General features: G+C 70.8%; 47 protein-coding genes (2 of these 47 running past the window's edge). 26 read left to right on the top strand and 21 right to left on the bottom strand.

What is annotated here, in order from left to right:
• The 4 genes from uidA to ACFY0P_RS29535 form a co-directional block, all read left to right on the top strand.
• On the top strand, window positions 1-1,440 hold the 3' portion of the coding sequence (gene uidA / locus ACFY0P_RS29520) for a beta-glucuronidase (RefSeq protein WP_388919522.1). It extends 372 nt beyond the left edge of the window; the window shows 1,440 of its 1,812 coding nt (coding positions 373-1,812); its start codon lies beyond the left edge, outside the window; it ends in the stop codon at window positions 1,438-1,440.
• Between the two features lie 629 nt (window positions 1,441-2,069).
• Complete coding sequence (locus ACFY0P_RS29525) at window positions 2,070-3,410, top strand: MFS transporter (RefSeq protein ID WP_388919525.1); 1,341 nt, start codon at window positions 2,070-2,072, stop codon at window positions 3,408-3,410.
• Window positions 3,411-3,472: 62 nt separating this feature from the next.
• Entirely contained in the window at window positions 3,473-6,145 is a 2,673-nt protein-coding gene (locus tag ACFY0P_RS29530; protein WP_388919528.1) for a family 78 glycoside hydrolase catalytic domain, read from the top strand.
• 276 nt (window positions 6,146-6,421) lie between these two features.
• Window positions 6,422-8,206: a family 43 glycosylhydrolase gene (locus tag ACFY0P_RS29535; RefSeq protein ID WP_388919531.1), complete on the top strand. Its 1,785-nt coding sequence runs from the start codon at window positions 6,422-6,424 to the stop codon at window positions 8,204-8,206.
• A 645-nt stretch (window positions 8,207-8,851) separates the two neighbouring features.
• On the opposite strand, the gene ACFY0P_RS29540 is transcribed toward ACFY0P_RS29535, so the two are convergent.
• The 3 genes from ACFY0P_RS29540 to ACFY0P_RS29550 all read right to left on the bottom strand — a co-directional run bounded on the left by ACFY0P_RS29540 (window position 8,852) and on the right by ACFY0P_RS29550 (window position 11,409).
• Window positions 8,852-10,228 carry an alpha/beta hydrolase gene (locus ACFY0P_RS29540; protein WP_388919534.1) on the bottom strand — a complete coding sequence of 459 codons (1,377 nt, stop codon included), beginning with the start codon at window positions 10,226-10,228 and terminating at the stop codon, window positions 8,852-8,854.
• A complete protein-coding gene (locus ACFY0P_RS29545) occupies window positions 10,225-10,389 on the bottom strand; it encodes a hypothetical protein (RefSeq protein ID WP_388919536.1) in 165 nt (54 codons plus the stop codon). The genes ACFY0P_RS29540 and ACFY0P_RS29545 overlap by 4 nt, the downstream gene beginning before the upstream one ends.
• Before the next feature lie 393 nt (window positions 10,390-10,782).
• Window positions 10,783-11,409, bottom strand: a complete 627-nt coding sequence (locus ACFY0P_RS29550) for a DUF1269 domain-containing protein (RefSeq protein WP_388919539.1) — start codon at window positions 11,407-11,409, stop codon at window positions 10,783-10,785.
• Between the two features lie 809 nt (window positions 11,410-12,218).
• Here ACFY0P_RS29550 and ACFY0P_RS29555 point away from each other — a divergent pair.
• Window positions 12,219-12,803 carry a TetR/AcrR family transcriptional regulator gene (locus ACFY0P_RS29555; RefSeq protein WP_388919542.1) on the top strand — a complete coding sequence of 195 codons (585 nt, stop codon included), beginning with the start codon at window positions 12,219-12,221 and terminating at the stop codon, window positions 12,801-12,803.
• 471 nt (window positions 12,804-13,274) lie between these two features.
• Here ACFY0P_RS29555 and ACFY0P_RS29560 read toward each other — a convergent pair whose 3' ends face one another.
• Window positions 13,275-13,754, bottom strand: a complete 480-nt coding sequence (locus ACFY0P_RS29560; RefSeq protein WP_388919545.1) for a hypothetical protein — start codon at window positions 13,752-13,754, stop codon at window positions 13,275-13,277.
• 149 nt (window positions 13,755-13,903) lie between these two features.
• On the opposite strand from ACFY0P_RS29560, the gene ACFY0P_RS29565 reads away from it, so the two are divergent.
• Complete coding sequence (locus tag ACFY0P_RS29565; RefSeq protein WP_388919548.1) at window positions 13,904-14,488, top strand: TetR/AcrR family transcriptional regulator; 585 nt, start codon at window positions 13,904-13,906, stop codon at window positions 14,486-14,488.
• A 574-nt stretch (window positions 14,489-15,062) separates the two neighbouring features.
• Here the strand turns inward: ACFY0P_RS29565 and ACFY0P_RS29570 are convergent.
• The gene (locus ACFY0P_RS29570) at window positions 15,063-15,860 is read right to left on the bottom strand and encodes a sugar phosphate isomerase/epimerase family protein (RefSeq protein WP_388919550.1); all 798 of its coding nucleotides are present in this window, start codon (window positions 15,858-15,860) and stop codon (window positions 15,063-15,065) included.
• Window positions 15,857-16,474, bottom strand: coding sequence for a TetR/AcrR family transcriptional regulator (locus tag ACFY0P_RS29575; protein WP_388919553.1), 618 nt, complete (start codon window positions 16,472-16,474; stop codon window positions 15,857-15,859). Before ACFY0P_RS29575 ends, ACFY0P_RS29570 begins: the two co-directional genes overlap by 4 nt.
• A gap of 419 nt (window positions 16,475-16,893) precedes the next feature.
• Between ACFY0P_RS29575 and ACFY0P_RS29580 the strand changes: the two genes are divergently transcribed.
• The 4 genes from ACFY0P_RS29580 to ACFY0P_RS29595 are packed head-to-tail and all read left to right on the top strand — an operon-like array spanning window position 16,894 to window position 22,024.
• Window positions 16,894-18,480: an ABC transporter substrate-binding protein gene (locus ACFY0P_RS29580; RefSeq protein ID WP_388919556.1), complete on the top strand. Its 1,587-nt coding sequence runs from the start codon at window positions 16,894-16,896 to the stop codon at window positions 18,478-18,480.
• Between the two features lie 9 nt (window positions 18,481-18,489).
• Window positions 18,490-19,434: an ABC transporter permease gene (locus tag ACFY0P_RS29585; protein ID WP_388919559.1), complete on the top strand. Its 945-nt coding sequence runs from the start codon at window positions 18,490-18,492 to the stop codon at window positions 19,432-19,434.
• Entirely contained in the window at window positions 19,431-21,191 is a 1,761-nt protein-coding gene (locus ACFY0P_RS29590) for an ATP-binding cassette domain-containing protein (RefSeq protein WP_388919562.1), read from the top strand. Before ACFY0P_RS29585 ends, ACFY0P_RS29590 begins: the two co-directional genes overlap by 4 nt.
• On the top strand, window positions 21,188-22,024 hold the full coding sequence (locus ACFY0P_RS29595) for an ATP-binding cassette domain-containing protein (RefSeq protein ID WP_388919565.1): 837 nt from the start codon (window positions 21,188-21,190) through the stop codon (window positions 22,022-22,024). The genes ACFY0P_RS29590 and ACFY0P_RS29595 overlap by 4 nt, the downstream gene beginning before the upstream one ends.
• Before the next feature lie 207 nt (window positions 22,025-22,231).
• Here ACFY0P_RS29595 and ACFY0P_RS29600 read toward each other — a convergent pair whose 3' ends face one another.
• Together ACFY0P_RS29600 and ACFY0P_RS29605 are read right to left on the bottom strand one after the other, a co-directional pair.
• The gene (locus tag ACFY0P_RS29600; RefSeq protein ID WP_388919568.1) at window positions 22,232-24,898 is read right to left on the bottom strand and encodes a family 78 glycoside hydrolase catalytic domain; all 2,667 of its coding nucleotides are present in this window, start codon (window positions 24,896-24,898) and stop codon (window positions 22,232-22,234) included.
• A gap of 22 nt (window positions 24,899-24,920) precedes the next feature.
• Window positions 24,921-25,973: a LacI family DNA-binding transcriptional regulator gene (locus ACFY0P_RS29605; RefSeq protein WP_388919571.1), complete on the bottom strand. Its 1,053-nt coding sequence runs from the start codon at window positions 25,971-25,973 to the stop codon at window positions 24,921-24,923.
• 349 nt (window positions 25,974-26,322) lie between these two features.
• On the opposite strand from ACFY0P_RS29605, the gene ACFY0P_RS29610 reads away from it, so the two are divergent.
• From ACFY0P_RS29610 to ACFY0P_RS29630, 5 genes are all read left to right on the top strand, one after another.
• Window positions 26,323-27,657: an ABC transporter substrate-binding protein gene (locus ACFY0P_RS29610; RefSeq protein ID WP_388919574.1), complete on the top strand. Its 1,335-nt coding sequence runs from the start codon at window positions 26,323-26,325 to the stop codon at window positions 27,655-27,657.
• Window positions 27,657-28,562, top strand: coding sequence for a carbohydrate ABC transporter permease (locus ACFY0P_RS29615; RefSeq protein WP_388919577.1), 906 nt, complete (start codon window positions 27,657-27,659; stop codon window positions 28,560-28,562). The genes ACFY0P_RS29610 and ACFY0P_RS29615 overlap by 1 nt, the downstream gene beginning before the upstream one ends.
• A 158-nt stretch (window positions 28,563-28,720) precedes the next feature.
• The gene (locus ACFY0P_RS29620; RefSeq protein WP_388919580.1) at window positions 28,721-29,461 is read left to right on the top strand and encodes a carbohydrate ABC transporter permease; all 741 of its coding nucleotides are present in this window, start codon (window positions 28,721-28,723) and stop codon (window positions 29,459-29,461) included.
• A 125-nt stretch (window positions 29,462-29,586) separates the two neighbouring features.
• Window positions 29,587-31,704, top strand: coding sequence for a beta-galactosidase (locus tag ACFY0P_RS29625; protein WP_388919583.1), 2,118 nt, complete (start codon window positions 29,587-29,589; stop codon window positions 31,702-31,704).
• An 83-nt stretch (window positions 31,705-31,787) separates the two neighbouring features.
• A complete protein-coding gene (locus ACFY0P_RS29630; RefSeq protein ID WP_388919586.1) occupies window positions 31,788-33,203 on the top strand; it encodes a glycoside hydrolase family 5 protein in 1,416 nt (471 codons plus the stop codon).
• Window positions 33,204-33,360: 157 nt separating this feature from the next.
• Here the strand turns inward: ACFY0P_RS29630 and ACFY0P_RS29635 are convergent, their stop codons facing one another.
• The 4 genes from ACFY0P_RS29635 to ACFY0P_RS29650 are packed head-to-tail and all read right to left on the bottom strand — an operon-like array spanning window position 33,361 to window position 37,420.
• Window positions 33,361-34,128 (bottom strand): SDR family NAD(P)-dependent oxidoreductase, encoded by a 768-nt coding sequence (locus ACFY0P_RS29635; RefSeq protein WP_388919589.1) that lies wholly within the window; start codon window positions 34,126-34,128, stop codon window positions 33,361-33,363.
• Window positions 34,129-34,165: 37 nt separating this feature from the next.
• On the bottom strand, window positions 34,166-35,158 hold the full coding sequence (locus ACFY0P_RS29640; protein ID WP_388919592.1) for a transketolase family protein: 993 nt from the start codon (window positions 35,156-35,158) through the stop codon (window positions 34,166-34,168).
• Window positions 35,155-36,048 (bottom strand): transketolase, encoded by an 894-nt coding sequence (locus ACFY0P_RS29645; protein WP_388919595.1) that lies wholly within the window; start codon window positions 36,046-36,048, stop codon window positions 35,155-35,157. Before ACFY0P_RS29645 ends, ACFY0P_RS29640 begins: the two co-directional genes overlap by 4 nt.
• Before the next feature lie 16 nt (window positions 36,049-36,064).
• Complete coding sequence (locus ACFY0P_RS29650; RefSeq protein WP_388919597.1) at window positions 36,065-37,420, bottom strand: MFS transporter; 1,356 nt, start codon at window positions 37,418-37,420, stop codon at window positions 36,065-36,067.
• A 163-nt stretch (window positions 37,421-37,583) separates the two neighbouring features.
• Between ACFY0P_RS29650 and ACFY0P_RS29655 the strand changes: the two genes are divergently transcribed.
• Window positions 37,584-38,297 (top strand): GntR family transcriptional regulator, encoded by a 714-nt coding sequence (locus tag ACFY0P_RS29655; RefSeq protein ID WP_388919600.1) that lies wholly within the window; start codon window positions 37,584-37,586, stop codon window positions 38,295-38,297.
• A gap of 48 nt (window positions 38,298-38,345) precedes the next feature.
• Window positions 38,346-38,660 carry an MEKHLA domain-containing protein gene (locus tag ACFY0P_RS29660; protein ID WP_388919603.1) on the top strand — a complete coding sequence of 105 codons (315 nt, stop codon included), beginning with the start codon at window positions 38,346-38,348 and terminating at the stop codon, window positions 38,658-38,660.
• Window positions 38,661-38,739: 79 nt separating this feature from the next.
• Here ACFY0P_RS29660 and ACFY0P_RS29665 read toward each other — a convergent pair whose 3' ends face one another.
• Window positions 38,740-39,486 (bottom strand): SDR family NAD(P)-dependent oxidoreductase, encoded by a 747-nt coding sequence (locus ACFY0P_RS29665; protein ID WP_388919606.1) that lies wholly within the window; start codon window positions 39,484-39,486, stop codon window positions 38,740-38,742.
• Between the two features lie 330 nt (window positions 39,487-39,816).
• On the opposite strand from ACFY0P_RS29665, the gene ACFY0P_RS29670 reads away from it, so the two are divergent.
• Complete coding sequence (locus ACFY0P_RS29670) at window positions 39,817-41,526, top strand: MFS transporter (protein WP_388919608.1); 1,710 nt, start codon at window positions 39,817-39,819, stop codon at window positions 41,524-41,526.
• Window positions 41,527-41,539: 13 nt separating this feature from the next.
• A complete protein-coding gene (locus tag ACFY0P_RS29675; protein ID WP_388919611.1) occupies window positions 41,540-41,938 on the top strand; it encodes a nuclear transport factor 2 family protein in 399 nt (132 codons plus the stop codon).
• Between the two features lie 28 nt (window positions 41,939-41,966).
• Here ACFY0P_RS29675 and ACFY0P_RS29680 read toward each other — a convergent pair whose 3' ends face one another.
• The gene (locus ACFY0P_RS29680) at window positions 41,967-42,746 is read right to left on the bottom strand and encodes an IclR family transcriptional regulator (RefSeq protein ID WP_388919614.1); all 780 of its coding nucleotides are present in this window, start codon (window positions 42,744-42,746) and stop codon (window positions 41,967-41,969) included.
• Between the two features lie 138 nt (window positions 42,747-42,884).
• Between ACFY0P_RS29680 and ACFY0P_RS29685 the strand changes: the two genes are divergently transcribed.
• The 5 genes from ACFY0P_RS29685 (at window position 42,885) to ACFY0P_RS29705 (ending at window position 48,412) form a co-directional block, all read left to right on the top strand.
• Window positions 42,885-44,072, top strand: coding sequence for an FAD-dependent monooxygenase (locus ACFY0P_RS29685; protein WP_388919617.1), 1,188 nt, complete (start codon window positions 42,885-42,887; stop codon window positions 44,070-44,072).
• Complete coding sequence (locus ACFY0P_RS29690; RefSeq protein ID WP_388919620.1) at window positions 44,069-45,169, top strand: NAD(P)-dependent alcohol dehydrogenase; 1,101 nt, start codon at window positions 44,069-44,071, stop codon at window positions 45,167-45,169. The genes ACFY0P_RS29685 and ACFY0P_RS29690 overlap by 4 nt, the downstream gene beginning before the upstream one ends.
• Window positions 45,170-45,360: 191 nt before the next feature.
• Window positions 45,361-47,055 carry a thiamine pyrophosphate-binding protein gene (locus tag ACFY0P_RS29695; protein ID WP_388919623.1) on the top strand — a complete coding sequence of 565 codons (1,695 nt, stop codon included), beginning with the start codon at window positions 45,361-45,363 and terminating at the stop codon, window positions 47,053-47,055.
• On the top strand, window positions 47,052-47,849 hold the full coding sequence (locus tag ACFY0P_RS29700; protein WP_388919626.1) for an SDR family NAD(P)-dependent oxidoreductase: 798 nt from the start codon (window positions 47,052-47,054) through the stop codon (window positions 47,847-47,849). Before ACFY0P_RS29695 ends, ACFY0P_RS29700 begins: the two co-directional genes overlap by 4 nt.
• Before the next feature lie 14 nt (window positions 47,850-47,863).
• Window positions 47,864-48,412, top strand: a complete 549-nt coding sequence (locus tag ACFY0P_RS29705; protein WP_388919629.1) for a VOC family protein — start codon at window positions 47,864-47,866, stop codon at window positions 48,410-48,412.
• Between the two features lie 62 nt (window positions 48,413-48,474).
• Here the strand turns inward: ACFY0P_RS29705 and ACFY0P_RS29710 are convergent, their stop codons facing one another.
• The 7 genes from ACFY0P_RS29710 to ACFY0P_RS29740 form a co-directional block, all read right to left on the bottom strand.
• Window positions 48,475-49,413, bottom strand: coding sequence for an intradiol ring-cleavage dioxygenase (locus ACFY0P_RS29710; protein WP_388919632.1), 939 nt, complete (start codon window positions 49,411-49,413; stop codon window positions 48,475-48,477).
• Window positions 49,414-49,424: 11 nt separating this feature from the next.
• Window positions 49,425-50,480: a maleylacetate reductase gene (locus ACFY0P_RS29715; protein WP_388920012.1), complete on the bottom strand. Its 1,056-nt coding sequence runs from the start codon at window positions 50,478-50,480 to the stop codon at window positions 49,425-49,427.
• Window positions 50,480-51,076, bottom strand: a complete 597-nt coding sequence (locus ACFY0P_RS29720) for a nuclear transport factor 2 family protein (protein ID WP_388919635.1) — start codon at window positions 51,074-51,076, stop codon at window positions 50,480-50,482. Before ACFY0P_RS29720 ends, ACFY0P_RS29715 begins: the two co-directional genes overlap by 1 nt.
• 234 nt (window positions 51,077-51,310) lie before the next feature.
• A complete protein-coding gene (locus tag ACFY0P_RS29725; RefSeq protein ID WP_388919638.1) occupies window positions 51,311-52,801 on the bottom strand; it encodes an aldehyde dehydrogenase in 1,491 nt (496 codons plus the stop codon).
• A gap of 153 nt (window positions 52,802-52,954) precedes the next feature.
• A complete protein-coding gene (locus ACFY0P_RS29730; RefSeq protein ID WP_388919640.1) occupies window positions 52,955-53,359 on the bottom strand; it encodes a nuclear transport factor 2 family protein in 405 nt (134 codons plus the stop codon).
• Complete coding sequence (locus ACFY0P_RS29735) at window positions 53,356-54,318, bottom strand: PDR/VanB family oxidoreductase (protein ID WP_388919643.1); 963 nt, start codon at window positions 54,316-54,318, stop codon at window positions 53,356-53,358. Before ACFY0P_RS29735 ends, ACFY0P_RS29730 begins: the two co-directional genes overlap by 4 nt.
• A gap of 8 nt (window positions 54,319-54,326) precedes the next feature.
• A complete protein-coding gene (locus ACFY0P_RS29740; RefSeq protein ID WP_388919646.1) occupies window positions 54,327-55,613 on the bottom strand; it encodes a Rieske 2Fe-2S domain-containing protein in 1,287 nt (428 codons plus the stop codon).
• A 211-nt stretch (window positions 55,614-55,824) separates the two neighbouring features.
• On the opposite strand from ACFY0P_RS29740, the gene ACFY0P_RS29745 reads away from it, so the two are divergent.
• Both ACFY0P_RS29745 and ACFY0P_RS29750 read left to right on the top strand, forming a co-directional pair.
• Entirely contained in the window at window positions 55,825-56,466 is a 642-nt protein-coding gene (locus ACFY0P_RS29745; protein ID WP_388919649.1) for a TetR/AcrR family transcriptional regulator, read from the top strand.
• 121 nt (window positions 56,467-56,587) lie between these two features.
• A protein-coding gene (locus ACFY0P_RS29750; RefSeq protein WP_388919652.1) for a heme-binding protein crosses the window boundary here: on the top strand, window positions 56,588-56,991 show its 5' portion. The gene runs 19 nt beyond the window's last position; the window shows 404 of its 423 coding nt (coding positions 1-404); its start codon is at window positions 56,588-56,590; its stop codon lies off the right edge, out of view.

Consider the following 56,991-nt stretch of genomic DNA (forward strand, 5'->3'; position numbering starts at 1 on the left):
TTCCGGCTGACGGTCGCCGTCGACAACCGGCTGACGAACGTGACCATCCCGCCCGGCACCGTCACGGCCGGTCCCGACGGGCGCGAACGGCAGTCCTACCTGCACGACTTCTACAACTACGCGGGCATCGCGCGCCCGGTCCGCCTGTACTGCACTCCGAAGACCTTCGTCGAGGACGTCACGGTCGTCACCGGACGGGACGGCGCGGCCGGTACCGCCGCCTACCGCGTGGAGATCGGCGGCGAGCACGCCGACACGGTCACCGTGCGGGTACGCGCGGTCGACGAGTCCGGCCGGATCGTCGCGGAGGGACAGGGCACCGAGGGCGTCCTGCGCATCGAGGACGTCACGCTCTGGCGGCCGGGCGCGGCCTACCTCTACGACCTCGTCGTGGAGCCGGCCGTGGACGGCGAGACCGTGGACAGCTACACCCAGGCCTTCGGCGTCCGCACCGTCGAGGTACGCGGCACGCAGTTCCTCGTCAACGGCGAACCGTTCTACTTCACCGGCTTCGGCAAGCACGAGGACACCCCCGTCCGCGGCAAGGGCCACGACGACGCCTACCTCGTCCACGACTTCCAGCTCATGGAGTGGACCGGCGCCAACTCCTTCCGCACCTCGCACTACCCCTACGCCGAGGAGGTCCTCGACTTCGCCGACCGGCACGGCATCGTCGTCATCGACGAGACCGCCGCCGTCGGCCTCAACCTGGGCGTCCAGGGCGGGCTCACCGGCGTCCCGCCGACCCCCACCTTCGCGCCGGAGAACTTCGGCGGAACCACGCGGGAAGTCCACGCCCAGCACCTGCGGGAGCTGATCGAGCGGGACAAGAACCACCCGAGCGTGGTGATGTGGTCGCTCGCCAACGAGCCCGCCTCCAACGAGGACGGCGCGCGCGACTACTTCGAGCCGCTGGTCGAACTGGCCCGCAAACTCGATCCGACCCGGCCCCTCACCTACTCCGCCGTCATGTTCGCGACCCCGCAGAACGACCAGATCGGCGACCTGTTCGACGTGCTCAGCATCAACCGCTACTACGGCTGGTACCTGTTCACCGGCGACCTCGCGACCGCCGAGGGGTATCTGGAACAGGACCTGCGCGGCTGGGTCCAGCGGTTCGGCAAGCCCGTCATGATGTCCGAGTACGGTGCCGACACCCAGCCCGGACTGCACTCCGTCTGGGACGCTCCGTGGAGCGAGGAGTACCAGAGCGACTTCCTCGCCATGTACCACCGGGTCTTCGACCGCATCCCCGAGTTCGTCGGCGAACACGTCTGGAACTTCGCCGACTTCCAGACGTCCGCCGGCATCCACCGCGTCGACGGCAACAAGAAGGGCGTCTTCACCCGCGACCGCAAGCCCAAGTCGGCCGCATTCGCCCTGCGCCGGCGCTGGCACGGCCTCGCCGGCGGCAAGCCCGGCCCGACCGTGTCCGACTGACACCTGCGGCGTTGCGCCACGCTCCGGTCGCGCCTCGCCGCAACCGAGAAAGGCAGGCCCATGCCTCCACCGCGTCGCCCCACCTGGCGCAACCCGACACCGCCGAGGCGTCGGATGCGGGGCCGAGCCGCTCTCGGCCGCGCATCCGGTGGCGCGGGGCACAACTGCTCCGCGTCCGCCGCTCGCCCGCTCGTCCCTCATCGCCCCCCGAGCCGACACCACGGGGCCCTCGACAGCCGACACCACGAGAACCAGGCGCTGTGACCCAGTGCCGGACCGCAGGACCTCCGGCGGTACGGCAGCGCAGTCGTCGACGGCCGACAGCGCCACGTCGGGCACGACCGCACCTTGCCGGGCTCCGGCCGACCACCGCTCCCCCGCCGCGGCGACAACCGGATCCCTGGCCCCGAGACGGCCGGTGTCCTGATCGCCGCACCGAGCGGGCTCCGCTCCACGTGCCCGCCTCCCCGACCATCCGCACTTCCCTCTGCCCGCCTGCCGGTCCGACCGGTCCGGTCCGTCGGTGCGGAGCGCGGTGGTAGCTCGTCCCCTGGCCCAGCCCGGCCACGGCCGCCCCCGCCACCGGCGGTCACGGCCGCCAATCGCCATCATGTGACAAAGGAGTCCTCATGCCTCACGACGACCGGGACGTCAGCGTGATGGTTCCCCCTCCGGAGGCGTCACCGCAGGACGCCTCCGCGGGGCCGGCCGCGCCCGAGACCGAGGCACCGCCGCTGCAGAGGGTCGGCCGGGACTACCTCCTCTGGTTGATGATCGCCAGTTTCGGCGGCTCCCTGGCCCTGATGGTCCCGCTCTCCTACTCGCTCGCGGTACGCATCTCCGACCTGGCGCCCGGGCACGAGGAACAGCTCGGGTACGTCACCGGTTCCGCCCAGTTCGCCTACCTGGCCCTCAGCCCGCTGATCGGCCTCTGGAGCGACCGGACCCGCTCCCGTCTCGGCCGTCGCACCCCCTTCATGATCGGCGGCACTCTGCTCGGCACCGTCGCACTCGTCGGAGTCGCGCTCGCGCCGTCGGTCCTCCTGCTGGGCCTGGCGTGGGTGATCGGCATGATCGGCTGGGCCACGGCCGGGCAGGCCATCCAGAACGTCCAGGCCGACCGGGTGCCCGAAGAACAACGTGGCCGGGTCTCGGCGCTGACCGGCGTCATGACCCAGATCGCACCGGTGATCGGCATCGGTCTCGCGTACGGGGTGGCCTCCAGCACCCTCCTGGTGTTCCTGGTGCCGGGCGTCCTGGGCGCCGCCCTGGTGGTGCTGTTCCCGGTCTTCAAGCCGGAGGGCGACTCCCGCGCGCTCGTGCACACCGGTGGTGTGACACTGAGGAGCGCCGTCGCGAGCTACGGCTTCAACCCGCGCACGTCCCCGGACTTCGGCTGGAACTGGCTCGGCCGCTTCGTCTTCTTCATGGGCCTGTACTTCAACACGGCCTTCGGTACGTTCTTCTACGCTCAGCGGCTCGACATGGCGGTCAAGGACGTCGCCGGGATCGTGGCGGTCATCGGGACCATCGGCGTCGTGGCCGCGGCGGGCGGCGCCATCGGAGGCGGTTTCCTCTCCGACAAGCTCGGCCGGCGCAAGCTGTTCACCCTGATCGGTTCCGGGATCTTCGTCTTCGGCGCCGTCACCGAGGCGTTCGCGCACTCGCTGCCCCAGCTGATCGTCGGCGCGGTGCTGATGCAACTCGCGATCGCGTTGTTCAGCGCCGTGGACCAGGCGATCGTGTTCGCCGTCCTGCCGGACCTGGCCGAGGCGGGCCGTTACCTCGCCGTCGTCGCCTTCGCGCAGAAGGTCCCCAGCGCCGTCGCCCCGCTGATCGCCCCGCTCGTCATCACGCTGGGTGTCAGCGAGGGCGGCGAGAAGAACTACACCGTGCTCTATCTGATCGGCGCTGCCCTGGCGCTGGCCGGCGGCCTCATCGTCAAGTTCAAGGTCAAGGCGGTCCGGTAGCACGGCTTCCGGGCCTGCTTCCCGCAAACGTCGCATTCCACCGAGTATCGAGAAGGCACAGCATGCGCAACGCACCGTACGACCTGGTCATCGACAGCGGAGGTGACACCTTCCCGGTGTCGGGGCCCACGCCCCGACTCTCGTGGAAGCCGTCGGCGGACGCGGTACACCCGGTGGCGTACGAGGTGGAGTGCACCGTCGACGGAGAGGCGCTGCCGGCTGTGACCACCGCCGTCGGCGCGCACCGGTTCGTCTCCTGGCCGTGGGCGCCGCTCGCCAGCGGTGAGCGCGTGGCCTGGCGGGTCCGGGCGCTCGGCGGCGAAGGCGACGGCGACCACGACTCGCCGTGGTCGCGGTGGCACGCCTTCGAGGCCGGTCTGCTCGCCGCCGACTGGGAGGCACGCTGGATCAGTCCCGCCGAGTCCGGTGATCCCGGCTACGGCAGCCGGCCCGCGTACGTCCTGTCGACCCCGTTCGAGGCGCGAGCCGGGGTGCGCTCGGCACGGCTGTACGCGACAGCGCTCGGGGTGTACGAGGCGTACGTCAACGGCGAACGGGCCGGCACCGCCGAACTGTCCCCAGGATCCACCTCCTACGACCGCACGCTCCACGCCCAGGCCTCGGACGTCACGGCGGCCGTCGCGACGGGCGGCAACCGCATCGAGATCGTGCTGTCCGACGGCTGGTACCGGGGTCAGGTCGGCGCATTCCGGCTCCCGGCCGGCTGGGGCACGGTGACCGGCGCACGCGCCGAACTGCACATCATCTACGAGGACGGCGCGCGCCAGGTCGTACGCACCGACGGGACGTGGACGAGTACGGAGTCGGCCATCACCCGGGCCGATCTCATGGCCGGGCAGGCCACGGACTTCCGCCTGCGGCCCGGGGCGGGGCGGCCCGTCCTCGTCGACCAGGTGGAAGCGCCCGCGGTCGGCTGGTCGCCGGCGCCGCCGGTGCGCGTGGTCGAGTCACGCCCGGCACAGTCCGTGACACAGCTCGGAGAGGGCGTGTGGATCGCCGACTTCGGCCAGAACGCCTCCGGCTGGATCGCCCTGGGCGACCTCGGTCCGGCCGGCACCCGCACGGTCGTCGACCTTGGCGAGCACCTCGGCCCCGACGGCGACCTGACGACCGCCCACCTGGACTCGGCACGTCCCGGCCAGGCCCCGATCCCCTTCGTCCAGCGCGACGAGGCCGTCTCCGCGGGCGGTGGCGAGACGTTCGAGCCGCGCCATACCGTGCACGGTTTCCGGTACGCCCGGATCCGCCGCGAAGACGCCCCGCTCGACCCGGCGAGCCTCGTCATGCGGGTCGTCCACACCGACCTGCGCCGCACCGGCACCTTCGGGTGCGGTCACGGCGATCTCGACCGCCTGCACGAGATCGCCGAGTGGAGCTTCCGCGGCAACGCCGTCGACGTGCCCACCGACTGCCCGACCCGCGAACGGCTCGCCTGGACCGGCGACTACCAGGTCTTCGCCCCCACCGCCACGCGCCTCTACGACGTCCTGGGCTTCAGCCGCAAATGGCTGCGCTCCGTGCGCGACGACCAGCTGCCCGACGGCCGGATCGCCAACTTCTCGCCCGACGGCCGCCGTATCAAACACCACCTCGACGACCAGTTCGCGATGATGACCGGCTCCGCCGGCTGGGGAGACGCCGTCGTCGCGGTCCCGTGGGAGCTGTACGAGTCGTACGGCGACCGCGAGGTCCTGGCCGAGAACTGGGAGACGATGGTCCGTTGGGTGGAGTGGGCGCTCACGACCGCCCGCACCCTCCGTCACCAGTCCCGCGTCGAGCGCTCGGCCGAGCCGCTGCCGCACGAGCGGTACCTGTGGGACGGCTCCTTCCACTGGGGCGAGTGGACGGAGCCGAGGGCGAAGGCGGCCGACGGCACCCGCGTCGACCCGGTCAAGGACGATCCCGTCGCCTGGTTCCTGGCCGACAAGGGCGAGATCGGCACGGCCTTCCTGTACCGCTCGACGGCGACCCTGGCGCGTGTCGCGCGGGTGCTGGGCCGCACCGAGGACGCGGCCCGCTACGCCGTGATCGCCGAGCGGGTCCGCGACGCCTGGCGCACCGAGTTCCTCTCCCCCGACGGACGTACCACCGGCGACACCCAGGCCGGTTACGTGCGCGCGCTGCACCTCGGGCTCGTCCCCGACGAGCTGCGCGAGGCCGCCGCCACGCGCCTGGTCGAACTGGTCCGCGCCGCCGGCACCCATCTCTCCACCGGCTTCCTCGCGACCGGCGACCTGCTTCCCGTCCTCGCCGACCATGGTCACGCCGACGTCGCCTACGAACTGCTCCTGCAGCGCACCGCGCCGTCCTGGCTGTACATGCTCGACCACGGCGCCACCACCATCTGGGAGGACTGGGAGGGCGTCGACGACACGGGCACCGCCCACGAATCCCTGAACCACTACAGCAAGGGCGCGGTCGTCCGCTTCCTGCACACCCACGTCCTGGGACTGCGGCAGGCACCGGGGTCGATCGCCTGGGAGTCCTTCGAGGTCGCGCCCGTACCGCACCCGTCCGTGCCCTGGGCCCGGGGCACCCACGAGTCCCCGCAGGGCACGATCGCCGTCGACTGGCGGACGGACGGCGACGATCTCACCGTCACGGTCGAGGTCCCACCGGCCACCACCGCACGCATCGTCTTTCCCGACGGCACGGCCGAGACCGTGAAGGCGGGCACCTACACCACAACGCGCCGGATGGGGGGCGGGCGTTGAGCCGGCCGTGGCGAATCCTCCCCGCCGCGGCCACGGCTCAGGCGGCGTTCGGTGCCGAGGGCACCCTCCGGCATGTGGCCGAGTCCTGCCCGCCCGGCCACGGCCCCTCGCTGTTCCGATCAGGCTTTCCGGTCCTCCGGCAGGTCCCGGACGGCCAGGGCGATGTCCGTGCGCAGGTCGTCGGGACCGTAGCCCGGGCCAAGGACCACAGCCAGGCCGGCGAACCCTTCACAGCGCCTGCCTGCGACTTCCCACTCCCGAATGAGGAAACCCCAAATGACGGCTTCGGAACGCACCTTCTGCAATCCGCTCGACATTCCCTACCGCTATCAGGACATCCAGTTCTCCGGCACCGTCAGAGGCGTCAAACTCGGCGAGCCACGGCGGAGCGTGCACCGGGAGGCAGCGGATCCCTCGATCGTGCTGTACCGGGACCGCTACTACATGTTCGCCTCGATGTCCGCGGGGTTCTGGCACTCGACGGACCTACTGCGGTGGGAATACCGTGCGACGTCCAAGCTGCCGGCCCTCGACTACGCGCCGGACGTCCGCGAGGTGAACGGAGCGCTCTACATCAGCGCCTCCCGCAAGGAGGACAACTGCCCCTTCTTCCGGAGCGTCGACCCGCTGTCCGACGACTTCGTCGAGGTCACGCCGGGCACCTTCCCCTTCTGGGACCCGAACCTGTTCCAGGACACCGACAAGGCGGTGTATCTCTACTGGGGATGTGACAACAAGACACCGATCCACGGAGTCCGGCTCTCGGACTCGTTCAGCCCGATCGGCGAGCCGTCGCCGCTGATCAGCTCCGACGTACTCGCCCACGGCTGGGAGCAGTTGGGCGAGGACTACGTCGTCGTCCCGCCCCGGAACGCGCAGGAGAGACTCATCGCCCAGTTCAGCGGCACCGCCCCCTTCATCGAGGGCGCCTGGATGACCGAGCGTGAGGGAACCTACTATCTCCAGTACTCGGCACCGGGCACCGAGCTGAACACCTATGCGGACGGGTACTACACGGCCTCCGCGCCCCTGGGCCCCTTCACCTACTCGCCCGACAGCCCGTTCTCGTCCAAGCCGGGCGGGTTCATCACCGGCGCGGGACACGGCAGCACGTTCCAGGACCGGCACGGAAACTGGTGGCACGCGGCGACCATGCGCATCTCGGTGAACGACGTCTTCGAGCGCCGCGTGGGAATCTTCCCCGCCGGCTTCGACGACGAGGGGGTGCTGTTCTGCAACCAGAACTTCGCCGACTACCCCATGACCGTCCCGGACGGACCGTTCGACCCCTGGACGCCCCCCACCTGGATGCTGCTCTCCTACAAGGCGGATGCCGTCGCCTCGTCCTCCGCTCCCGGCCACGACCCCGTGTCCGCCGTCGACGAGAACGTCCGCACGTGGTGGGCGGCCGCCGGCCGCGAACCGGGCGAATCCCTCACCGTCGACCTCGGCGCGCCGAAGACCGTCCACGCCGTGCAGATCAACCTGGCGGACCACGAACTGGCGGACACCGCTCCTCACGCTCCGGACGGAATGGACATCGGCCATTCCTGGCGGGGCATCTTCCCGAGCCATCAACCAGCGGAGATCCTCGTCGAGATCTCGGAGAACGGCAGGGAGTGGAGCGTCGTCCTGGACTCCCGCGGCACGGGCGCCGACACTCCGCACGCCTTCATCGTTCTCGACGCGCCGCAGGAGACCCGGTTCGTCAGGGTGACCAGCGGCCGACTGCCGTTCGACGGCGCCTTCGCCGTCAGCGGTGTCCGCGTCTTCGGGACGGGCGAAGGCGAGGCTCCGGCTGCCGTGCGCGCCCGGGCCCTCCGCACGGACGACCGCTCCGCGAGCGTCGAGTGGGACGCCGCACCCGGCGCCATCGGCTACAACGTCCGCTACGGCCGCCATCCCCGGAAGCTGTACCACAGCTGGCTCGTACACGAACGCACCTCTCTCGACCTGCGCTCCCTGAACGCGGGCACCGAATACTGGGTGGCGGTCGACGCGTTCGGCGAAGCCGGCGTCACCCGGGGCGAGCCCGTGCCTGCGACATGGGCCGCCCCGTGATCCGGCCGGTCGCCGCGGCCGACCGCCCTGCCCAACTCCCCGGTGGCGCGGCACGGCCGGGATTCCTGCGAAGGAGTCCGGACAGAGCCGCCGCCTCTCCCCTGGACAACCGCGAGAACTGACACCTCCGGGATGCGCAACCCGCGCACCCCCTGCTCCGCGCGCGTCTGCGGGACCGACCCGGCGGCTGCAGTCGCCCGCGCGCACGTCAGCCGCAACCCGTCGAGCAGCGTCGGGGTGGGGGCGGCCGACGCGTCCGGGAGAAGACTCGGAAGTTCTGCTCGCGGCCGCGAGGGCGGCGGCGCAACTGCCGACGGGCGCCGGGATCGACTCCCACACGGAACATGGGACGCCTTTCCCTCCCGGGCCGCGAGACAGGTTTGCCGCTGTGGTCATGGGCGCGACGCCGGCGGCTCGGCCGCACCGGTCATGCTCGTGGCGCATATCGAGTCGCGATCAGCCTGAGGTCTCGCCCTCTCGGCGGAGGAGTCCGCGCTCACGCCGCACGGCACTACCGCCCCGCCACCGGAAGGAGACACTACCCCGGGGAAAACGCCGGGTACTGGCCCTCCTCCACTCCGGACCGACCATCGCCGGCATCGGCAGAGCCCCCGCACCGGGGCTCTGCCGATGCCGGCACCCAGTTCAGCGCAGTCCGGTGATGAAGGAGGGGAGGGAGGTCGTGAGGGTGTTGCGTTCCGGCGCGGCGAACAGCGGGTCGAGGTGGTTCATTCCGTTGTCCGTCTCGTAAGCCGCGTACGGGATACGGGAGCTCGCGACGACCTCACGGGCGGCCGATTCGATCGTCCCCTGCGCATAGCTGGTCTGGAAGACGAAGAGAGGGACGTCGAGGCCGCCGGAGTGGAACAGCCGCAGGCCCAGGGACCGGGTCAGGTCGGTGTCCGTGTAGGCGTCGGCGACGTCGAGGTCGACGGAGAGCCGGGCCGGCCAGTACCACTCCCACACCGCCGGCTCGGGGCCGCCCGCGTACGCCGTGGCGACCCGGCTGATGGGGGTGATGCCGGTGTCGACCCAGCCGCGGACGTCCCCACTGACCGCGAGGTGCCCGGAGTGGACGCTGATGTCGTTCGGCCACCCGAAGCCGCTGTCCACGAGGACGCCCAGCAGCGCGGCGTTGGTGACGGGGACCGGGGGCCGCAGGGCGTCCGGCATCCGTGGCTGCAGGACGGAAGGACCGTCGGGGTCGCGGTGGGCGTACCAGCCGGCGAGCTGGTACCAGATCTGTGTGCTCTCGGCCCGGCTGCCGAGCCCGACGGCGCTCAGGCTCAGGTCGAAGACGGCACCGCCGTCGATGGCGGCCAGCCGTTCCCTCACCTGCTCCGGTGAGTCCTCCACCGGCTCCCCGTTCCCGGCGAACGCGCCCCTCACCCCGCCATCCATGAGGACGAGGGCGGACAGTTGGTCGTATCCGGGGCTGCCGTCGAAGTCCCAGGCGGCATACGCCATCGCCGTGGTGGCGCCCCAGGAGTGGCCGCCGAGCACGACCCGGCGCCGGCCTCCGCCGGCCGCGGCCAGCACGACCGCGCGCAGGTCGCAGAGGGTGCGGGCCAGGCCCCAGTGGCCCGCGAAGGCTGAGGTGGCGGGATCGAGTGAGCGGTAGTGGCCGTCCAGGTAGTAGGCGGCCGGGTCGGTCGTGGTGAATCCGGTGCGGTCGGCCAGGCTCTCCTCGCGCCGGTCGAACGCCCAGACCTGCACGCCGGGCACCTGCGCGACCAGGTCCCGGGCGAGCAGCCGGAAGTCGTTCGCGGCCCCGAACATGCCCGGGACCAGCACCAGTACGGTGTGTGCCGTGTCAGGGCCCACCTTGAGGACATGGACGCGGTCCGACCCGGCCGGACCGCCGCCGGCGCCGACGGCGATCGGCACGTACGACTCCGCGGTGCCCACGGCCAGTGCGGCGGTGGCGGGGCGGGTGGCCAGGGCCGGGACGGCGATACCGCCGAGGGCTGCGGCAAGCACCGACCTGCGCGACAGGCCCGTCGTCATGAAGCGCTTCGTCATCGGGCACACCCGCCCACGCGCTCGCCGCTCATGGTCATGCCGTCGGTCCGCAGGCCGTGCACGGAAGGGGCGGGGTCCGGCCGGCACGGCTCGGGCTCGTCAAGGTGCGGGAAGGCGAAGTCCGTGGTGGTGCGGCCGTATTGCTGTGTGGAGATGCTCAACTCGGGTTTCTCCTGACTGACTTGATATGCGTCTGTATCCCATGTGCGAGTGGTCGGGGCGTCGTGGGTGTCGGTCATGCCGAGCGGCAGTCCGGCGCACGGCCAGGTCCCGCTGACAGGCGCCGTGCCTCAAACAGGGCGACAGGGAGGCGAGAGCACGCGCGCCTGTACTCTCGTCCGACGCCGGACGAGGCGGCCGGTAGCCGGACGAGGCGGCCGGTAGCCGGATGAAGCGGCCGGTAGCCGGATGAAGCGGTCTCGGTGGTGTCGGGGCGGCCGGGGTGGTGGGATCGGCCGGGGCGGGTGTCGGGTGGCCCGCCTCGGGCGGCGGGGCACTTCGGGATGGTGAACCGCGGTCCGGTCCGTGCCCCGCGTCCGTGGCGCTCCCGGTGCTCACACGGCGAGCGTTCCCTGAGGCGCGGTGTCGTCGCCCTCCTCGCGCCGACCGGGGCGCCGACCGAGTTTCTGCGCGATCTCGGTGCGCTTGCTTTCGCGCCCGGCCTTCGCCTCGTCCTTGCGGATCTGTTCGGCGGCTTCCTCCATGGCCTTGAGTTCGGCGCGCACACTGTCGAGGGGGCGGCGCTCCAGGACGGCGTCGTAGCGCATGGCCAGCAGGTCCAGTGCCTGGGTGTCGCTCTCCTCGACCTCGGCCAGGATGATCGTGCCGCCGGGCGGGACATGGCGGACGAAGGCGTCGACGGCGGTACTGACGTGCTCGGCCCGCCTGTAGTCGTGACCTCCGCCGATCAGCGCGCCGACGCCCCAGCCCATGAGGACGCCGAGGGGACCGGCGAGGATGCCGACCAGCGAGCCGACCAGCCCGCCGACCGCGGCGCCGCGCCCGGCCGTGGTCTCCATCCCCTCGGGGACGCGCACGGCGCCGTCTTCGAGGCGTTCGATCAGGACGGCGGCGCGGACCCGCGTCGTGACCGGGCTGAGGTACTTCAGGTCGCTGAGGGCCTGGTAGGCGGTGGCGCGCTCGGCGAAGCGCAAGGTGAGGGCGTTCTCGTTCACGGACATGGACTCTCCTTCGGTCGGCAGGCCCTCGCGGGGCCGTGTTCAGTGGCGGACGGCCGCGGTGCCCGGCCTCGCCGGACCTCGCCAACCATCTGTGAGACAGTATGTATCGAAGATAGTTTGTGAGTCAATGCGTCTCACAAGTTCGGTGGACGGCGAGTACTGCGGTCACTTCCCGGGCGGAGAGCGCGAGTTGGACGAGAACATGCCGGGTGCGACAGACCCGGGGCCGTACAGGGTGACCAAGAGTCCGAGCGCGCTTCGCGGCGACATCGAGAACCCACTCCGCGACGCCATCGGCATCCAGCGCTCCCCGTACCGACCGGCATCGCGGGAGACGAGAGAAGCGCCGACATGACCATGCTCCGCGCCTCACCAGCAGGCACCCGGATCGGCCGACCACCGGACTGCCCGGATCATTCTTCGCCGCGCCCCACCCTGCTCCACATCGCCGGCGGCCCCCCAACCCGCCCGACAGCACGTCCACGGGTCGCCTACTCGGCGCGCAGGCCACGGGCCACGCTCCACGGCACGTCAGGACGGCATCCGTACCGCGGTGACACGCGACGTGCCACCGTCGAGGCGTTCCGCCAGGGTGGCACCACGGCCATCGAGAGGCAGGGGGACCGCGTCACCGTTCACGGACATGGGCTCGCTCTCGGTCGACGGCCGCCCCACGGGCCCGTACGGACCGCTGAACAGGTATGGGACTGGCCTCGACGGGACTTTTCACCCTCACCTGTGAGACGATATGTATCGAAGATTGATTATGGGTCAATACGTCTCACAAGAGCCGCGAGAGAGGTGTTCCGATGCCCCGGACCAACGACGACCCCCGCGCCCTGCGCAGCCGCGCCGCCGCCCTGGCCGCCGCCACCGAACTCCTCGTCGAAGGCGGCCCCGAGAACGTCACCCACGCCGCCGTCGCCCGCCGCGCCGGAATCGGCCGCGCCACCGTCTACCGCCACTGGCCCGAGCAGCAGGCTCTCCTCATCGACGCACTCGCCAACGACGTCCGCCCCATGCTGGCCTTCGACGACAGCCCCGTCCGCGACCAACTGGTCGCCCAACTGGAGCAGATGGCCGATCGGCTGAACCAGCCAAGTGCCGTGTCGGTCATCGCCACGATCATCCAGCGGGCCGAGCGGGACAAGGACGCGCGGCGCATCCGCGAGGAGATCTTCGGCACGGCCGAAGAAGACTTCACCCGGGCACTGGCCGCCGGCGCCGCACGTGGTGAACTGCGCCCCGGCGTCCAGGAGCACGCCAAGGATCTCATCGCCCGCATGGTCGGGCCGCTGCTCTTTCACCGCTTCCTGCACGGCGAACGACTCGAGAAGGACCTGGTGGTCAGTCTGGTCGACGCCGCGCTCGCCCCCTGGTTGCCGCAGGCGTGAACCGCCCGCACGGTCCACGCCGTCAGCCGTCGAACCGCACACCGGCCTCCGCCCCCTCGCCCCGGGCAGTGGAGCCGGACCCACCCACCCCCGGTGGCCACACGCCGCTCGGACAGCGCGCCGCGCACCAGGCGTCCACCGGTGCCGCCGCACCGTCCCCCGCCCTCGCCCGTCTCGCCGGAGCGGTATGCGCAGGCCGGTTCACCGACGGCGCCGACCGCAGGCGCCGCTTGCCTGGTGCGCGTCCGCGTCGCAGCCACAGCCGTCGGGGCGGTCGTCACACGCCCGTCTCTCGGAGCCGTCGCGGGTCACACACCCCCGTCCGCGCCGGCCACAGGGAGGGCGGCGGGCCGCGGCCATGCCCCGGAAGCTCGGCGGCGACCGAGGGTACGGCCGGATGAAAGCCGTGAAGGTGAGCCCGCGTCACGGGCGGCAGGAGGCCGCGCCGTGCGTGCCGGCTCCGTGGCCCGGCTATGCGGCGGTCGTCCGCCGGAACGTCGCGACCGCGGCCGGGGACTCCCACACGGTTTCCGGTGGCTCGCCCCCGGACCGGGCCGTCCCCTCCTCCTCCCCGGCGTCCGCGACGCCGCCTTCCACCACATGCAGCCCCCCGTACCCGGAGCCGGCCGGGAGGCGCTCCAGGACCGCGCCGTACCACAGGGCCAGCATGTCGATGGTGTCGGTGCCCTCTTCCCGGACCTCGACGAGGACGACTGCGACCGCGCCTTCGAGCGGGATCCGTGCGACGCGGGCCACGGACGCCGCGTAAGGCTCCACCGCGCCGTCCGTGTCCCCGGTGACGCGAACCGAGCCGTTCTCCAGGCACTCGATCAGTACGGCGGAACGAACCTGCGCGTTCTCGGCGCCGAGGTCCTTCAGGCCGTTGAGCGCCCGGAACGCGGCGGCACGGTCGGCGAAGTGGAGAGTGATGACGTTCTCGTTCATGGGCATGAGCCGTCTCCTCTGACCCTGCGGCAGGCCCGCTGGCGGACCTGCGGCTGACGGTGGCCGGGTGATCACCCGGCCACCTGTGAGACAGTATGTATCGAAGAAGAGTGTGAGTCAAACCGTCTCACAGATTGTGCGAGAGAGGTGTTCCGATGCCCCGGACCAACGACGACCCCCGCGCCCTGCGCAGCCGCGCCGCCGCCCTGGCCGCCGCCACCGAACTCCTCGTCGAAGGCGGCCCCGAGAACGTCACCCACGCCACCGTCGCCCGCCGCGCCGGAATCGGCCGCGCCACCGTCTACCGCCACTGGCCCGACCGGCACAGCCTGCTCATGGACGCGCTCGCCGACAGCGCCCGCCCCCTGCTCACCTTCGACGACAGCCCAGTGCGCGACCAGCTGACGGACCAGTTGCAGCAGCAGACCAGCTGGCTCAACCAGCCGGCCTCCCTGTCCATCATGACCGCCGTCTTCGAACGAGCCGAACGCGACGAGAAGGCACGGCGCATCCGCGAGGACGTGTTCGGCCGCGTCGACCAGCACTTCACGGACGCCCTCACCGCTGCCACCCGCCGCGGCGAACTCCGTCCCGGCGTCCAGTCACACGCCCGGCAGCTCATGGCCCGGATCGTCGGCCCCCTGTTCTTCCGGCGCTCCGTGCTCGGCGAACGGATCGACAAGGACACCGTGGCCGGGGAGGTCGACAGCGCCCTGGCCCCCTGGCTACCGAAGACATGACACACCAATGGGGCGACGGCCGACCCGGACGCGCGGCACGGCCTCGCCCGCTGTCACCGACGGCTGCGGTGATGGGCCATGTCGCCGTGTGCGCGTGTTCCCGCGCCCGGCCCGACGCACCGGAGAAGCCGCTCACCGTCGCACCCGCGCTCCCCGGCGGGGTCTTCCAACCGTTCCGCTTTCTCCCCGAGTTCATCGCGCCGGTGGCCGCGGGTTACATCTGGAGCGCCATCCTCGTGCCCAGCGACCCCCTGAACAGATTCGTCGCACTGATCATCCGGGCTTCTGCCACAGCTGCTGGGACACTCCACCGGCGCTCTCCTCTCAGGCGTCTTCCGCGACTGCGCGGTCCGACTGGTCCGCCCGCAGCCCGCGGCCGTCCGGGACGTCGGTCCGGACGGCGCGCAAACGGGGTGGTGGCGGACCGGCTGTGGCGCGGTGACCTCGTCGGCGCGGTCCGATGCCGCGGCAGACGCCGTACCCCCGGCACGGCCCGAACCGGTCCCGCTCCCCCGACGTGTTCCGTCGCCCACCGCGCGGTTCCCTGCCGTGGGACGCCGGCGGCTCGGGAGTGTCAGGGGATGGTCAGGCCGCCCGCCAGAAGGGCTTGCCGGTTGGCCGCGAGCAGTTCGAAGCGGTCGGCTTCCGTCTGGTCGATCTCCGTGATGTGCCACCGCAGGTGGGCTCCGGCGCGCAACGCACCCGGGATGTCGATGTCTCCGGTACCGATGGGTGTCTGCGGTGCTTCCCGTACGGCCGGCCCGTCTTTGAGGTGGACGGCCACGACGCGTTCGCCAAGGCGTTCGACGACGTCGGCCGGGTCCTGGCCGGCCACGGCGGCCCAGTAGACGTCGACCTCGGCGAGGACCTCCGCGTCGAGCAGATCCCACAGCACGTCGAAGGCGGGGGCGCCGCCCGGCAGCCGGGCCCACTCGAAGTGGTGGTTGTGGTACCCGAGCCGGATACCCGCGCCGGCCAGTTCCCGCGCCGCCTCGTTGAGACGGCCGGCGAAGGCGCGTACTCCGTCACGGCTCTCCAGTGACCGCTCGTCGAAGCCGTCGACGAGCCAGGGAACCGGCACGAAGGCGGTGTCCGTGCCCAGGATCCGGCAGGTCTCGATCACTGACGCCTGGCTGTCGGCCGAGACGGCGACGTGCACGGAACTGACACCGAGGCCGGCCGCGTCCAGGTCCGCGCGCAACGCATGGGCGGAGGCCGCCAGTTCGCCGGGAGGTGTGCTCCACAGACCGAGCGCGAACGGCTCGACGTGGCGGAAGCCGAGCGCGGCGAGGCGGGCGAGAGTGCCGCGGCGGTCGGTCTGCAGAGCCTCGATCACGCTGTACAGCTGGACGGCGAGGGTGCCAGGTCTCATTCTTCGTCCTCTGGTGCTGCGACCTGCGGGAAAATCATGCTCATGAAGGCCCGGACCGGGCCGACGATGTCGAGGTCCTGGTCGAGCAGCCATTGCAACTGCAGGCCGTTGAGCACGGCCTGCAACAGGGTGGCGGCGCGTTCGGGGGCGAGCGCCTCGTGGAGTTCTCCGCGCCGTTCCTTGCCGCGCATGCCTCGTGTGAACTGGTCGTTCCCCCAGGCGTAGCGATGCACGAAGTACCCGTGCGCGGGGTGCTCGGGACGCGAGGCGGCCACCGCGAGCTCGATCCACAGCCGCATCAGCTCGGGGGCCTTCTGATGGTGGCGCAGCATGTCGCCGAGGTACGGCGCGAGGTGGTCCATGTCCGGGACCTTCGACTCGGCGTACCGACGCTCCTCGGTGTCTCGCTCGGCGAGTACGGCGGCGAGCAGGTCGTCCTTGTTGCGGAAGTGATGCAGCAGCCCGGCATGGGTGATCCCGGCCCGCTCGGCGATGTCCCGCAACGAGGCCTTCGTGAACCCGTGTTCCGCGAAGCTCGCGCGCGCCGCCCGGACGATCTCCGCCCGCCTGGCCGGGGTCTTGGTGTACGGGCCGCGGGCCCTGGCCTGAGCCACAGTGCGCCTCCTCCTCTCGAGCCCCGACGTCACGATGCCAAAAACCTTCCAAGGCTTAAATTTTCAAGCCTGCCCGGAGTCTGAGCCGTGATCACCGCGAGCGCAAGAGTCGGGACACGGCGATTTCACGTCAGATAACGCTCTGATTACGAACGCGACCTCCACCCTTCCCGCGCATCGCGGCGAGGCTTACCTTCCGAGTGAAATTCGACCACGTGGTAACTGTTCGGATGGCGAGGCACAGCGACGGATCCGCGACCGCTGCGATGGCCCCGCACACCACCACACGCCTGCATCGCCCAGGGCTCCGCCGCACGACCCCACACGTGCATCGACCCATGCGTGCACCCGTGCCTGACCGCACCGACCTACCGACGACCGCCTCGGCTCACCAGGTTCCAGGACGAAGGAATCCACCCATGCGCATCCGCTTCTCGCATTCCCGCCCCAGGCCACGGCAGCGCTCGCAGGCCCTGGCCACCGCCGCGGCCGCCGCCCTGCTGGCGACGGCCACGGCGGCGTGCGACAGCACCCCGGCCGCGACCTCGAACTCCGGCACCGACCAGACCCTCGCGCTGTCCATCCTCGGCACCCCCAACTCGTTCGACCCCGCCCAGCTCATCGAGGGTCAGCAGACCTACGTCTGGGACTCGATCTTCGACACGCTGCTGCTCCAGGACAACAAGGGCGAGTTGCACCCCGGCGCGGCGCAGAGCTGGTCGTACTCGAAGGACGGCCGCACGCTGACGCTGAGGATCCGTCAGGGCATGAAGTTCAGCTCGGGCGACCCGGTGGACGCGAACGCGGTGAAGGCCACCCTGGACCGGATCCGCTCGACACCCGGCCAGAGCCAGCTCTCGCTGGCCGCCGTCTCCTCCGTCGAAACCCCCGACGCCTCCACGGTGGTCATCAGGCTCAAGCGGCCCGACGCCTCACTGCTCCTCTCGCTGTCGACGGCCCCCGGCGTGATCGGCGACCCGAAGACGATGGCGAACAAGTCCACCGCCCTGAACCCGGTCGGCTCCGGCCCGTACACCCTCGACACGAAGGCAACGGTCAACGGCTCCGTCTACGTCCTCAACCGGCGGAACGACTACTGGGACAAGAAGGCGTTCCCCTTCAAGACGGTCAAGATCCGCGTGATCACCGACCCCACCGCGTCGGCCAACGCCCTCAAGGCGGGCCAGACCAACTCAGGCACCATCGACCCCTCGCAGGTGTCCGCGCTCAAGGCGGCCGGGTTCCAGATCACCCATGTGGAAGCGACCGCGGGCGCCTACCTCGTCCTCGGCGACCGCACCGGCAGCAAGCTGAAGCCACTGGGCGACCTGCGCGTCCGCAAGGCCATCAACATGGCCTTCGACCGGCAGAAGATCGTCCAGCAGATACTGCAGGGCTCGGGCAAGGCCACCGACCAACTGTTCAACCCCAAGGGCGGGGCCTACGACGCGGCGCTCGACAAGGCGTATCCCTTCGACGTCGCCGGGGCGAAGAAGCTCCTCGCCGAGGCCGGCTACCCGAAGGGCTTCTCCGTCACCATGCCGAGCCTCGTCTTCACCAAGAGCTTCGAGCCGATCTTCACCCAGGCGCTCGGTGACATCGGCATCAAGGTGACCTGGGAGCCGGTTCCCGCGCAGCAGACGACCACCGCGGTCGCGTCCGGAAAGTACCCGATGTTCCTGCTGGTGGAGGGCCTCGCCTCCGACGCGATCATGACGCGCAGCTTCTACACCCCGGGCGGCTTCCGCAACGTCTTCCACTCCACCGATCCGAAGCTGACCGCCCTCCTCGACCAGGCGTCCAAGGAACTCGACCCGGCGAAGTCCGCCCGGATCTACCAGGAGATCAACCAGTTCGGCGTCGAGAACGCCTGGCTGGCGCCCGTCTTCTACATCGGCACCGACTGGGCCACCAAGAAGGGCATCGCCTACCTCGGCGACGGCTCCTCGACGATGGCCACCATCCGCCAGTTCGGCGTGGCCGGCCCGTCGCAAGCCGGTGGGTGAGCAAGCACCATGACGCTCTATGTGCTGCGTCGCCTGACCGCGGGCCTCGTGCTCGCGGTCCTGGTGACCATGATCACGTTCCTGCTGCTCAGCACGTCCTTCGACGGCGTCGCGAGCAGTGTTCTCGGCAACGGTGCCACCCACCGGCAGATCGCCGCCCAGAAGGCTCTGATGGGCCTCGACCGGCCGGTGGCCGTCCAGTACGCCGACTGGCTCGCGCACGCCGTTCGGGGCGACCTCGGCACCTCCTACTTCACCAGCGAGCCGGTCCGCTCCGCCATCACCGCCCGGCTCGGCGTCACCCTGTCGATCGTCGTCGTCGCGCTGCTCGCCACCTCGCTCATCAGCGTGGCGCTCGGCGTGGCCGCCGCCGCGCGCGGCGGCGCCGTCGACCGGTTCGCGCAGGGCGCCGCGATGACCGGCTACCTCGTCCCCAGCCTGCTGGTCGCCATCGCGATGGTCTACGTGTTCGCCATCAAGCTGCATGTCTTCCCGGCCACCGGCTACACGGACTTCAGCGAGAGCCCGACCCGCTGGGCGAGTTCCATCGCCATCCCCGTGGTCGCCCTGATGATGGGCGGGATCGCCAGTCTCACCTCGCAGATCCGCGGCGCCATGATCGGCGAGCTGCGCAAGGACTACGTGCGCACCCTGCGCACCCGGGGCATCCCGACCCGCTCCATCGTCCTGCGGCATGCCCTGCGCAACGCCGCCGTTCCGGCCCTCACCGTGCTGTCCCTGGAGTTCATCCAGATGCTGGGCGGGGCCCTGATCATCGAGCAGATCTTCGCGCTGCCGGGCTTCGGCCAGTACGCGTTCAACGCCTCCCTGCAGGGCGACGTGCCGATCATCATGGGCATCAGCCTCTTCGGCGTGCTCCTCGTCGTGGTCGTCAACCTCGTGGTCGACCTCCTCAATGGCTGGCTCAACCCGAAGGCGAGGACGACCAGTTGACCACCGCGAACACGAACACGCGCCGCCGGTCGACCCTGCGGCGCCTGCTCGGCGACCCCCAGGCCGTCGGGAGCGCGAGCCTGCTCGTCGTCATCGTCCTGCTCGGCCTGTTCGCCCCCGTCCTCACCGAGCACGGCGCCAACCAGGCGAACCTGGACGCTGTCAACGCCGGCCCCGGTGAGCACGGTTACCTGCTCGGCGGGGACAAGAGCGGCCGTGACATCTTCGCCAGACTCCTGTACTCCATCGACACCAGCACCGTGTCGGCGCTCATCGGCGCGAGCGTCGCCCTCACGATCGGGATCACGTCCGGGCTGATCGGGGGGTACTTCGGGCGGCGGGTACGCGGAGTCACCGAGTGGCTGTTCAGCCTGATCATGACGTTTCCCGGGCTGCTTCTGCTCATCATCCTGATGCCGGTGACCAAGGGCGACTACCGGGCCACCATGGTCGTCTTCGGTGTGCTGCTCTCCCCGGGCATCTACCGGCTCGTCCGCAATCTCGTCCTCGGCGTGAAGAACGAGCTGTACGTGGACGCCGCCCGCGTCTCGGGCCTCCCCGACCGGCGCATCCTGCGCCGCCATGTGCTCACCGTGGTACGCGGGCCCGTGATCATCGCCACGGCGTTCCTCGCGGGTTCCTCGATCGCCGTCCAGTCGGGTCTGGCCTTCCTGGGCGTGGGCTCCAGCACGGTGCCGAGCTTCGGCGCGATGATCTCCGAGGGCTTCACCAACCTGTACGAGGAGCCGCTGCAGTTCCTCTGGCCGAGCATCACGCTCGGGCTCATCACCGCCTCCCTCGTCCTCCTCGGGAACGCGCTGCGGGACGCCCTGGAGGGCGGGCGTCCCAAACCGGCCAGCATCGTCACCGCCACCGCGTACCGGCCACCCGGCGCCCCCGAGGACACCACGTCCGCCCTGCTCACCATCGACGACCTGGCGATCGCCTACCCGACGCCCACCGGCGAGCTCAAGGAGGTCGTCAGCGGTGTCACGCTCACCGTGGCGGCCGGGGAGACCCTCGGCCTGGTCGGCGAGTCCGGCTCCGGCAAGACACAGACCGCGTTCGCCGCACTGGGCGTACTGCCGGCGGAGGCCGTCGTCACCCGCGGTTCGATCCGGCTCGACGGCCGGGAGCTGCTCGGCCTGAGCGAGCGCGAACTGCGGACGGTACGCGGGACTTCCGTCGCCTACGTCCCCCAGGAACCCATGTCCAACCTGGACCCGTCCTGCACGGTGGGCGCCCAGCTCGTCGAGGGCGTGCGCGCGGCGACGCCCATGTCCAGGGCCGACGCACGCGAGCGGGTCGTCGCCCTCCTCGCCAGGGTCGGCATCCCCGACCCCGAGCGCACCTTCCGCTCCTACCCGCACCAGATCTCCGGCGGGATGGCACAGCGCGTCCTCATCGCGGGCGCCGTCGCCAGCCGTCCCCTGCTGCTCATCGCCGACGAACCGACCACCGCCCTCGACGTCACCGTCCAGGCGGAGATCCTCGACCTGCTGCGCGACCTGCAGAAGGAGCTCGACATGGCCGTACTCCTCGTCACGCACAACTTCGGCGTGGTCGCGGACATCTGCGGCCGCGTTGCCGTCATGCGAGAGGGCACGGTCGTCGAGACCGGCGGGACGGAGGAACTGTTCGCCGCGCCCCGGCACCCGTACACGCGGGGGCTCCTGGACTCGATCCTCGACGAGACGGTGCTGCGCACCGACCCTCCGGCCGCCGCCGCGGACGTTCTCGAAACGGAGACCCGATGACCACCCTGCTGGAGGTCAGCGACCTGCGCATCACCTACCCCGGACGAGGCTTCCGGGCCCGCCCCCACGAGGTTCTGCACGGCGTGTCACTCACCGTGGACCAGGGCGAGACCCTCGGCGTCGTCGGCGAGTCCGGCTCCGGGAAAACGACCATCGGCCGGTCCGTGCTCGGCCTCGTCACGCCCAGCGACGGCACCGTCTGCTTCCGGGGCCACGACATCACCCACGCCGGACGCAAGAAACGCCGCGCCCTCGCCCGCGACATCCAGGTCGTCTTCCAGGACCCGTACTCCTCCCTCAACCCGGCTCTCACCATCGGTGACATCCTCGGCGAGCCCCTGGTCGTCCACGGCAGCACGGCAGCCGAGGCCCGGCGCCGGGTCGCCGAACTGCTCGACCAGGTGGGGTTGCCGAAGGACGCGTCGCAACGGCTGCCACGGGAGTTCAGCGGTGGTCAGCGGCAGCGCATCGCGATCGCCCGCGCACTGGCACCCGCCCCCCGGCTCATCGTGTGCGACGAGCCCGTCTCCGCCCTCGACCTCACCACCCAGGCCCGCGTCCTCGATCTCCTGATCGACATCCAGCGCCGCACCGGCGTCGCCTACCTGTTCATCTCGCACGACCTCGCGGTCATCCGGCACGTCAGCCACCGCGTGAGCGTGATCCACCGGGGTGACATCGTCGAGACCGGGCCGGCGGGCGCGGTCACCACGAGCCCCGAACACCCCTACACCCAGAAGCTGTTGCTCGCGGCGCCGGTCGCGGACCCGGCCGAGCAGCGCGGGCGGCGCGAGGCGCGGCAACGCCTGTCACGTCCCGTCGTACAACCGTAGGTGTGTCCTCGATCCGCAAGCGGTCGTCCGTCAGGAACCGAAGAACCGGGAAGAGGATGAGCGTGGCGCCGTGGACGACGGCGCGGGGCAGGACCTGTGGGCCGGTGCTCCCGCCGGCACCTCCGGATCACCGCGACCGGCGGCCGCCGCCACGCTCAGGGCCGCGTTGCCGGGCCGGCAGCACGCCCGACGCCGGTCCCGCCACGTTCACCGCACGCCGACGCGTTTTCGTATCGTGGTCTGCCCCGGCCCCAACGGCGTTTCGGCACTGTCGGGAAGGATGACGGTGGCGGTGGAAGTCGGCGGGACGTCGACGGTGACGTGCAGTTCGTCGCCCTCGGTGCGCCATTCCACCGAGATGGTGCCGCGCGGGCTCTCGAACGTGCCGCGCGCCCAGTCGACCGACGCATGGGGTACGGGCGCGACGACGAAGCGCTCCCAGGCCACCGAGTTCCCGGCCTGCCGCAGTCCGAGGGTGTGGGTGTGCAGGAAGCCGATGACAGCGCCCTTGCTGTAGTGGTTGAGGGAGTCGTGGGCGACACCACTCTCGTCGACGCCGTCCCAGTCCTCCCAGACCGTGGTGGCACCGCGGTCCAGCATGGCGAGCCACGACGGTGAGGTGCGCTGGAGGAGCACCCGGTAGGCGAGGTCGGCGTGACCGGTGTCGGCGAGGACGGGCAGCAGGTGGGCGGTGGAGAGGAAACCGGTGCCCAGATGCGTGCCGGCCGCCTCGATGAGCGCGGCCAGCCGCGCGGCCACGGCGTCGCGCAGCTTGTCGGGCGCCAGGCCGTAGGCGAGGGCGCGGACGTAACTCGCCTGGGTGTCGACGGTGGTACGGCCACTGCCGTCGAGGAACTCCGTCCGCCAGGCTTCCATGATCCGCTCCGCCAGCCGGGTGTAGCGGACGGCGTCGGTCTCGCGGCCCAGAACCCGGGCGATCCTGGCGAGGGTGCTGGTCGAGCGGTACAGGAACGCGGTGCCGACCTCGCCCTTGTCGGTCTTCATCCAGGCCTCGGGCTCGTCGTCCTCCGGTTCGATGAGCGAGCCGTCCGCGGCGCGGGGCTTGGGCTCGCACCACTCACCCCAGTGGAAGGAGCCGTCCCAGATGAACTCCTCGTGCGGCAGAGGCTCAGCCGAGCGGGCCACCCGGGAAGGGTGGCGGGCGGTGCGGGCGGTGGTCAGCGCCCACTCGACCCAGCGGACCATCGCGTCCCAGTTCTCGTCGAGGACCCGGCGGTCGCCGTACGTCTCGTACAGCTCCCACGGCACCAGCACGATGGCGTCGCCCCAGCCGGCGGAGCCCGTCATCAAGTCCAGCCGCTGATCGCCGCGGAGCTTGATGCGCCGTCCGTCCGGGGAGAAATTGGCGATACGCCCGTCGTCCAGCTGGTCGTCGCGGACCGAACGCAGCCACTTGCGGCTGAACCCGGACACGTCGTAGAGACGCGTGGCGCTCGGGAGAAAGACCTGGTAGTCGCCGGTCCAGCCGATGCGCTCGCGGGTGGGGCAGTCGGTGGGCACGTCGACGGCGTTGCCTCTGAAGCTCCAGCGTGCGACCTCGTGCAGACGGTTGAGGTCCTGGTGGGAGCAGGCGAAGCTGCCGGTCGGACGCAGGTCGGTGTGGACCACCCGCATGGCAAGGCTCGACGAGTCCAGCGGCACCTCCCCGCGCTTCAAGCGGGCGTAACGGAAACCGTGCACGGTGTGACGGGGCTCGAAGACCTCGCCCGCGGCGCCGGAGGAGACGGCTTCGTCGTGCTGGACGAAGACGGTCACCGGATCGCCCGGCCGCTGGATGTCGAGGTGGGAGGTGGTCAGGTCGCCGGTCACGGGGTCGAGGTGTTCGCCGTGGTCGATCACCGTGCGGGTACCGGCCGGGCCGAGGTCGGTGAGGACGATCCAGCCGGAGGCGTTCTGGCCGAAGTCGGCGATCCAGGCGCCGTCCGGCAGTCGGGTGAGCGAGACGACTGGGCGGTCCTCGATGCGGCGCACGGGCGGGGCCGGGGACCAGTCGATCCGGGGTGCGGTGACGGCGTCCACGAGTACCGGCCGCCCGGGCCCGTACGGGAGCGTGAAGTCGGTGACCTGACCGTCCATCAGATCGGCCCGGGTGATGCGGCCCGGGGCGGAGGTCCAGCGCTCGTCGGAGCGTACGACCTGACGCGTCCCGTCGGCGTGCTCCAGATGCAACTCCAGCCGCGCGGCCAGCAGTTCACCCCAGCCGGCCGGCTTGCGGAAGGCGCCGACCCGGCCGCGGTACCAGCCGTCGGACAGCACGACCTCAATGGTGTTGGTGCCGGGGCGGACGGCGTCGGTGACGTCGGCGGCCTGGGCGTACAGGGTACGGTCGTACGACGTCGAGCCCGGCGCGAGTTCGGCGGTTCCCGCGCGCTCGCCGTTGACGAACGCCTCGTACACACCGAGAGCCGTCGAGTAGAGGCGCGCGCGGACCGTCTCGGTGGTGGTGAAGGTGGCACACAGGACGTGCGCGGGCCGGGTGCCGGGTGGGCGGTGGGCGGCCTGCGGATCGTCCGCGGGAGTGATCCAGTGCGCCGTCCAGTCCTCGTCGAGCAGCCCGGCCTCGAAGTCGTGCCAGGCGCTCCACTCGGAGACCTGCATGTCCGCGCGGGTGCGCACGCGCCACCGTACGCGCTCGCCGCTGTGCAGGGGTTCAGAAGGCCAGTCGACGTACAACCGACCGCCGGCGGTGGCGGTTTGGGTGGGCCGGCCGTCGATGTGGATCTCCAGCTCGTGGCCGGTCGAGGCCGTGGTGCCCGTCGGCGGCTTCCACGACAGCCGCGGACAGCTTCCGGAGACCGGGAACCGGTCGCCGCCGCAGTCGATGGTGAGGTCGTACGGAGCGGCCGTGGCCATCGCCTCCATCCCCGTCGGCCGGCTAATTGCCTTCACCCACATCGGTCGTCGCGCGCACCTGTCGCGTCGAGTCCCGGATCACCAGTCTCGTGGCCAGTTCGACGTGGTGGGAGTCGATGTCCTCCGCGGCGGCCAGCCGCAGGGCGGTGCGCAGCGCGACGGCCCCCATCTCGGGGACGGGGCCGTGGATCGTGGTCAGCGCGGGTGAGATCACCTTGGCCAGCGGGGTGTTGTCGAAGCCGACGACGCTGAGGTCGTCGGGCACCCGCAAGCCTCGCCGCCGAGCTGCTTCGATGAGCCCGGCGGCCAGTTCGTCCGAGGCGGCGAACACCGCGGTCGGCGCGGGATCCACGGCCAGCAGCCGTCCGCCGTGCTCGACGCCCTCCGCCGCGTGGAAAGTGCCGGCGTGACGGACCAGTTCGCCCGGCACCGGCGCGCCGGCCGCCTCCATCGCACTGCGAAACCCGTGCAGTCGGGCCTGGTTGGACCAGGCGTGCTCGGTGCCGCCGAGGAAGGCGATCCGGCGATGGCCGAGGGAGAGCAGATGTGTGGCGGCGGTGTGACCGCCGGCGAAGTTGGTCGCACCGACGCTGACGATCGAGCCGTCGGGCAACGACTCCGGGTCGAGCAGCACCACCGGCATCCGAACCCGGTTCAGGGCTTCGAGGATCGGGGGCGACAAGGTGTTCGCCGTCACCGTGATGACCGCGCGGCGACCGGCAGCGGCCAGGCCACGGGCCCAGGCGGCAGGGTCGGCCGCCGGGTCGACGTCGCCACGTCTGCTGACCACCACTGCCACGCCCTCACGGGCCCCGGCGTCCACCACGCTCTGGATGATCTCGGTGTGGTAGATGCTGAGCCGCTCGAAGCCGAAGAACAGTTCCACGGTGGGATGCGCGCGCAGATCGTCACGGTAGCCGCCGTAGTTGTGCTGGCGCATCAGATCCATGACCAGGTCGCGGGTCTGCTGGGCCACGTCGGGGCGCCCGTTGATGACCTTGGAGACGGTGGCCACCGAGACGCCGGCCTGCCGGGCGATCTGCGCCAGTGTCACTCGGTTGGAAACGGATGCCATGGTTCCCCCTATGACGATTCGGGCTGAGTATTCCTCGTGGGCAGCACATTAACACCGAAACTTTTTTCGTAGCGTCTGCCGCCCGTTAGGCGCCCTGGGCTGGGAGAAAAAGTCGCGCCTTGAGGGTTGACGAAGGTCACCACCCTCCCTAGCGTTCACCGTCAGCAAAGCGGTTCAGGAAAACAGTTTCGATCAATTACGCATTTATTTTTCGAACCGCGCCGCGCGAGCCAGTAGCGCCGCCGTTCTCTTTCGCCCGGCCGACCCACCGAGCAACCACGCTCCGCGTCGGACCGGATCACCTGGCACCCCGACACCTCAGTCAGCGACCCATGGAGGAGGACTCGCAATGAGGCGAGACCACAGTGCGGCGGCGGCTTCGCCGACCAGCCCCACCTTTCTGTCCCGGCGCGGCTTCCTCCTGGGAGCGATCGGTACCGGCATCGCCACCACCTCCCTGGCGGCCTGCGGTTCCGGCCGGTCGGCGGGATCGGGCGACTCGGAGATCGTGTTCATGAACCAGTCCCGCGGCCAGGCCGCGGCGCTGGCAGCGCTGGCCAAGCAGTACACGAAGCAGACCGGCGTGAAGATCAGGATCGACGACGTCGGCCCCACCGACTTCCTGACCAAGCTCCAGTCGAGCTCCCAGTCCCGCGACATGCCGGACGTCTACTCGGCGGTCGACTCGTTCTCCATGGCGCCCTACTACAAGGCCGGTTGGGCCATGGACCTCACCGACCGGATGAAGTCCGGCTGGGGCGACACCTTCCGGCCCACCACGCTCAAGACGTCGACCTTCGCGGCGGACAACCCGCAGGGAGTGCAGCCGGGCATCTACAGCGCCCACTGGGAGGCCCCCGCGCTGGGCATCTTCGTCAACTCCGCGATGTTCGAGGCCGCCGGTCTGGACCCGGACCAGCCGCCGGCCGGCATGAGCGAGTTCATCGACCAACTGCTGAAGATCAAGAAGTCCGGGAAGGGCCCCTTCTGGTTCGCGACCAGCCTGGTGAACCAGCTGGTCCAGGGCTACGCGTCCAACTACCTCACCGACGACGAGCTGAACGCCACCTTCATCGGCAAGTCCAGCTGGAAGAGCGACGGCTGGCGCAAGAGCCTGCAGATCCTGGTCGACCTGCGGGACGCCGGTGTCATCGCCACAGGCTCGCTTCCCTCCGGGAACAACGACAACCCCACCGTCGAGAAAGCCTTCTTCAACACCCAGGGCGTCGCGGCCGTCTTCGACGGCACCTCGGCCGTCGGTGTAGCCCGAGCGACCGCCCCGGACTTCACGGACTTCCGCTCCTTCCCGCTCCCCAAGGCCGACGACGGCACGCAGGAACCGCGGCTGGTCGCCGGTGCCGCCAAGGGCGCCGCGATCAACCCCAGAAGCAAGAACGCTGCCAAGGCGCTGAAGTTCGTCCAGTGGCTGACCGCGCCGGCCCAGCAGACGGTCTTCGCCCAGAAGGTGCCGCTCATACCCTCCGCGCGCGCGGTGTCCGACAAGCACATCCCCCAGCAGCTGGCCGGTATCGCCGCGAAGATCTCCGATGTCCAGCTCGTCCAGAACCAGATGCGGCAGCAGGTCATCACCGCCCTGCAGAAGGGAGCTCAGGCCATCGTGCTCAAGGAGCGCACGGTGGAACAGGTTCTCGGTGACCTCGACGCGGCGCAGCGGAGCGCGTAGTGAGGCGCCGCACTCGGCTGCTGGCCGCCTGCCTCTTCCTGGCGCCGGCTCTGGCCATGATCGCCGTGTTCACGGTGGTCCCGTTCGTGCAGGGCATCCTGCTGAGCTTCCAGTCCTGGGACGGGGTGAGCCTGGACACGCCGTTCGTCGGCCTGGCCAACTACCGCCAGGTGATGCACGACACCGGGTTCTGGGGCTCGATGAAGAACGCCGTCGTCTTCGGCGCCGTAGGGCTGCTCGTCGCCAACGCGGTGTCGATGGTCATGGCCCTGGCCGTGCACCGCGCCCGCCGCGGATCGGCGTTCTTCCGCACCGTCTACTACCTGCCCGGGGTGTTCTCCACCGTGGTGGTGGGCGTGATGTTCTCCTGGTTCCTCGACCCGAACATCGGAATCGTCAACCAGACGCTGAAGACCCTCGGCCTCGGCGGTCTCCAGCACAACTGGCTGGGCGACCCCAAGACGGCCCTGATCGCAGTGGCCGTCGTGTTCACCTGGTACCACTGGGGATTCGGCTTCATCCTCTTCCTCGCCGGCCGACAGGACGTGCCCAAGGAGCTGTACGAGGCCGCGTCGCTAGACGGAGCACGGGGCTGGGCCCAGTTCCGTCACATCACCTGGCCCGGGATGTCCCATGTCACCGGCATCGTCAGCGTGCTGACCCTGCTGAGCGGCCTGCAGATCTTCGGCACGGTGCAGGTGCTGACCAACGGCGGCCCCGCCGGGCACACCGAGGTACCCACCCTGCACATCTACCAACAGGCCTTCCAGTACAACGAGTACGGCCCCGCCGCCGCGATGTCGGTCATCTTCGGGGTATGCCTGGTCGTCCTCGCCTGCGTCCAGCTGTGGGTCTCCCGCAGGCTCGGCGGAAGCACGGACTCCCCCGCGCAGAAGGGCAATTGAGGGTGAACACGCTTCTCGATGCGGCACCGAGGGCTAAGGCGGCAACGGCGCCGACGCGGGGCGCTCGACAACGCCGAATCCGACAGCGCGGCCCGCGGGTCGCGCTGTACGCCCTGCTGATCGCAGGGGCGCTGGAAGCACTGTTGCCGGTGCTGTGGATGCTGAGCGGATCCCTGCAGAGCGCCAAGCAGCTGTACAAGGGAACCGACCCCGTCCCGCACCCCTTCGAGTGGGGCAACTTCGCGACCGCGTGGAACGAGGGCGGTTTCAGCCAGTACCTGCCCAACAGTCTCCTCTACACGGCGGCCGCGGTCCTCGGCATCCTGATCATCTCGAGCCTGGCCGGGTACGCGCTGGCACGCATCGAGTTCCCCGGCCGAGGCGTCGTCGTGGCCGCCATCCTCATCATCATGATCATCCCGCTGCCGGCCTCGTTCATCGCCCAGTACAAGCTGATGATCACGCTGGGCCTGGCCAACACCCGCATCGGCTACATCCTCGTCCTCATCGCCGGCGGGCTGCCGATCTCCATCCTGATCATGCGCGGCTTCTTCGCCGGTCAGCCCAGGGAACTGGAGGAGGCCGCCGCCATCGACGGCGCCTCCCTGCTCGGCACCTTCTGGCGGATCATCCTCCCCCTCGCCAAGCCCGGCCTGGTCGCGGTGGCCGTCATCCAGGCCATGCAGGTGTGGAACGAGTACCTCATGGGCCTGGTGCTGTTCAACGACAGCTCGCTGATGCCGGTGCAACGCGGGCTCACCAACTTCGTCTCGGCGGAGTCCCCGCAACAGCAGATCCTGCTGGCCGCCTCCCTCATCGCGGTGCTCCCGATCGTCGTCTTCTACGCGATCGCGCAGCGCCACATCATCAGCGGACTGTCGGCGGGAGCACTCAAGTGACCCCGGCTCCCGCCGACCGGCTCGCCACTGCCGATCGCCTGCCCTGCCGGGGTCCGCCTGTCGGCGAAGGGGCCGTCAAGCAGTCATGCATCGTCAACTCTGCCTGTCCCCAGGAGGTTCGTTCCATGGCGGTCCTGCCCGCCCGCGTCCTTTTCGGCACCGCGTACTACCACGAGTACCGACCCCCCTACGGCACCGCATCGGCCGAGGAGCAGCTCAAGAGCGACCTCGACCTGATGGCCGAAGCGCACTTCACCGTCATCCGGGTCGGTGAGTCCGTCTGGTCGACCTGGGAACCGGAGAACAACGCCTTCGACCTCGACTGGCTCCAGCCGGTCCTCGACGGCGCCCACGAACGCGGCATCTCCGTCATCCTGGGCACCCCGACGTACGCGGTTCCGCCGTGGCTGGCGCGGCAGTACCCGGAAATCGCGGGTGAGCGGCGCACCGGCGAGCGCATCCCCTGGGGCGCCCGCCAGGAGGTCGACTACACCCACCCCGCCTTCCGCTTCCACGCCGAGCGGGTGATCCGCCGGATCCTCGCCCGCTACGCCCGCCACCCGGCCGTGATCGGCTTCCAGGTGGACAACGAGCCCGGCCTGGAGCTCTTCCACAACCACGGCGTCTTCCAGCGCTTCACCGACCACCTGCGCCACAGGTACGGCGACGTGGAGACCCTCAACCGCGAATGGGGCCTGGTCTACTGGTCGCACCGCCTGACCACGTGGGCCGACCTGTGGACACCGGACGGCAACAGCCAGCCGCAGTACGACGTCGCCTGGCGGGACTTCCAGGCCGCCCTGACCACCGAGTTCGTCGCCTGGCAGGCCGGCATCGTACGCGAGTACGCCCTGCCCGAGCAGTTCGTCACCACGTGCCTCTCCTATCCCCGCCCCGGGGTGGAGGACCACCAGCTGAACGAGGCACTGGACATCGCCGCAGGCAACCCCTACTACGGGATGCAGGACGCCCTGTCGCACAGCGCGCGGGCCTGGTCGGTCTCCCAGCTCGGGGACTGGATGTACGCCTCCCGCCAGGCCCCGTTCCTGGTCACCGAGACCAACGCCGGCACCATCGGCCCGACCTGGGACAACCGTCCCGCCTACGACGGCCAGTGGCGTCAGGCCGCGTGGGCGCTGGTCACGCGCGGGGCCCGGATGATCGAGTACTGGCACTGGCACACCCTGCACTTCGGCGCCGAGACCTACGTGGGCGGCATCCTCCCGCACAGCGGCAGAGCCGGTCGGCTCCACGACGAACTGGCCCGCCTGGGATCCGAGTTCGAGATCGCGGGCCCCCTGGTCGCCGGCCTCGAACCGGACGCGGACCTCACCATGGTCTACTCGACCCCGAGCAAGTGGCTGATGCAGAAGTACCCGCCACTGGGCAGCGACGGCGGGCCCGACCCGAACGCCTACCACGGCATCTTGGACCCCTTCTACCGGGGTGCCTTCCAGGAGGGCCGCCAGGTCCGCATCGTGCACGCGCGCCAGCTCCACGACCCGAGCGGTGAACGCACCGGCCCGAGCCCCGAGGAAGCAGCGCGCCGCCACCCCGTCCTCGTCGTCCCGGCCCTGTACCTGGCCGCCGACACCACGCTGGACTGGCTGGCCGCGTACGCGCACGCGGGCGGCCACCTGGTACTCGGACCACGAACCGGCTACGCCGACCACGAGGCCCGGGCCCGCCAGGAGCCGGCACCCGGGCGGCTCGTCGCTGCCGCCGGCGCGAGCTACGAGGAATTCAGCAACCTGACCTCCGACATCCCGCTGCGCGCGGCGCCGGGCAGCCCACTGCAGGTGCCGGAACGGGCCACGGCCACCCGCTGGATCGACGGACTCACCGTCCTGGACGCCGAGGTCCTCGCCGCATACGACCACCCGCACTTCGGCCGCTGGGCCGCCGTCACGACCCGTCGCCACGGCGCGGGCCGGGTCACCTGCGTCGGCACGGTTCCCGGCGACGATCTCGCCCGGGCGCTGGCCAAGTGGCTGGCGCCCACCCCGCGCAGCGGCTGGCGGGACCTCCCTGCCTCGGTCACCGCCGCCACCGGCACCTCCCCGGACGGACGCCGTGTCCACGTCGTGCACAACTGGAGCTGGGACCCCACTGACGTCACCGTACCCGTGGCGCTGTCCAACGTGCTGGACGGCAGGTCGGCACCCGCCGGCACGGCACTGCACCTGGGCGCCTGGGACGTACGCGTCCTCGTCACCGCCGACGACGAAGCCGCCTCAGCCTGAGGAGACGACTTCGTACCCACGTCGCCTCATCCGCCGATCGCCACGAACTCCGCCCGTCCTCAACCGCGAAGGGCCCCGCCCGTATGGCCACCCCACCCCCTTTCACGCGTTCCTCCGGCACGGTCGCGAGCCCGCTGCTCGGAGTGTCCGGCACCCGGATCGAGACCTCCGACGGCACCCCGGTGCGCCTCCGTGGCGCGGGACTCGGCGGCTGGATGAACATGGAGAACTTCATCACCGGGTTTCCGGGCAACGAGGCCGCGACGCGGTCCGCGGTGCGGGAGGTGCTCGGGGAACGCCGTTACGGACTCTTCTTCGACCGGTTCCTGACCGTCTTCTTCGACGAGGCCGACGCTGCACTGCTCGCCGGCAAAGGCGTCAACTGCCTCCGCCTGCCGGTGAACTACCGCCACTTCGAGGACGACGCCCGTCCCTTCGAGATCCGGGAGGAGGGCTTCGCCCAGCTCGACCGTGTGGTGGACCTGTGCGCGCGGCACGGCATCTACACGATCATCGACCTGCACTCCCTGCCCGGCTACCAGAACCACCAGTGGCACTCCGACAACCCCACGCACCTCGCGCTCTTCTGGGCCCACCCGCACTTCCAGGACCGGGTGGTGCGCCTGTGGGAGGTCATCGCCGACCGCTACAAGGACAACCCGTGGGTGGCGGGCTACAACCCGGTCAACGAGCCCGCCGACGACTCCGGACAGGTGCTGCCCGCCTTCTACGACCGCCTCGCGGGCGCGATCCGCGCGATCGACCCGCGTCACATCCTCTTCCTCGACGGCAACCAGTACTCAACCGACTTCGCCGGCTTCGGCGAGCCCATCGAGAACGCCGTCTACACCTGCCACGACTACGCCCGCGCCGGCTTCGCCCGCAGCGGCGGCTATCCCGGAGACACGGACGGCACCTGGATCGACAAGGAACAGGTCGAAGAAGCCTTCCTGCGCCGCACCGCCTATATGCGCAAGACCAACACCCCGGTCTGGGTCGGTGAGTTCGGGCCTGTGTACACCGGAGACCCGGCGCGCGACGAGCAGAGTGCCCGGCTGCTCGCCGACCAGCTGGAGATATACCGACGCCACGAGGCGAGCTGGTCCGTCTGGACCTACAAGGACGTCGGCCTGCAAGGACTCGTCCACATCGCGCCCGGCAGTGCCTACCACCGGCACTTCGCCGAGTTCATGGCGAAGAAGCACCGCCTGGGTGCAGAGGCCTGGAGTTCCCCGGACGGCGAGATCCGCGAGCTGGCCAAGCCGCTCGAACAGCTCATCACCACCGAGTTCCCGGGATTCTCCGGCAAGCCGTTCAGCACCCGTCAGTGGCTGGACGTCCTCCTGCGGCACATCCTGCTGGGCCAGCCGCTGGTCCAGGAGTACGCCGAACTCTTCCGGGGCCTCGGCGACGACGACGTCCTCGCCCTGGCCGACTCCTTCGCGCTGGAACAGTGCGCACAGCGCGACCGGCTCCTGGACCTGCTCGCCGGCGGATGAGGCACGGGCCCGACCCGGCGCGCGCCTCCTTCCGAGCCCCGCGCCCCAGAAAGGTCCTCAGCTCAGGGCGACCGCCGCCCGGATGAGCCGAGACCCCCTGCTCGCCCGGCCGTCGTCGCGCCCGGGCCCTTCGTTCGCCCGTTCCGCCCCGGCCTCGTCAGTGGATGTGGGACCCGCCGTTGACGTCATAGGTCGCGCCGGTGAGATAGCCCGACTCGGGCCGCGCCAGAAAGGCGATCACGTCGGCCACGTCCTCGACGCTCCCGATCCGGCGGACCGGAACGTCCGCGATCATGGCCGTCCTGCGTTCCTCGTCCAGCTTGCCCTGCGTGATGTCGGTGTCGATCAGGCCCGGCGCCACGGAGTTCACGGTCACACCGGAAGGACCCAGTTCGCGGGCGAGCGAGCGGGCGAAGCCCAGCAGCGCCGCCTTGGCCGCCGAGTACGCCACTCCCCCGAACACCCCGCCGCCGCGTTCGGCCGAGACGGACGACAGGAACACGATCCGGCCGAAGCCCCGTTCGGCCATCCCCGACGCCACGCGGTGCGTGACCAGGAAGCCGCCTCGAACGTTTACGTCGAAGATCCTGTCCCACTCCGTGGACGTCACGTCGAGGAAGCGGGTCGGGGAGGTGATCCCCGCGTTGTTCACCAGGACACCGACGGGCGGCAACGCCGCCTCCGTCTGCGCCAGCGCGGCATCGACCGCGTCGGCGTCGCAGACGTCCGCCGCCAGCCCCAGGGCTTCCACCCGGTGCCGGCCGCCGACCTCCCGGGCGGTCTCCTCGGCGGCCTCCTTGTCCAGGTCGAGTACGGCGATGTGGTAGCCGGACGCGGCGAGCGCGTGAGCGGTGGCGCGTCCGATGCCGCGACGGGAGCCGGCACCGGTGATGACGGCCGTGCGAGGGGTGCGATCAGTGGGCATGCGGTTCTCCTGAAGACGGAAGGAAGGGGAACGGGGTTCAGAGCGCACGGCGTACGCGCTCCTTGATCGCCTCGACGGAGAGCCCGTAGCGGTCGTGGAGTGTGGGCAGCGCACCCGCGGCGAGGAACTCGTCCGGCAGCGCGATCGGGACGATGTGCGCCGTCTGCCGGGCGAAGGCCAGGCAGGACGCCACGGACTCGGCGAGACCTCCGACGACACTGTGGTTCTCGAGCGTCACCACGAGGCGCCCCCTGGCCGCCTCCCGCACCACCGTCTCGCGGTCGAAGGGCTTGATCGTCGGTATGTGGAGGACGGCGACGTCGACGTGGTCGGCCGCGAGTTCCTCGGCGGCGCTCAGGGCACGGACCGTCATCAGGCCGGTCGAGATGAACAGCACGTCGCGGCCGGTGCGCAGCTGGGCCGCCCTGCCGACTTCGAACCGGTAGTCGTACTCGTCGAGCACCGTGGGCACGGCCCCGCGCAGCAGCCTCATGTAGGTGGGGCCCGGGTGAGCGGCCAGCGCCGGAACGGCCTGTTCTATGTCGACGGAGTCCGCGGGGTCCACGATCGTCAGTCCGGGCATGCCGCGCAGGATGGCGAGGTCCTCGGTGGCCTGGTGGCTGGGCCCGTAGCCGGTGGTGAGGCCGGGCAGAGCGCCGACGATGTTGACGCCCAGCTGCGGCTCGGCGATGTCGAGGCACAGGAAGTCGTAGGCGCGGCGGCTGGCGAAGACGGAGTAGGTGGAGGCGAACGGGGTCAGGCCCACCTCGGCCAGCCCGGCGGCCGTGCCCAGCATCACCTGCTCCGCCATGCCCATCTGGAAGAAGCGTTCCGGGTGGGCCTCCCGGAAGACATGCATGTCGGTGTACTTGGCCAAGTCCGCCGAGAGGCCGACCACGTCCGGGCGTTCGTCGGCGAGCCGTGCCAGGGCGTGACCGAAGGGGGCCTTGGTGGTGCGCTGTCCCTCTTCGGCTATGGAAGCGATCATCGCGGAGGTGGTGAGTCGGCGCTGGGGGGCCTGGGTGTTCATCGAGCGGTTCCCTCTTTCCGGGTGGCCGTGTGGTGGTGCTGCGCCAACTGGTCGCGGGCGATCTGCCATTCGTGTTCCTCGACCCGCATGAAGTGCGCCTTTTCCCGGTTCTCCAGCATCGGGACGCCGCATCCGATCCGGGTGTCGCAGATGACCACGGCAGGTGAACCACGGTGCTCGCGCAGGCTGTCGAAGGCTCCGACGAGCGCCTCGACGTCGTTGCCGTCCACCCGGACGGCGTGCCAGCCGAACGCCTCCCACTTGGCCGTGACCGGCTCGGTGCGCAGCACGCCCTCGGTGGGGCCGTCCGCCTGGAGTGCGTTGACGTCGACGATGGCCGTGACGTTGTCCAGGCCGTGGTGGGCGCAGGCCAGGGCGGCTTCCCAGGTGGAGCCCTCGTCCAGTTCGCCGTCGGAGAGCAGGTTGTAGACGCGTGCGGTGCTGCCCTGGTGGCGCAGGCCGAGGGCCATGCCGGTGGCGATGCCCAGGCCGTGGCCGAGGGAGCCGCCGGAGATCTCCATGCCGGGGGTGTAGGAGGCCATGCCGGACATGGGCAGGCGTGAGTCGTCGCTTCCGTAGGTGGCCAGTTCCCGGACGTCCAGCACACCGGCCTCCGCGAGCGCGGCGTACAGGGCGATCGCATAGTGGCCGATCGACAGCAGGAACCTGTCGCGCTGCGGCCAGTCCGGCTCCCCCGCACGGAAGTTGAGGACGTCCTTGTAGACGACGGCCAGGACGTCGGCCACGCCCAGCGCCTGTCCGATGTAGCCCTGGCCCTGGGTCTCCCCCATGTCCAGCGCATACCCGCGGATGCGGTGGGCGGAGTCGCGCAGCGCTTGCACGCGTCCGGTGGACGGCGCCCTCGTTTCGGGTGCCTCAGTGGAGATCACGATGGTCCTCTTTCTTTCAGTGAGCGGCAGGGAGAGCGGGCCCCGCCGTCGCGGGCGCGGTCAGGGCACGGTCGGCCGTCCGGCGCTCCTCGGCCCCCCAGGTCTCGCGCGTCTTCCAGGCCGCCAGGAGTCCCAGGAGCCCGTAGCAGCTGAAGAGGGCGGCAGGCCCCACCCATCCGGTGACGGAGTAGAGGGCGGTGGCGATCAAGGGTGTGAACCCGGAGACGACGGCGGAGAGTTGGTAGGCCAGGGAGGTTCCGGCGGTGCGGGTCCTGGTGTCGAACAGCTCGCAGAACCAGGCCCCTTGGACACCGGCGAGGCAGTTCTGGCAGAGGGCGTAGCTGATCACGAAGGCGACCAGGACGAATACGGCGGTCTCCGTGTTGACGAGCAGGAAGAGCGGGAAACCCCAGAGCACACTGACCGCGCAGCCCACGAGGTAGACGGGACGACGGCCGATCCGGTCCGACAGACGGCCCCAGAGCACGGTGGCCGCGATGCCGAGCGCGGCCGCGGTGACCAGGGCGGTGAGGGTGGTGGTGCTGGTGACGTCGGGAGCGTCGCCGTCGTCGAGGTAGGACAGCACGAAGGTGACGGAGACGGCGTAGCCCGCGGTCTCCGCGATGCGCAGGCAGAAGGCCCTCAGGACGTTGCGCCAGTCCTCGCGTACGACGTCGAGCAGAGGGTTCTTGACGACCTCGCCGGACTCCTTGAGCGCTTCGAACTCGGGTGACTCGTCGATCTTCAGGCGGATGAAGATGCCGACCGCGATCAGCACGGCGCTGAGCAGGAACGGCACGCGCCAGGCCCAGGCGTCGTCCAGGGTGTGCCGGCTGAACAGGAAGGCGAGGTTGGCGAGCAGCAGCCCGACCGGGAAGCCCGCCTGGGTGATCCCGGTGTACAGGCCCCGTCGGCGCCACGGGGCGTGTTCGAAGGTCATAAGGATGGCCCCGCCCCACTCGGCGCCGAAGGCGAGGCCCTGGATCACCCGGACGACGACCAGCAGGATCGGCGCCCAGATACCGACCATCTGATAGGTGGGCAGGCATCCGATCAGTACGGTCGCGATGCCCATCAGCAGCAGGGATCCGACCAGCACGGGCTTGCGGCCGACGCGGTCGCCGAGATGACCGGCCACGATGCCGCCCAGCGGCCGGGCGGCGAAGCCGATGCCCAGGGTCGCGAACGACAACAGTGTGGCGGACAGCGGGTCCGAGTCGGGAAAGAAGACATCGCCGAAGTAGAGCGCCGCCGCGGTTCCGAAGCCGATGAAGTCGTACGTCTCGATCGTCGCGCCGACTCCGCACCCCACGGCGACCCGCAGCCGCTCGGGCGACCCCTGTGGCGACTCCGGCGCTTTGGACTCAGCCATACCGGTCCTCCTTGACCGTAGGCAAACTGTTGTCTGTCGACTGTTAACAGTCGAGAGTCGATGCTGGGTCCGACGGCGAGAGCTGTCAACCCTGGCGGCCGAGATCGGCCAGGAAATGCCGACTGTCAACAGACAACACCGATTGGAGCTATTCTGATCACTCGTGGACTTCAAGGAGGGTTCGACCGTGTCCGGTCAGGCGCTGTCCAGTCTCACCCGCTCGACCACCCTCCGGGAGCGCGCGCTCGTGGCGCTGCGGACGGCCATCATCACCGGCCAGTACCGCCCCGGCGACCACCTCGGCGAGGTGGAGATCGCCGAGCACCTGTCGGTGAGCCGCGGCACGGTGCGGGAGGCACTCCGCCACCTCCAGCAGGAGGGGCTCGTCACGCCCGGCGCACGCGGCATGCTGCGGGTCTCCCAGCTCACGCCGACCGAGGTCCGGGAACTCTTCCAGGTCAGGGAAGCGCTGGAGGGCCTGGCGCTGGCGCAGATCATCGCCTCACCGCGCAGGAAGGAAGCGTCCGACGCGCTGCGCCGAGCGCTGAAGAAGCTCCAGGACGCCTTCGCGTCGGGCGCGGATCTGGCGGCAAAGGTCGAGGCCGACCTCGGCTTCCATCTCCTGCTGTGCGAGCTGTCCGGCAACTCGGTGCTGCTGAAGACATGGCGGCAGCTCGAGGGACCCATGCGCGTGGTGATCATGAGTGCAGCCGGCGAACGCCGCGAATCGGCCATGTCCGCGTCGGCCCATGAGCCCATCGCCGACGCGATCGCCCGCGGAGACGCCGCGACGGCCCAGGAGATCCTGCACGCGCACATGACGTCGGCGATCGCGCAGTTGGGCATAGAGACCGAGGGCGGGCGCGAGACCGCCTGATCGCACCGGTACGGCCCCCCGGGGCCGTCGGTGCGGGGCCGGGCCCTGATGCAGGTGGCGGATGTGTGCGATCGCAACGCCCAACAGTGCTTCGCATACTCCTGGACGGAGTTCGTGCGGCTCCCGTCCCGGCTGTCCGCGGCGACGGAAGGCCAGCACCACAGGGAGAAGTTCGTGCGATCGGTGACGGAACACTGCTGTGCGTCCGGCTACCGAGGTCTCGGGATCGCCAGGTCCGGCCGGAGATTCTGGTTCGAGGACGTCACCATGTGGAACCTGGTGGACGCCGACGGCACCCACCGTGGTGAAGCCGCCGTGTTCCGGTCGTGGACGGAGGCGGCACAGGCACGGACAGAGATTTGACACCGCCCGACTGCCACCCCGCCCCCTGCGGCGCGGGCGTCTGCGACCGCGAGGCATCCACCTTGAGCGCGTCCCCGTCCTAGCGGCGTGTGCTGCCGCCGTCCGCGACGACCAGCTGCCCCGTGATGAACGCGGCGTCGTCGGAGGCGAGGAACGCCACGACGCCCGAGACGTCGGCGGGCAGCTGGACGCGCTTGATGTCCTGGCCCCGCACGGTGTGCTCGAAGAAGGCCTCGTCCGTGTGGGCCACGGCCGCGGCCGTACGGACCAGGCCCGCCGCGACGCCGTTGACGGTGATGCCGTGGGCGGCGAGGTTGGCGGCCAGGACCGAGGTGAGTCCGTTCAGCGCGCCCTTGGCCGCGACGTAGGAGACGAAGGGTGGCGGCGGGGTCCAGTAACTGGACGACGTGATGTTGACGATCCGCCCCGCCCCGGACTCCCTCAGCTGCGGCAGGAACGCCCTGGAGACCAGGAAGGGGCCGTCCACGTTGACGGCGAAGGTGCGGCGCCAGTCGTCGTAGGTCACACGGTCGATGTCCGCGAGCAGGACGACGGCCGCGTTGTTCACCAGGATGTCGGCGCGGCCGAGCTCGGCGCGGACCCGCGCGGAGAACTCCTGGACCGCCCCCTCGTCGGACACGTCGACCTTGCCACCGAGGAACCGCCGACCGGTCGCCGCGACGAGTTCCCGCGTCTCTTCCGCCGGTTCGAGATCCGCGACCGCGATGTCCGCGCCCTCCGACGCCAGCCGGCGGGCGATCTCCTGCCCGATGCCGGCGCTGCCCCCGGTCACGACCGCCGTCCGCCCCGCCAGTCTCCCCGCCATGGCTCATCACTCCTCGCTTCGGCCCGCACGGGCCGTCACTTGTGGATCGTGCGCGGTGAGACCGCCGACAGGAGCGGCTTGTCCGTCCAATGAACATGTCCATTGAGCGTGACGGGCGTCACTTCCTACCTTGTCGCTGCTCGCTGGTCCGTGACCACGCCGAGCGTCCTGCATCAGGTCGGGTCGAAGAGCCGCGCATCGGAGCCGCGCGACGGCCCTGGGGCGGTGCGGCAGCGAGGCTGCCGGGACGGCCGCGAAGAAACATCCACAGCAGGGTCCGGCGGCGAACGCCGGTTCCGTCAGCAGCGCTTGGCGCGCAAGGAGTCGTCCATGGTTCAGACCGATTCGCCCCGTGCGACACGGGGAGAGGGTGACAGATACACCCTGAGTTCGGGCACGCTCGCCGCGGTGGTGCTCGCCGTGTGCCTCGCGCAGATGGCCCTTTCCGTGCCCTCACTCATCACCGGGCTGATCCAGCAGGATCTCACGCCGTCCTCGGCGCAGCTGACGTGGATCGTCGACGCCTTCTTCATTCCCGTCGCCGCGCTGGAACTGGGCTTCGGAGTGTTCGGTGACCTCTTCGGCCGCAAGCGCCTGCTCATCGGGGGCGCCGCCCTCATCGTCGCGGGCTCGGCTCTCGCGGTCCTGGTACCGGGCGAAGGGTCCTCGGCCGACACCCGGGTGACGCTGCTGATCACCGCCCAGGTCCTCAGCGGCATCGGAGCCGCGGCCATCTTCCCGACGAGCCTCGCCATGGTGGCGGCCGGCACCCACACCACCGCCACCCGCGCGCGGGGCGTGGCAGTCTGGGCCGCCGCGCTCTCGATCGGCGGCTTCCTCGGCCCGCTGCTGGCAGGTGTCGCCGCCAAGATCCACACCGGTTGGGACGGGACCGGGAACTGGCGCTGGGCCTACGTCGGTGTCCTGGTCATCGCCGCGGTCAGCGTGGTCCTTTCGCTGCTTCTCGCCCAGAACTCCGCCTCGCCCGAGGGACGGTCGCTCGACTGGCCGGGGCAGATCACCGCCGCGCTCGGGCTCTTCGCTCTGCTGTACGCGGTGATCCAGGGCCCCGAGAGCGGCTGGGGAAACCCGCAGATCGTCGTCGCGTTCATCGCCGCGGGCGTCTTCCTCGTGCTGTTCGTCTTCGCGGAGGGACGCGCGGCCGAACCGCTCCTTCTTCTGAGCGCCTTCAGGAACCGTGCGTTCGCCGTGAACTCGGTGGCCACCGTCGTCGGCATGTTCGGCTTCCTCGCGATCATGTACTCCACCAGCATCCGCCTCACCACCATCCAGGGATTCAGCCCGCTGAAAAGCTCCGTCGCCTACCTCTTCTTCGGAGGCATCGGCCTCGTGCTGCTGCCTCTCACGTACCGGCTGCTCGAGCGCTTCAACCCCCGGTGGGTACTCTTCGCCGGCCTCGGCCTGGTCGGGGTCGGCGGGCTGTGGTTCGCCGCCGTTCCGGCGAGCGACCGGGCGCTGGCGTCCATCGTCGGGCCGCTGATCCTCGCCGGTGTCGGATCGGGACTCGCCTTCGCCGCCATGAGCGCGGTCGCGGTCAACTCGCTGCCCAACCATCTCGCCGGGATGGCGAGCGGTGCCACGAGCACCTTCCGGGACCTCGGGTTCGCCTTCGGTCCCGCGATCGCGGGCGCTGTCGCGCTGGGTCAGGCCGCCAAGGAGATGGCCCGCGAAGTCGCCGGCAATCCCGCTCTGAGCAAGGCCTACGCGGCCTTCCAGGCCGCTCCGGCCCATGCGCCGGCGGGCCAGAAACCGCAACTGGAGGCGGCCGTTCACGCCGTGGCCTCGGGCCCGCTCGGCGCCAACTCGGTGCCGGCCACCGTGACGTCACCGGACGGCCGGGTCATCCCCTTCAACCCGCTCAAGGACGTCGCCTTCCAGGCCCTCAGCCACAGCTACTCCCACGCGTACGTGCTCGGCGGCGTGGCCGCTCTCGTGGCCGCGGCACTGACTCTGCTGGGCGGGCGCGGCGGTCCGCAGGAGACACATCTCGACGACGACCCGCACACCCTCGAGGACTGACAGGAGACCGACCATGACCACCGCACACGCAGCAGCGAGCACCGCCACGGTCGCCGAGGCGGAGGCGGCGTGGCTCGTCGCCATCACCCGGGGCGACGAGGAGCAGCGCGCGCTGATGCTGCCCGACTGCGTGATCGTCCACGCTCCGGTCGGCCACGTCCACGACCGCGAGAGCTTCCTGGACCACAACGCGTCCATGGGGGCCACTCTCCGAGCCGAGACCAGCCAGGTGACGTGCCAGGAGCGTGCGGGGCGGGCCGTGGTGACGTGTCATCAGAAGATGAGCATCAGGCGCATACCGGATCTGCCGCCGTTCCTCGTGCAGGCCGTGGCCACGCGGGTGTGGTTCGCGACCGACGGGGGCTGGCGCCTGGGCCATATGCAGCTCTCCCGGCGTCAGCCGTCGGTATGATGCGCCGGCTCCCCCGCAGCGCGGGCGGTCATGAGGTGCGGATGGGAATGCCCGGCCGCCAGCCGAGGCTCCTGGACAGCCCCAGACCGCTCGCGACCAGCGAGGGAACCGCCGCCTGGAGTTTGATGGAGCCGGCGGCCACCACCACCGACAGCGCCGCGACGACCTTGCCGGTGCCGTCGACGATCCGGGTCGCGACCGACTCGGCGCCCTCGCTCAGTTCCTCCTTGACGACGACCGTGCCGGTCGACCGGCAGGACGCCAGTTCGCGGCGGAGTTCCGCGGGGTCGACGATCGTCCTGGACGTGAAGCGCTGCAGCCTTCCCGCCAGCACCTCGTCGATGAAGGCGGGACTGCTGTGGCTCAGCAGCACCTTGCCGACGCCCGAGCAGTGCAGCGGCAGCAGGCCGCCGACCTGTGAGGTCAGGCCCACGGCGTTGACCGCCGACAGCCGTTCGATGATCACGGCCTGGTCACCCTGGAGGACGGCTAGCTGCACATGCTGGCGCAGCGCTGTGTACAGGTCCTCCACGAACGGCTGCGCGGCGCTGCGGAGGGTCTCGGCGCGTGGCGCCAGGGTCCCCAGTCGCCACAGCGGAAGGCCGATCGCGAACCGGTTGTCGCCGGTGCGTTCCAGCGCGCCGACCTCGACGAGTTCGAGTGTGAGGCGTCTGGCGGTGGCGTGCGGCATGCCCGTGCGCCGGACCAGGTCGGCCAGGCTCAGTTCGGTGTTGTTGGGGTCGAAGGCGAACAGCAGGTCCCACAGCCGGGAGCTGACTGACCGTCCGGGTTCGTTGGCGCGAGGCATGGGCCTCTCCTCTGCGGCTCGTGACCCTGCTCACCCTACCCGTGATGTTCGTTGGATGGATAGATCTGTTCTATCAACGCACATCGTGACGGACCCTTGCGTGCAGCCAGTCGTCAAGGCCAACGGGAGTGAAAGACCATGAGCACAGCAGACGGCCCCAAGATCGCGATCCTCGGCGGCGGTATCGGGGGCCTCGCGACCGCCGCGTTCCTGCGCGACCAGGGCTTCGAGAGCGAGGTCTACGAACAGGCCGCCGCGCTGACGGAGGTGGGTGCCGGCCTGGTGATCGCACCCAACGCCGCCCGCCTGCTCCGCCGGCTGGGCGTGCTGGACCGGTTCGTCGAGCGCGCCGTCCGCATGGAGATCGGCTGGGAGTTCCGGCGCTGGGAGAACGGCGCCGTGCTCTCCGCGGAGAACCTGGAGGAGGGATGCATCCGCCTCTACGGCGAGCACACCTACGCCGCCCACCGCGCCGACCTGCTGGACGCCCTGCGGTCGGCCGTCCCCGTGCGCTCGATCCACCTCGGCAAGCGCTGCGTCGCGGTCGAGTTCGAGGACGACCGCGCGGTGCTGCGGTTCGAGGACGGCGAGACGGTACGCCCGGACGTCCTCATCGGCGCCGACGGCGTCCACTCCCGTGTGCGCGGCGCCGTCGTCGGACCCACGCACGCCCGGGAGTCCGGCATCTGCGCATACCGGGCCCTCGTACCGGCCGAGAAGGCACCCGAGTTCGCCCGGCGGCGCGCCCAGACCCTCTGGATCGGCCCCGACCACCACCTCGTGCACTATCCGGTCTCCGGCGAGGAGTACGTCAACCTCGTCGCCTTCGCACCGGCCGGGGTCGACAGCGTGGAGTCGTGGACGGCGACCGCGACGGTCCGGGAACTCCTCGACGAGTTCGCCGGCTGGGATCCGCGGCTGGTGGAGCTGATCCGGGCCGCCGAGACACCGGGACGCTGGGCCCTGCTCGACCGCGAGCCCCTCGACCGCTGGAACCGCGGCAACGCGACCCTCCTCGGCGACGCCGCCCACCCGATGTTCCCGTTCTTCGCCCAGGGCGCGGCCCAGGCGATCGAGGACGCGGCCGCCCTCGCGCTCTGCCTCGGGGCGGCCCCGGACGCCCCGGTCCGGGCGCTGGGACGCTACGAGGAACTGCGCCGCCCCCGCACGGCACGCCTCCAGGAGGTGTCGCACGGCAGGTCGCACGTCAACCACCTCCCGGACGGCCCCGAGCAGCGGGCGCGCGACCGCGCGTACGCGGAGTCCGACCCGCTGCGGACGAACGGCTGGATCTACGCGTACGACCCGGAGGTCGCCCTCTCATGAAGATCACCGCCGCGGTGTCCCGTGCGGGCCGGGCCGTCCCCGGTCTCGAAGAGGTCGATCTCGAGGATCCGCGGCCGGACGAGGTTCTCGTGCGGGTCGTGGCCACGGGCATCTGCCACACCGACGTCAACGCGCACCAGGGCCGCGGGCTGCCCGTGCCGCGGCCGATCGTGCTCGGGCACGAGGGCGCGGGTGTCGTGGCGGCGGTCGGCGCCGGGGTGACGCGCCTGGTGCCCGGCGACCACGTGGTGCTCTCCGGCAACTCCTGCGGTGTGTGCCCCCGATGCCTCGACGCGCGGCCCACCTACTGCCGGGAGGCGATGCGCGTCGCCTTCGGCGGGGCCCGGCTCGACGGCAGCTCCCCGGTCACCCGGTCCGGGGAGCGGGTCGCGGCGATGTTCTTCGGACAGTCGTCCTTCGCGACGTACGCGCTGGCACCGGCCCGCAGCGCGGTCCTCCTCCCGAAGGACGTGCCCCTGCACCTGATGGGGCCGCTCGACTGCGGCGTCATCACGGGTGCGGGGTCGGTCCTGGAGGCGTTCCGGCTCCGGCCCGGGCAGTCGATCGCGGTGTTCGGCACCGGAGGCGTGGGGCTCGCGGCCGTGATGGCGGCCCGGCTCGCGGGCGCCCGGCGCGTCGTCGCCGTGGACGTCAGCCGGTCCCGGCTCGAACTCGCCGTGGAGCTGGGGGCGACCGACGCCGTGCCGGGTGACGCCGGCGCCGACCAGGAACTGCGGCGGATCGAACCCGACGGGTTCGACTTCGCGTACGTCACCGCGAACGTTCCGTCCGTCTACACGACCGCGACGGCCTGCCTGGGCGTGGAGGGCACCCTCGGCTATGTGGCCCCGCCCGCGGGCACCTGGGTCCCTGACACCGGCTTCCTGCTGGCCGGCGGCCGCAGACTGCAGGGCATCATCGGCGGCTCGGCGAACCCCCACACCCTGATCCCCCGGCTGGTCGAGTACTGGCGGGCGAAGCGGTTCCCCTTCGACCGGCTGATCGAGGAGTTCCCCTTCGGCGACTTCGCCAGGGCGTGGACGGAGACCGCCTCGGGGCGGGTGATCAAGGCCGTGCTCAGGATGCCGGAGAGCTGACATCGCTTCCGCGAACGGGCCCGTCCACGCGGTCTCGGGTCCCCCTCGCCGGGCAAGGCCCTGACCGTCCAACGAACACCCCCATTGTCCCAGGCCAGAAGGGATCGGAGACTCCGGTACGGGCAGCCCGGACCAAGGCTGCGCCCCGTACGTGTCAACACCTTGAATCGCCCAGAGAGGCGGACCATCGAATGGCAACCGCAACCGGTAGCGCACTCGTCGTTCGGGCCCTTCAGCGAGCCGGGGTCACCGTGGCCTTCGGGCTGCCCGGAGCGCACGTCGACGGCATTCTCCAGGACTCCCTGGACGCCAAGCTCCGCGTCGTCGACGTGCGTCACGAGATGAACGCCGGCCACGCGGCCGAGGGATACGCGCGCGTCACCGGGGATCTGGGGGTCGCCGTCGTCACGGCGGGCGGCGGCTTCACCAACGTCCTGACCTCGGTGGCCAACGCCCATCTGGACCGCACCCCCGTGCTGTACATCGCCGGCTCCGGTCCGCTGGAGACGGACCAGGTCAACGACCAGCAGGCGGGGTTCGACCAGGTCGCCATGGCCACCCCGGTGACCAAGTTCGCGCACCGCGTCACCCGCACCGAGCTGATCCCCCGCCTGGTCGCCCAGGCGATCCGTACCGCGCTGTCGGAGCCCAGGGGCCCGGTGCTCCTCGACATTCCCTGGGACGTCCTGCGCCAGTCGGTGGACGTCGACGAGGTCGACGACTACCGCGTCGAGGTCGACGGCACCGGCGTCTCCCCCGCCGGTGCCGTCGACCGCATCCTCGGCGCACTGGGCACCGCCCGGCGACCGGTCGCGCTCGTCGGCAAGTCCTTCGTGACCGCCGAAGCCCGCGCGCGACTGCATGAGTTCGCCGCCCGTACCGGAGTGCCCCTCTTCTCCGACTGGGAGGGCCTCGGCGCGATCACCGGCTCCGCACAGCAGGTCGGTCTCGTCCAGACCCTGGCCACCGTCCCCGAGGACGAGCGTCCCGACCTGGTCCTGATGCTCGGGCTGCGGTTCGGCATGACCACCCAGTTCGGCACCGGCCGGCTGCTTCCCAAGAGCGCCCGGCTCTTCCAGATCGACCCCGACGGGCGGGAGCTCGGCCGGTTGCAGGACGTCGAACTCGGCGTCCAGGCCGACCCGGTCGGCACGGTCGGCCTGCTGAACGAGCGCCTGGGCGACACGCCCCTCCCGCCGGGACGCGACGCGTGGCTGGACACCCTGCGGGACGTCTCGGCCACCCGGCGCTCCGCGCTCGCCGCCGAGATCGAGGACCACGAGGGCGCGATCCACCCGTACCTCGCGGTCCGCACGATCGCCGAGAGCGTTCCCGACGAGGCGACCGTCGTGGTCGACGGCGCCCTGACCGAACTGTGGCTCTCCGAGACGATCGCGCTCGCGCCGCTGGCCCACTATCTCGGGCACGGCTACCTCAGTTCGATGGGCAGCAACTTCGGTGTGGCGCTGGGCGCGCAGTACGCGGCCGCCGACAGGTCGACGATCCTCGTCACCGGCGACGGCGCCGTCGGCTACAGCCTCGCCGAGTTCGACACCCTGGTCCGGGCCGGACTCCCGGTCGTCGTGATCGTCCTCAACAACCGGGCCTGGGGCGCCACCCTGCACACCCAGCAGTTCCTCTTCGGCGCGGACCGCGTCACCAACAACCGTCTGGAGAACGGCTCCTACAGCGCGGTGGCACGCGCGCTCGGCGCGGACGGGGTCGACGTGACGGAGCCGGCCCAGCTGCGCCCGGCGATCGAAGCCGCCCTCGCGGCCCGCCGGCCGACGTGCATCGACGTACGTGTGAGCCTCGCCCCCATCCCTCCGGAGGAGCGCGTCCTCAACGGCGGGGCCCCCTTCGGCGGCATCGAGGTGGACGCGTGAGCCGCGAGCTGCCCGTCCAGGACCGGCGGCAGCGCTTCCTCGGCAAGACCTGCCTCGTCACCGGCGGCAGCCGGGGGCTCGGTCTGGCGACCGCACGGGCCTTCGCGCGCGAAGGCGCACGCGTGGTCGTCATCGCGCGCGACCCCGACCAGTTGAAGACCGCGAGCGAGCTGATCGGCGACGGCACGGTCGCCGTCTCCGCGGACCTCTCCTCCGTGGCCGGCATCAAGGCCGCGCTCACCGAGGTCGCCGCGGAAGTCGACCGTGTGGACGCCGCGTACATCAACGCGGGGCACGCGGGCATGAAGCGCCTCGACGACATGGACGAGGCCACCTGGGACAGGGTCTTCGACACCAATGTCAAGGGCTCGTTCTTCTTCATGCAGGGCCTCAGGCCCCTGCTCGCGCCCGGCGGGGCGGTCGTCTTCTGCGGCTCGGCGGCCGGCCGCCGGGCCAGCGCGGGCACCGCCGCGTACGGGGCCAGCAAGGCCGCGCTGGAGCACCTCACCCGCGTCCTCGCCGCCGAGGTCGTCGCGGAGGGCATCCGGGTCAACATCGTCATTCCGGCCGGCATGAACACCGACATCTCCGCCCGCACGACGGGCCTGCCGCCCGGCGGAGCGGACGCCTTCCGGGAGCGGCTCAGGCTCAGCACGCCCATGCTCCGGGAGGGAGAGCCGGAGGAACTCGCCGACGCCGTGCTCTTCCTGGCCTCGTCCGAGGCCGGCTACATCACCGGTACGGCCCTCCTCGTGGACGGTGGCCTCACCGGCTTCGTCCGCCCCTCCGCATAGACAGGCAGCACTCCATGGAGTTCCCCTTCGGTCAGCCGACCGACGCCGTCGTCCAGGTCGCCTACGCCGTCCCCGACCTCACCGCCGGGATGCGCTGGTGGACGGACCACCTCTGCGTCGGGCCCTGGTTCGTGAACGCCAGACTCGGCGGCGAGGGCTCCACCTACCGCGGTGCGCCGGGGAAGGCCGAGTTCACCCTCGCCCTCGCCTTCTCCGGCCACCTCATGGTCGAGCTCGCCCAGACCCTCGACGACGAGCCGTCCATCTACAAGGAGGCCCGTGAACGCCACGGTCACGGCTTCCACCACGTCGCCAGGATCGTCCCGGACGTCAGGGCAGAGGTCGCGCGTCGTACGTCGCGCGGAGCGACGGTCGTCTTCCACGACCTGTCCCCGGGCGGTGACGTCTACTTCCTGGACGGCGGGGCGGACGCCCCCGGAATGATCGAGCTGGTCCAGGACAACGCGATCACACGCGAGATCTTCACGGCGGCCTGGCGGGCCTCGGTCGGCTGGGACGGTTCGCGACCGGTGCGCGACTTCGCGGAGCTGCTGCCGAACTGATCAGGCGGCCATCGCGCCTCGGGGGCGGTCCTGTCGGACCGCCCCCGAGGCGCGTGTTGAGGTCATACCCCCGCGGGGGCCAGGACGATGTCGAAGCGCACCCGGCTCCACGTGCCGTCGACGGCACGCCCGTCAGGCGTCGCCGTGCCCGCGGGCTGCCGCTCGAACCGCTTGATCAGCGAGTCCTTGACGCCGAAGACGGTGTCCTTGCGGCCGATGGGATCGCCCTCGGGGAAGATGTGCGTCACCAGGGTGCGCGCCCCCTCGTGGGACACCATGAAGTGCAGGTGTGCGGCGCGCAGCGGCGAGCGGCCGACCGCGTCGAGCATCTTGCCCACGGGCCCGTCGTCGGGGATGGGGTACGGCGTCGGAGTCAGCCCCCAGAAACGGTAGCCACCGTCGGCGGCGGTGAACAGATGCGCACGGCCGGCGCGTTTGCCGGCGTCGTACTGCACGTCGTAGAGCCCGTCCTCGTCGGCCTCCCACACCTCGATCCGCGCGCCGGCGAGCGGGGTGCCGTCGGTTCCGGTGACGGTGCCCTCGACCCAGCAGGGCTCACCGGGCGCGCCGAAGGCCAGGTCCCCGCCGAGTTCGATGCGTGGGGCGTCCTCGACGAAGAAGGGCCCGAAGACGGTGGCCTCGGTGGCGCCCCGGTAGGCCTGGTTGTTGACGTTGATCGTCTGCATGCTCGTGCCGAGGGTGTCGGACAGCAGGATGAACTCCTGCCGGACCTCGTCGGTGATGTGGCCGGCCCTGGTGAGGAAGTCGATCGCCGCTCCCCACTCCTCCTCGGTGAGCCGGACCTCGCGGACGAAGGAGTGCAGGTGCCTGACCAGCGAGACCATGAGCTCCCTCAGCCGCGGGTCGCCGCACCCGTCGAAGGAGGCCACGACGTCGTCCACGAGCCGCTGCTCGACCGCCCGTTGCTCCGGTGACACCTCTCGCTGGACGACGGCGTCGGCACCGGCCTGGGCCGAGCCGGGGTTGACGTAGGTAGCCATGACGGCCTCTTTCATTCGATCGGGTGGCCGGCCCACGCCGCCTTCAGCAGCGCGGTCAGGTTCTCGTCGGTGACGGGTGTGGGGTTGTCGGCGGGGATCGCCCTGGTGATCGGCTCCCGCGCCTTGGCGATGCCGTCCTCGGGCATGCCGAGGTCGCGCAGGGCGCGCGGCGCGTCCAGCGTCCGGCGCAGCGCGGCCAGACCGGCGTTCGCGGTGTCGGTCCCGAAGGCGCGGGCGACGCGGGCCTCGGCCGCGGGCGCGTGCGGGGCGTTGAAGGCCAGCACGTACGGCAGCACCACCGCGTGGGTCTGGGCGTGCGGGAGGTTGAACATGCCGCCGAGGACATGGCAGAGCTTGTGGTGCATCCCGGAGCCGGCCGAGGCGAAGGCGACCGCGGCGAGGTAGGCGCCGTACAGCGTCTGCTCGATGCCGGTGAGCCCGGTCGGAGCGCCGGCCACCGCCGGCAGGCCGGTCGCCAGCGCGCGGATGCCCTCCTGTGCCAGCGCCCGGTCGATCGGGTCGGCACGCGGGCCCCACATCGAGTCCACGCAGTGCGCCAGCGCGTTCAGACCGCTGGCGACGGTCAGCTCGCCGGGCAGGGTGGTCAGGAGAGCGGCGTCGTACACGACCGACGCGGGCAGCACCCGGGCGTCGGTGCCGGTGGTCTTGGTCTCCCCCTCGGTCAGGCCCCAGACGTCGGTCGCCTCGGAGCCGGCGTAGGTGGTGGGGACGGCCACGATCGGCAGCCCGGTGGTCAGTGCCACCGCCTTGGCCAGGCCCGTGGTCGAGCCGCCGCCGACGCTGACCAGGATGTCCGCGCCGGAGTCGGCGGCCGCACGCCGGGCGCGCCGGGCGACCTCGACCGGTACGTGCATCACGACCTCTTCGTGGCGCAGGACGACCGGGATCCTCTCGGCGATCGGATCGGCGAGCTCCTTCTCCCGGTCCGAGGCGATCAGCACGGCCCTGGACGCGCCCTGTGCCTCGACCTCCGCCGCCACCGCGGCGGGCGACGTTCCGGCCGCGAACACCACGCGCTGGGGAAGGGTCTGGTGGGTGAACCTCATCAGGCTCCCGTCAGCCATCTCTCACCTTCCGAGTAGAGCTGTTCGACCGCCGCGCCGGTGAGGCCGGGCAGGCCGTCCTTCACGGTGAAACCGGCCTTGGCCTGTACGTAGGCCAGGTGCCGGTAGCCGGTCGGGAAGCGGTCCAGAAGGCCGGGGTCCAACGTCAGCCGGGCCGCCGGGTCCACGGTGTCGAGTCGGTCCTTCTCGTAGATCGGCTGCCTGCGTACAAGGGTCCAGCGTCCCGCGTGGCGGGCGAGGAAGTCGTAGAAGCGGCCGGTGCAGACGACGTCGACCTCCACGCCGTCGACGCTCGCGCGCTGGTTGATGGTCATCTTCGTCTGGGCGACGGCCCGGTCGCCGGCGACGTCCGCGGTGTGGCCGCCCAGGAAGTGGAGAATGCTGACGCCGTTCTCGAAGCCCTCGCGGCTGGCCTTGATGAAGTCGGTGGCGCTGCCCTGGAACCAGGTGGCGTTCATCCAGCCGTCCCGCGGATGCCAGACCGTGGCGAAGCGGGTCCAGTCCCCGGCGTCGCGCCACAGTGCCCAGTCCTCGACGAGCTGCCGGATCTCGTGGCGGTCGGTGTCCGCCTGCGACATTGTTGACTCCTTGGAGTGGGAGACCTCCGGTGGCGGGGTCTCGTCAGACGGACCGGAGGAACTCCTCCAGCTCTCGGGTGAGTTGCTGCGCGGCTTTCCTCTCGCGGGCATCCACCAGCCATGCCGCGGCCACTTCCGGGCAGAACGCCGCGGCAAGACACCACACCCAGGGCAGTGAGGCCCCGGGGCGCGGCGCACGCCGTGTCGCGTGCGCCCTACGGCCTCGTCGCATCGTCAGATGGGGTAGTGGCGGGATCCGGACTGGATGGTGATCCAGCGCAGTTCGGTGAACTCCTCCAGCGCGGCGCGGGAGCCGAAGCGGCCCCAGCCGCTGGCTCCGACGCCGCCGAAGGGCATCTGGGGTTCGTCGTGCACGGTGGCGCCGTTGACGTGGCAGATACCCGACCTGATACGGCGGGCCACGTCGAGGGCCGCGGCGGCGTCCTTGCCGAACACGGCGGCGGAGAGCCCGTACTCGGTGTCGTTGGCGACGGCGACGGCCTCGTCGGTGGAGTCGACCTCGATGATCGAGACCACCGGTCCGAAGGTCTCCTCCTGGTAGACGCGCATGTCCGGTGTGACTCCGCGCAGCACGGTGGGCTTCACGAACAGCCCGTCCGCCGTGCCGCCGGTCAGGACCTGGGCGCCCTTGGCGCGGGCGTCCTCGATCAGCTCGACCACGTGGTCGCGGGCGGCGGCGTGGACCAGCGGGCCGATCTGTGAGGCGGGGTCGCTCGGGGGGCCGACGACCAACTTCGCGGCCCGCTCGGCCAGGCGGGAGGAGAGCTCGTCGGCCACGGTCCGGTCGACGATGACCCGCTCGGTCGACATGCAGATCTCGCCCTGGTTCATGAAGGCGCCGAAGCTCGCCGCCGCGGCGGCCTCCTCCAGGTCCGCGTCGGGGAGGACCAGAAAGGGTGCCTTGCCGCCGAGTTCGAGGACGACCCGGGTCAGGTGGCGGCCGCCGAGTTCGCCGATGATGCGGCCGACCCTGCTGGATCCGGTGAAGTTGACGCGGGTCACGGCGGGGTGCGCGATCAGGGCCTCGACGACGGCCGGGCCGTCCTCGGGGGCGTTGCTGATGAGGTTGACCGCTCCGGCGGGCACGCCGGCGTCGTGCAGCACCTGGACGATGGCGGCCTGGGTGAGCGGGGTCTGCTCGGAGGACTTCAGCACCACGGTGTTGCCCCACACCAGCGGCCACACGACGGCGCGCACGCCGAGGATCAGCGGCGCGTTCCAGGGCGCGATGCCCACGACGACGCCGACCGGCTGGCGGACGGCGAGGGCGGTGAGGCCTGGCACGTCCGACGGGATGACCTCGCCGACGGCCGCGTAGGCCTGGGCCGCCGCTTCGACGAGCATGCCCTTGGCGACGTGCACGTTGAAGCCGCACCACGGGAGGGTGGCGCCCATCTCGCGGCTCATCGTGGCGACGATGTCGTCGGTGCGCTCACCGAGCAGCACGGCCGCGCGTTCCAGCACCGCCCGCCGTGCGGCCGGCGGCAATCCCGACCACTCCGGCAGTGCCGCCGCGGCGGCGTCCACCGCGAGGTTCACGTCGTCGACGCCGGCCGCCGCGACCCGGGCGACGGGTTCGCCGGTCAGGGCCTCGACGGTCTCGAAGTAGCGGCCGTCCTTGGCCGCGACGTGCTCGCCCGCGATGAGGAGGTCGCTGGTCCGGACCGCGCCGGACGTGGGTGCCTCGATCTCAGTGGCTGACATGTGTTGCCTCATCTCCACAACAGCGGCGATCGTCGTCGACCGCCGCAGGAACCCTTCATGTCGAACTTTCGATGGCCGGCCGCCCACCCTGAAGCCTCTTGTCCGTTCATCGAACAGCGGCGTGAGCACAGGGCGGGTCGATCCTCCGGGGCGTCAGACCGGTGGCATGCGCTTGGCCTGGTGCAGATGGGCCAGGCGCCAGCCCTCCGGGGTCTCCTCCCACACCCGGGTCACCGTCTCCTGGACCGGGAAGGGCGGGAGGTTCTCGTCGAAGACGATGTGCATCTCCTGGAGGCAGGTGGTGATGGCGGTGTTGCCGCGCACCGTGATGCTGAGTTCCTCGGCCTTCGCGAAGACGTGCCGGCGGCGGGTCCAGGTGAAGTGGGCGAAGGTCCGGGGGTCGTCGATCTTTCCGACTGGGCCGTGGATGGCCCGGCCGTCCTCGAGCATGAGGGCGATCATCGCGTCCTCGCCCTCGGTGAGGGCGGTGAGCCATGCGGCCTCCGCCCGCTCGACGGCCTCGACGGTCGCCGCGGCGGCGGGAAGGGTAGTGGTCACAGGTCCAGCTCCAGAGTCGGTGAGAGGGCGCGCGACGAGCACGTGGTGAACATGCCGTCGGCGCGTTCCCGGTCGGTCAGGATGTCGTCGCGGTGGTCGGGCTCCCCGGCGAGCACGCGCACGATGCACTCACCGCAGATGCCCTGCCGGCAGGAGTAGGGGGCGTCGACGCCGTGGGCGAGCAGGACGTCGAGGACGCTGTCGCCCTCCTTGACGTCGTAGTCGCCGCCGCTCTTGGCGAGCCGCACCGTGAAGGTCCCGCCCGCCTTGTGCGCCTCGGTGCTCTCCGTCGGCGCGAAGCGTTCCTTGTGGATTGCCTCGGCGGGCCACCCCGCGGCGAGGGCCGAGGAGATCACGAAGTCCATGAAGCCGCCGGGGCCGCAGACGTAGACCGCCGTGTCGGGGTCGGGCCGGCCGATGTCGGTGGCGACCGCGAACCGCTGGTCGTCCGGGCCGTCGTCGAAGTGCAGCCGGACGCGGGGGTGGTGCTCCAGTTCGTCGAGGAACGCCGCGTCGGCCCGGCTGCGGGCGCAGTAGTGCAATGCGTACTCCGCGCCCGCCGCGTCGAGCGCGTGCGCCATGGCCAGCAGTGGGGTGACGCCGATACCGCCGGCCACCAGTAGATGGCGGCGCGCCGTGTCGGAGACGCCGAACCTGTTGCGTGGAGGCGAGATCCGCAGCCGGTCGCCCTCGCGCAGGCGGTGCATGCCGAGCGAGCCGCCGCGTGAGGCGGTCTCGGCCAGCACCGCCAGCCGGTAGCGGGTGCGGTCGTGCGGCGGCCCGCACAGGGAGTACTGGCGGACCAGCCCGTCCGAACCGTCCACCAGGACGTCGACGTGGGCACCGGGGGCGAACTCGGGAAGGTCGGTGCCGTCGGGGCCGATCAGGTCGAGCACCACGATCCGGGCGGTCGCCTCGCGCCGGCCGACCACGATGGTGTCGAGCCACTCGTCGCTCATGGCCGGACTCAGACGCCGGCGGCGGCCGGGGCGCCCTCGCCCGCGGGGCGTTTGCCGAGGGTGAAGAGGCCGGACTGGGTGCGATGGACGTGCGAGGGGTCGCGGACGATGTTGATGGGGTCGCGTCCCGCCTCGACGTCGTCGACCATCGCCAGCAGCATGCGGCGCAGCATGACGACGCCGCGGTCCGAGGTGGCCAGGGTTTCCTCGGAGTCCAGGGTGATGGCTCCCTGCGAGCCCTGGGCCTCCGCGTCGCCGGGGAACTGGTGGCGTTCCTCGTCGGTCAGCTCGTGGTTCTGCTTGCCGTTCTGCGTGATGCCGACGACGAAGCGGACCATGCGCTCGGGGTCGTTGGCGCGGATCGAGAAGAAGAGCCGGTTGCTGGTGTCGTCGGAGGGCACCAGCCACAGCAGCTGGTCCGGCTTGTCGGGGCTCATCCGCACGTAGTCGGGCAGGCCGAAGATGGTGGGCAGGTGCTGCTCGACGGCGAACCCGTACTCGGTGACCTCGCCGTTCTCGCCCTCGACCTCGAAGCGCTGGACGTACTTCACGCCGTGGTCGGTGCGTTCGTACGTCACGCGGTCGGCGATGGTGGCCGGGTCGAAGAAGCTCTCGGGATAGCCGAAGGTGCCGGTGCCCAGCATCTGGTAACCGCTGTGCGTGGAGTGGAGCCAGGTGACATGGGTCGGGTCGGCGCCGTTCTCGTACATGTTGAGCCAGTTGAAGTCGGCCGGCATGCCGAGGACCGCGGCGTGCGGGACCGGCCAGCTCGCGAAGTACCGCTCGTCCTCGGCGGGGTTCTCCAGGACGTCGTAGCGCGGGAGTTCGGGCTTCAGCTCGGGCGGGCCCATGTAGACGAAGACCAGGCCGTAGCGCTCCTGGACGGGGTACCACGGCTGCCGGGCGGCGTCGCGCCTGCGCCCCAGGCCCGGCTCGCAGGCCTGCTCGACGCAGCGGCCCTCGACGTCGAACTTCCAGCCGTGGTAGCAGCAGCGGATGCCGTCGTCCTCGACCCGGCCGTAGTAGAGGCTGGCGCCGCGATGGGCGCAGCGCTCGATCACCACACCGGGCCTGCCCTGCCCGTCCCGGAACACGACCAGGTCCTCGCCCAGCACACGGGTCTTCTTTGGCAGGGCCCCGGCGAGGAGCGTCTCCGAGCTGGCGATCGGGTGCCAGTAGCGGCGCAGTGCCTCGCCCATGGGAGTACCGGGGCCGACCTGGCGCAGCCGGGCGTTGTACGAGGGCTTCGGGCGGCCGTAGGCCGTACCCGTGTCGAGGTCTGACGTGGTGGTCATGATGCTGTCTCCCGTGCGGCTCGGGCGCACAGCGGTGGCGTGGGCAGGGCAGTGGGGGATCACCTGCGAGGGCACCGTCGCGTGCGGTCCTCGAATAGGATTGTGCATTCACATTCGCATTACGTCCGCGCAGCGTCAAGGGTCATGTCCACGCACCGGCCCGCCCCGGCGGACCAGCGGGGCCGCTTCCGACGGTGTATAGGCTGGGACGGTGAGTACCGAACCGTCATTCGACCTGCCGCCGGCACAGCAGGCCCGCAGCCGGCTGACCCAGCAGCGGATCCTGGAGGCGGGCACCGCCCTCCTCGAAGAGGGCGGCACCGAGGCGCTCACCGTCGCGGCCGTCGCCGCCCGGGCAGGGGTCGCGGTCGGCAGCGTCTACCGGCGGTTCGGCGACAAGGACCGCCTCATCGCGGCCCTGCAGCACGACATGATCGAGCAGTTCAACGCCGACATCGTCCGCCGCTTCGCCCCGCTGAGCACGGAGCCGAGCGCGCTGGTCGCCTCGGCGGTCACCGGACTCACCGACACCTACCAGGCGCACGAGCGGCTGATGCGCGTCTTCCTGGCCGCGGGCGCGACCGATCCCGCGGTGGCCCGGGTCGGGTCGGAGGCCGCCATCGACGCCGACCGGGTCTTCCGGCGGTTCCTGGAGCCGATCGTGCCGATGATCGACGGGCCGGATCCGGAGCGGCGCCTGGACGTCGTCTACCGCCTGATCTACGGGACCTGCCAGAACCGTGTGCTGTACGGCGATCTCTTCGAGTCGGACCGGCCACTGACGTGGCATCAGCTGACCGACGAACTGGTGGACGTCGCCTGCCGGTACCTGCTCGGCACGCCGGGACGGTGAGCCGGGGCCCCGATGTGAATGCGAGCACCTCTTCACATCTGGGGGGTGCGGTCACATACTGGGCTGACGCCACGGACGGCGGCCGCTCGAGCCCGCGGCCGGCCAGGGAAGGAACCGCCCCATGCGAGAGCCCCTCAGCTACGAGATCGCGCACGGCGCCGCAGTCGCCGCCCTGGAGGCGGGCAGAGCCGAGGGCCACAAGGTGTGCGCCGTCGTGGTCAACCGAAGCGGCGTGACCAAGGTCCTCCTCAGCGACGACGGCGTGGGGCTCCTCGGGGTCGAGACCGCGCGACGCAAGGCCTACACCTCGGCCGTGAGCGGAGTGCCGACCGCCAAGTTCGCGGCCTTCGCGGCCTCCCCTCAGATGCAGGTCGCGCCCCCTCACCTGGTCGACTCGAACCTGTTGCCGGTCGCCGGCGGCGTGCCGATCGTCACGGCGGACGGGGAGGTCATCGGCGCCATCGGCGTGGGCGGAGCGGACGACGTGACCGACGACCGCATCGCGCAGCAGGCCCTGGACTCCGT

The sequence above is a fragment of the Streptomyces sp. NPDC001714 genome (genome assembly GCF_042892755.1).
Taxonomy (GTDB): Bacteria; Actinomycetota; Actinomycetes; order Streptomycetales; family Streptomycetaceae; genus Streptomyces.

What these genes read in the sequence shown, in the direction of transcription:
- ACFY0P_RS29660 (WP_388919603.1), top strand. Translation starts at nt 38,346, where the DNA reads ATGCAGGTGGCGGATGTGTGCGATCGCAACGCCCAACAGTGCTTCGCA.
- ACFY0P_RS29585 (WP_388919559.1), top strand. Translation starts at nt 18,490, where the DNA reads ATGACGCTCTATGTGCTGCGTCGCCTGACCGCGGGCCTCGTGCTCGCG.
- ACFY0P_RS29665 (WP_388919606.1), bottom strand. Translation starts at nt 39,486, where the DNA reads ATGGCGGGGAGACTGGCGGGGCGGACGGCGGTCGTGACCGGGGGCAGC.
- ACFY0P_RS29695 (WP_388919623.1), top strand. Translation starts at nt 45,361, where the DNA reads ATGGCAACCGCAACCGGTAGCGCACTCGTCGTTCGGGCCCTTCAGCGA.
- ACFY0P_RS29555 (WP_388919542.1), top strand. Translation starts at nt 12,219, where the DNA reads ATGCCCCGGACCAACGACGACCCCCGCGCCCTGCGCAGCCGCGCCGCC.
- ACFY0P_RS29720 (WP_388919635.1), bottom strand. Translation starts at nt 51,076, where the DNA reads ATGTCGCAGGCGGACACCGACCGCCACGAGATCCGGCAGCTCGTCGAG.
- ACFY0P_RS29630 (WP_388919586.1), top strand. Translation starts at nt 31,788, where the DNA reads ATGGCCACCCCACCCCCTTTCACGCGTTCCTCCGGCACGGTCGCGAGC.
- ACFY0P_RS29530 (WP_388919528.1), top strand. Translation starts at nt 3,473, where the DNA reads ATGCGCAACGCACCGTACGACCTGGTCATCGACAGCGGAGGTGACACC.
- ACFY0P_RS29570 (WP_388919550.1), bottom strand. Translation starts at nt 15,860, where the DNA reads ATGAGACCTGGCACCCTCGCCGTCCAGCTGTACAGCGTGATCGAGGCT.
- ACFY0P_RS29560 (WP_388919545.1), bottom strand. Translation starts at nt 13,754, where the DNA reads ATGCCCATGAACGAGAACGTCATCACTCTCCACTTCGCCGACCGTGCC.
- ACFY0P_RS29710 (WP_388919632.1), bottom strand. Translation starts at nt 49,413, where the DNA reads ATGGCTACCTACGTCAACCCCGGCTCGGCCCAGGCCGGTGCCGACGCC.
- ACFY0P_RS29725 (WP_388919638.1), bottom strand. Translation starts at nt 52,801, where the DNA reads ATGTCAGCCACTGAGATCGAGGCACCCACGTCCGGCGCGGTCCGGACC.
- ACFY0P_RS29715 (WP_388920012.1), bottom strand. Translation starts at nt 50,480, where the DNA reads ATGAGGTTCACCCACCAGACCCTTCCCCAGCGCGTGGTGTTCGCGGCC.
- ACFY0P_RS29540 (WP_388919534.1), bottom strand. Translation starts at nt 10,228, where the DNA reads ATGACGAAGCGCTTCATGACGACGGGCCTGTCGCGCAGGTCGGTGCTT.
- ACFY0P_RS29640 (WP_388919592.1), bottom strand. Translation starts at nt 35,158, where the DNA reads ATGAACACCCAGGCCCCCCAGCGCCGACTCACCACCTCCGCGATGATC.
- ACFY0P_RS29670 (WP_388919608.1), top strand. Translation starts at nt 39,817, where the DNA reads ATGGTTCAGACCGATTCGCCCCGTGCGACACGGGGAGAGGGTGACAGA.
- ACFY0P_RS29685 (WP_388919617.1), top strand. Translation starts at nt 42,885, where the DNA reads ATGAGCACAGCAGACGGCCCCAAGATCGCGATCCTCGGCGGCGGTATC.
- ACFY0P_RS29600 (WP_388919568.1), bottom strand. Translation starts at nt 24,898, where the DNA reads ATGGCCACGGCCGCTCCGTACGACCTCACCATCGACTGCGGCGGCGAC.
- ACFY0P_RS29595 (WP_388919565.1), top strand. Translation starts at nt 21,188, where the DNA reads ATGACCACCCTGCTGGAGGTCAGCGACCTGCGCATCACCTACCCCGGA.
- ACFY0P_RS29620 (WP_388919580.1), top strand. Translation starts at nt 28,721, where the DNA reads ATGCTGAGCGGATCCCTGCAGAGCGCCAAGCAGCTGTACAAGGGAACC.
- ACFY0P_RS29605 (WP_388919571.1), bottom strand. Translation starts at nt 25,973, where the DNA reads ATGGCATCCGTTTCCAACCGAGTGACACTGGCGCAGATCGCCCGGCAG.
- ACFY0P_RS29740 (WP_388919646.1), bottom strand. Translation starts at nt 55,613, where the DNA reads ATGACCACCACGTCAGACCTCGACACGGGTACGGCCTACGGCCGCCCG.
- ACFY0P_RS29525 (WP_388919525.1), top strand. Translation starts at nt 2,070, where the DNA reads ATGCCTCACGACGACCGGGACGTCAGCGTGATGGTTCCCCCTCCGGAG.
- ACFY0P_RS29635 (WP_388919589.1), bottom strand. Translation starts at nt 34,128, where the DNA reads ATGCCCACTGATCGCACCCCTCGCACGGCCGTCATCACCGGTGCCGGC.
- ACFY0P_RS29610 (WP_388919574.1), top strand. Translation starts at nt 26,323, where the DNA reads ATGAGGCGAGACCACAGTGCGGCGGCGGCTTCGCCGACCAGCCCCACC.
- ACFY0P_RS29565 (WP_388919548.1), top strand. Translation starts at nt 13,904, where the DNA reads ATGCCCCGGACCAACGACGACCCCCGCGCCCTGCGCAGCCGCGCCGCC.
- ACFY0P_RS29690 (WP_388919620.1), top strand. Translation starts at nt 44,069, where the DNA reads ATGAAGATCACCGCCGCGGTGTCCCGTGCGGGCCGGGCCGTCCCCGGT.
- ACFY0P_RS29535 (WP_388919531.1), top strand. Translation starts at nt 6,422, where the DNA reads ATGACGGCTTCGGAACGCACCTTCTGCAATCCGCTCGACATTCCCTAC.
- ACFY0P_RS29705 (WP_388919629.1), top strand. Translation starts at nt 47,864, where the DNA reads ATGGAGTTCCCCTTCGGTCAGCCGACCGACGCCGTCGTCCAGGTCGCC.
- ACFY0P_RS29675 (WP_388919611.1), top strand. Translation starts at nt 41,540, where the DNA reads ATGACCACCGCACACGCAGCAGCGAGCACCGCCACGGTCGCCGAGGCG.
- ACFY0P_RS29650 (WP_388919597.1), bottom strand. Translation starts at nt 37,420, where the DNA reads ATGGCTGAGTCCAAAGCGCCGGAGTCGCCACAGGGGTCGCCCGAGCGG.
- ACFY0P_RS29735 (WP_388919643.1), bottom strand. Translation starts at nt 54,318, where the DNA reads ATGAGCGACGAGTGGCTCGACACCATCGTGGTCGGCCGGCGCGAGGCG.
- ACFY0P_RS29680 (WP_388919614.1), bottom strand. Translation starts at nt 42,746, where the DNA reads ATGCCTCGCGCCAACGAACCCGGACGGTCAGTCAGCTCCCGGCTGTGG.
- ACFY0P_RS29580 (WP_388919556.1), top strand. Translation starts at nt 16,894, where the DNA reads ATGCGCATCCGCTTCTCGCATTCCCGCCCCAGGCCACGGCAGCGCTCG.
- ACFY0P_RS29625 (WP_388919583.1), top strand. Translation starts at nt 29,587, where the DNA reads ATGGCGGTCCTGCCCGCCCGCGTCCTTTTCGGCACCGCGTACTACCAC.
- ACFY0P_RS29550 (WP_388919539.1), bottom strand. Translation starts at nt 11,409, where the DNA reads ATGTCCGTGAACGAGAACGCCCTCACCTTGCGCTTCGCCGAGCGCGCC.